Annotated in this window: 58 protein-coding genes and 1 riboswitch (2 of these 59 running past the window's edge); of the genes, 29 read left to right on the top strand and 29 right to left on the bottom strand. The window is 63.4% G+C overall.

The window, feature by feature from the left end; genetic code table 11:
* Positions 1–1,520: the 3' portion of a TadE/TadG family type IV pilus assembly protein gene (locus FJ953_RS14470; protein WP_181165124.1), read on the top strand. 457 nt of this gene lie to the left of the window's left edge; the window shows 1,520 of its 1,977 coding nt (coding positions 458–1,977); the start codon falls outside the window, past its left edge; its stop codon occupies positions 1,518–1,520.
* Positions 1,521–1,634: 114 nt separating this feature from the next.
* Entirely contained in the window at positions 1,635–2,267 is a 633-nt protein-coding gene (locus FJ953_RS14465; protein WP_140494241.1) for a LysE family translocator, read from the top strand.
* A 22-nt stretch (positions 2,268–2,289) separates the two neighbouring features.
* On the opposite strand, the gene FJ953_RS14460 is transcribed toward FJ953_RS14465, so the two are convergent.
* Entirely contained in the window at positions 2,290–3,114 is an 825-nt protein-coding gene (locus FJ953_RS14460) for a DUF2189 domain-containing protein (RefSeq protein ID WP_140515546.1), read from the bottom strand.
* Positions 3,115–3,443: 329 nt separating this feature from the next.
* Between FJ953_RS14460 and FJ953_RS14455 the strand changes: the two genes are divergently transcribed.
* A complete protein-coding gene (locus FJ953_RS14455) occupies positions 3,444–3,950 on the top strand; it encodes a CAP domain-containing protein (RefSeq protein WP_140521645.1) in 507 nt (168 codons plus the stop codon).
* Between the two features lie 38 nt (positions 3,951–3,988).
* On the opposite strand, the gene FJ953_RS14450 is transcribed toward FJ953_RS14455, so the two are convergent.
* The 7 genes from FJ953_RS14450 to FJ953_RS14420 form a co-directional block, all read right to left on the bottom strand.
* Complete coding sequence (locus FJ953_RS14450) at positions 3,989–5,521, bottom strand: DHA2 family efflux MFS transporter permease subunit (protein ID WP_140494247.1); 1,533 nt, start codon at positions 5,519–5,521, stop codon at positions 3,989–3,991.
* 310 nt (positions 5,522–5,831) lie between these two features.
* Positions 5,832–7,010 (bottom strand): HlyD family secretion protein, encoded by a 1,179-nt coding sequence (locus FJ953_RS14445; RefSeq protein ID WP_140624599.1) that lies wholly within the window; start codon positions 7,008–7,010, stop codon positions 5,832–5,834.
* Positions 7,007–7,486, bottom strand: a complete 480-nt coding sequence (locus tag FJ953_RS14440) for a MarR family winged helix-turn-helix transcriptional regulator (protein ID WP_140495025.1) — start codon at positions 7,484–7,486, stop codon at positions 7,007–7,009. The genes FJ953_RS14445 and FJ953_RS14440 overlap by 4 nt, the downstream gene beginning before the upstream one ends.
* Positions 7,487–7,614: 128 nt before the next feature.
* Complete coding sequence (locus tag FJ953_RS14435; RefSeq protein WP_181171632.1) at positions 7,615–8,634, bottom strand: iron ABC transporter permease; 1,020 nt, start codon at positions 8,632–8,634, stop codon at positions 7,615–7,617.
* Between the two features lie 8 nt (positions 8,635–8,642).
* Complete coding sequence (locus FJ953_RS14430) at positions 8,643–9,590, bottom strand: ABC transporter substrate-binding protein (RefSeq protein WP_140624598.1); 948 nt, start codon at positions 9,588–9,590, stop codon at positions 8,643–8,645.
* Between the two features lie 45 nt (positions 9,591–9,635).
* A complete protein-coding gene (locus tag FJ953_RS14425) occupies positions 9,636–10,424 on the bottom strand; it encodes an ABC transporter ATP-binding protein (RefSeq protein ID WP_140583805.1) in 789 nt (262 codons plus the stop codon).
* 255 nt (positions 10,425–10,679) lie between these two features.
* Positions 10,680–10,889, bottom strand: a riboswitch (cobalamin riboswitch).
* Between the two features lie 62 nt (positions 10,890–10,951).
* Positions 10,952–11,977: a LacI family DNA-binding transcriptional regulator gene (locus FJ953_RS14420; RefSeq protein WP_140494255.1), complete on the bottom strand. Its 1,026-nt coding sequence runs from the start codon at positions 11,975–11,977 to the stop codon at positions 10,952–10,954.
* A gap of 181 nt (positions 11,978–12,158) precedes the next feature.
* Here FJ953_RS14420 and FJ953_RS14415 point away from each other — a divergent pair, with 181 nt between their 5' ends.
* The 7 genes from FJ953_RS14415 (at position 12,159) to FJ953_RS14385 (ending at position 18,008) form a co-directional block, all read left to right on the top strand.
* Positions 12,159–13,190, top strand: coding sequence for a Gfo/Idh/MocA family oxidoreductase (locus tag FJ953_RS14415; RefSeq protein ID WP_140624597.1), 1,032 nt, complete (start codon positions 12,159–12,161; stop codon positions 13,188–13,190).
* Positions 13,191–13,192: 2 nt separating this feature from the next.
* A complete protein-coding gene (locus FJ953_RS14410) occupies positions 13,193–14,098 on the top strand; it encodes a sugar phosphate isomerase/epimerase (RefSeq protein ID WP_181171633.1) in 906 nt (301 codons plus the stop codon).
* Positions 14,099–14,183: 85 nt separating this feature from the next.
* Positions 14,184–15,191 carry a substrate-binding domain-containing protein gene (locus tag FJ953_RS14405; RefSeq protein ID WP_140565111.1) on the top strand — a complete coding sequence of 336 codons (1,008 nt, stop codon included), beginning with the start codon at positions 14,184–14,186 and terminating at the stop codon, positions 15,189–15,191.
* Between the two features lie 85 nt (positions 15,192–15,276).
* A complete protein-coding gene (locus FJ953_RS14400; protein ID WP_140624761.1) occupies positions 15,277–16,074 on the top strand; it encodes an ATP-binding cassette domain-containing protein in 798 nt (265 codons plus the stop codon).
* Positions 16,071–17,114, top strand: a complete 1,044-nt coding sequence (locus FJ953_RS14395; protein WP_140624595.1) for an ABC transporter permease — start codon at positions 16,071–16,073, stop codon at positions 17,112–17,114. Before FJ953_RS14400 ends, FJ953_RS14395 begins: the two co-directional genes overlap by 4 nt.
* A gap of 218 nt (positions 17,115–17,332) precedes the next feature.
* Positions 17,333–17,560 (top strand): DUF4160 domain-containing protein, encoded by a 228-nt coding sequence (locus FJ953_RS14390; protein ID WP_140494264.1) that lies wholly within the window; start codon positions 17,333–17,335, stop codon positions 17,558–17,560.
* Positions 17,553–18,008: a DUF2442 domain-containing protein gene (locus FJ953_RS14385; RefSeq protein ID WP_181165127.1), complete on the top strand. Its 456-nt coding sequence runs from the start codon at positions 17,553–17,555 to the stop codon at positions 18,006–18,008. The genes FJ953_RS14390 and FJ953_RS14385 overlap by 8 nt, the downstream gene beginning before the upstream one ends.
* A 139-nt stretch (positions 18,009–18,147) precedes the next feature.
* Here FJ953_RS14385 and FJ953_RS14380 read toward each other — a convergent pair whose 3' ends face one another.
* Genes FJ953_RS14380 through FJ953_RS14370 form a run of 3 tightly spaced genes read right to left on the bottom strand, consistent with a single transcriptional unit; the run spans position 18,148 to position 21,770 of the window.
* Positions 18,148–19,287: a DSD1 family PLP-dependent enzyme gene (locus tag FJ953_RS14380; RefSeq protein WP_140624594.1), complete on the bottom strand. Its 1,140-nt coding sequence runs from the start codon at positions 19,285–19,287 to the stop codon at positions 18,148–18,150.
* Positions 19,284–20,576, bottom strand: a complete 1,293-nt coding sequence (locus FJ953_RS14375; RefSeq protein WP_140624593.1) for a D-arabinono-1,4-lactone oxidase — start codon at positions 20,574–20,576, stop codon at positions 19,284–19,286. The genes FJ953_RS14380 and FJ953_RS14375 overlap by 4 nt, the downstream gene beginning before the upstream one ends.
* Positions 20,577–20,588: 12 nt before the next feature.
* Positions 20,589–21,770 carry an MFS transporter gene (locus tag FJ953_RS14370; RefSeq protein ID WP_140557121.1) on the bottom strand — a complete coding sequence of 394 codons (1,182 nt, stop codon included), beginning with the start codon at positions 21,768–21,770 and terminating at the stop codon, positions 20,589–20,591.
* 126 nt (positions 21,771–21,896) lie between these two features.
* On the opposite strand from FJ953_RS14370, the gene FJ953_RS14365 reads away from it, so the two are divergent.
* From FJ953_RS14365 to groL, 3 genes are all read left to right on the top strand, one after another.
* A complete protein-coding gene (locus FJ953_RS14365; protein ID WP_224519165.1) occupies positions 21,897–22,523 on the top strand; it encodes a TetR/AcrR family transcriptional regulator in 627 nt (208 codons plus the stop codon).
* A 393-nt stretch (positions 22,524–22,916) separates the two neighbouring features.
* Complete coding sequence (groES, locus tag FJ953_RS14360; RefSeq protein ID WP_006203049.1) at positions 22,917–23,213, top strand: co-chaperone GroES; 297 nt, start codon at positions 22,917–22,919, stop codon at positions 23,211–23,213.
* Between the two features lie 69 nt (positions 23,214–23,282).
* A complete protein-coding gene (gene groL / locus FJ953_RS14355; protein WP_140494274.1) occupies positions 23,283–24,938 on the top strand; it encodes a chaperonin GroEL in 1,656 nt (551 codons plus the stop codon).
* A gap of 100 nt (positions 24,939–25,038) precedes the next feature.
* On the opposite strand, the gene FJ953_RS14350 is transcribed toward groL, so the two are convergent.
* The gene (locus FJ953_RS14350) at positions 25,039–25,650 is read right to left on the bottom strand and encodes a TetR/AcrR family transcriptional regulator (RefSeq protein WP_140494276.1); all 612 of its coding nucleotides are present in this window, start codon (positions 25,648–25,650) and stop codon (positions 25,039–25,041) included.
* A 97-nt stretch (positions 25,651–25,747) separates the two neighbouring features.
* Here FJ953_RS14350 and FJ953_RS14345 point away from each other — a divergent pair, with 97 nt between their 5' ends.
* From FJ953_RS14345 to FJ953_RS14330, 4 genes are all read left to right on the top strand, one after another.
* A complete protein-coding gene (locus FJ953_RS14345; RefSeq protein WP_140624592.1) occupies positions 25,748–26,758 on the top strand; it encodes an NAD(P)-dependent alcohol dehydrogenase in 1,011 nt (336 codons plus the stop codon).
* Positions 26,759–26,794: 36 nt separating this feature from the next.
* On the top strand, positions 26,795–27,241 hold the full coding sequence (locus FJ953_RS14340; RefSeq protein WP_140494280.1) for an OsmC family protein: 447 nt from the start codon (positions 26,795–26,797) through the stop codon (positions 27,239–27,241).
* A 17-nt stretch (positions 27,242–27,258) separates the two neighbouring features.
* A complete protein-coding gene (locus FJ953_RS14335; protein ID WP_140494282.1) occupies positions 27,259–27,633 on the top strand; it encodes a nuclear transport factor 2 family protein in 375 nt (124 codons plus the stop codon).
* A gap of 106 nt (positions 27,634–27,739) precedes the next feature.
* On the top strand, positions 27,740–28,018 hold the full coding sequence (locus FJ953_RS14330; RefSeq protein ID WP_140494284.1) for a hypothetical protein: 279 nt from the start codon (positions 27,740–27,742) through the stop codon (positions 28,016–28,018).
* A gap of 100 nt (positions 28,019–28,118) precedes the next feature.
* On the opposite strand, the gene FJ953_RS14325 is transcribed toward FJ953_RS14330, so the two are convergent.
* The 8 genes from FJ953_RS14325 to FJ953_RS14295 form a co-directional block, all read right to left on the bottom strand.
* Positions 28,119–28,730, bottom strand: coding sequence for a LysE family translocator (locus FJ953_RS14325; protein ID WP_140494286.1), 612 nt, complete (start codon positions 28,728–28,730; stop codon positions 28,119–28,121).
* Positions 28,731–28,807: 77 nt separating this feature from the next.
* Entirely contained in the window at positions 28,808–29,191 is a 384-nt protein-coding gene (locus FJ953_RS14320) for a YkgJ family cysteine cluster protein (protein WP_140521623.1), read from the bottom strand.
* 4 nt (positions 29,192–29,195) lie between these two features.
* A complete protein-coding gene (locus tag FJ953_RS30470; protein WP_181167560.1) occupies positions 29,196–29,363 on the bottom strand; it encodes a hypothetical protein in 168 nt (55 codons plus the stop codon).
* A 1-nt stretch (position 29,364) separates the two neighbouring features.
* Entirely contained in the window at positions 29,365–29,769 is a 405-nt protein-coding gene (locus FJ953_RS14315) for a hypothetical protein (protein ID WP_140494290.1), read from the bottom strand.
* Positions 29,769–29,996 carry a hypothetical protein gene (locus tag FJ953_RS14310; protein WP_140515521.1) on the bottom strand — a complete coding sequence of 76 codons (228 nt, stop codon included), beginning with the start codon at positions 29,994–29,996 and terminating at the stop codon, positions 29,769–29,771. Before FJ953_RS14310 ends, FJ953_RS14315 begins: the two co-directional genes overlap by 1 nt.
* 334 nt (positions 29,997–30,330) lie before the next feature.
* Positions 30,331–30,540: a cold-shock protein gene (locus FJ953_RS14305; protein WP_010915421.1), complete on the bottom strand. Its 210-nt coding sequence runs from the start codon at positions 30,538–30,540 to the stop codon at positions 30,331–30,333.
* Between the two features lie 491 nt (positions 30,541–31,031).
* Complete coding sequence (locus tag FJ953_RS14300) at positions 31,032–32,165, bottom strand: metallophosphoesterase (protein ID WP_140624591.1); 1,134 nt, start codon at positions 32,163–32,165, stop codon at positions 31,032–31,034.
* A gap of 113 nt (positions 32,166–32,278) precedes the next feature.
* Positions 32,279–32,944 (bottom strand): TetR/AcrR family transcriptional regulator, encoded by a 666-nt coding sequence (locus FJ953_RS14295; protein ID WP_140624590.1) that lies wholly within the window; start codon positions 32,942–32,944, stop codon positions 32,279–32,281.
* 119 nt (positions 32,945–33,063) lie between these two features.
* On the opposite strand from FJ953_RS14295, the gene FJ953_RS14290 reads away from it, so the two are divergent.
* From FJ953_RS14290 to FJ953_RS14270, 5 genes are all read left to right on the top strand, one after another.
* Positions 33,064–33,846 (top strand): NIPSNAP family protein, encoded by a 783-nt coding sequence (locus tag FJ953_RS14290; RefSeq protein ID WP_140624589.1) that lies wholly within the window; start codon positions 33,064–33,066, stop codon positions 33,844–33,846.
* A 223-nt stretch (positions 33,847–34,069) separates the two neighbouring features.
* Complete coding sequence (locus FJ953_RS14285; protein WP_140624588.1) at positions 34,070–34,843, top strand: SDR family oxidoreductase; 774 nt, start codon at positions 34,070–34,072, stop codon at positions 34,841–34,843.
* 142 nt (positions 34,844–34,985) lie between these two features.
* Positions 34,986–36,383: a class II fumarate hydratase gene (gene fumC, locus FJ953_RS14280; RefSeq protein ID WP_140624587.1), complete on the top strand. Its 1,398-nt coding sequence runs from the start codon at positions 34,986–34,988 to the stop codon at positions 36,381–36,383.
* Between the two features lie 178 nt (positions 36,384–36,561).
* The gene (locus tag FJ953_RS14275; RefSeq protein WP_140494302.1) at positions 36,562–36,984 is read left to right on the top strand and encodes a DoxX family protein; all 423 of its coding nucleotides are present in this window, start codon (positions 36,562–36,564) and stop codon (positions 36,982–36,984) included.
* 171 nt (positions 36,985–37,155) lie between these two features.
* Entirely contained in the window at positions 37,156–37,560 is a 405-nt protein-coding gene (locus FJ953_RS14270) for a DoxX family protein (protein WP_140494304.1), read from the top strand.
* 336 nt (positions 37,561–37,896) lie between these two features.
* On the opposite strand, the gene ppx is transcribed toward FJ953_RS14270, so the two are convergent.
* Complete coding sequence (ppx, locus tag FJ953_RS14265) at positions 37,897–39,432, bottom strand: exopolyphosphatase (RefSeq protein ID WP_140624586.1); 1,536 nt, start codon at positions 39,430–39,432, stop codon at positions 37,897–37,899.
* Positions 39,432–41,624: an RNA degradosome polyphosphate kinase gene (locus tag FJ953_RS14260; protein WP_140494308.1), complete on the bottom strand. Its 2,193-nt coding sequence runs from the start codon at positions 41,622–41,624 to the stop codon at positions 39,432–39,434. The genes ppx and FJ953_RS14260 overlap by 1 nt, the downstream gene beginning before the upstream one ends.
* A gap of 202 nt (positions 41,625–41,826) precedes the next feature.
* Here FJ953_RS14260 and FJ953_RS14255 point away from each other — a divergent pair, with 202 nt between their 5' ends.
* Entirely contained in the window at positions 41,827–42,072 is a 246-nt protein-coding gene (locus FJ953_RS14255; protein ID WP_140494310.1) for a zinc-finger domain-containing protein, read from the top strand.
* A 19-nt stretch (positions 42,073–42,091) separates the two neighbouring features.
* Positions 42,092–43,315, top strand: coding sequence for an FAD-dependent monooxygenase (locus tag FJ953_RS14250; protein ID WP_140624585.1), 1,224 nt, complete (start codon positions 42,092–42,094; stop codon positions 43,313–43,315).
* Positions 43,316–43,349: 34 nt separating this feature from the next.
* Here the strand turns inward: FJ953_RS14250 and FJ953_RS14245 are convergent, their stop codons facing one another.
* The 5 genes from FJ953_RS14245 to FJ953_RS14225 form a co-directional block, all read right to left on the bottom strand.
* On the bottom strand, positions 43,350–44,012 hold the full coding sequence (locus FJ953_RS14245; RefSeq protein WP_140624584.1) for a TIGR02117 family protein: 663 nt from the start codon (positions 44,010–44,012) through the stop codon (positions 43,350–43,352).
* A 115-nt stretch (positions 44,013–44,127) separates the two neighbouring features.
* Entirely contained in the window at positions 44,128–44,931 is an 804-nt protein-coding gene (locus FJ953_RS14240; RefSeq protein ID WP_140494315.1) for an amino acid ABC transporter ATP-binding protein, read from the bottom strand.
* Positions 44,932–44,946: 15 nt separating this feature from the next.
* Positions 44,947–46,104: an amino acid ABC transporter permease gene (locus FJ953_RS14235; protein WP_140565096.1), complete on the bottom strand. Its 1,158-nt coding sequence runs from the start codon at positions 46,102–46,104 to the stop codon at positions 44,947–44,949.
* Between the two features lie 4 nt (positions 46,105–46,108).
* The gene (locus tag FJ953_RS14230; RefSeq protein ID WP_140494318.1) at positions 46,109–47,296 is read right to left on the bottom strand and encodes an amino acid ABC transporter permease; all 1,188 of its coding nucleotides are present in this window, start codon (positions 47,294–47,296) and stop codon (positions 46,109–46,111) included.
* Positions 47,297–47,361: 65 nt separating this feature from the next.
* The gene (locus FJ953_RS14225) at positions 47,362–48,390 is read right to left on the bottom strand and encodes an amino acid ABC transporter substrate-binding protein (protein ID WP_140494320.1); all 1,029 of its coding nucleotides are present in this window, start codon (positions 48,388–48,390) and stop codon (positions 47,362–47,364) included.
* A gap of 591 nt (positions 48,391–48,981) precedes the next feature.
* Between FJ953_RS14225 and FJ953_RS14220 the strand changes: the two genes are divergently transcribed.
* From FJ953_RS14220 to FJ953_RS14200, 5 genes are all read left to right on the top strand, one after another.
* The gene (locus FJ953_RS14220) at positions 48,982–50,166 is read left to right on the top strand and encodes a cystathionine beta-lyase (protein ID WP_140624583.1); all 1,185 of its coding nucleotides are present in this window, start codon (positions 48,982–48,984) and stop codon (positions 50,164–50,166) included.
* A gap of 212 nt (positions 50,167–50,378) precedes the next feature.
* On the top strand, positions 50,379–51,467 hold the full coding sequence (locus tag FJ953_RS14215) for an HPP family protein (RefSeq protein ID WP_140515503.1): 1,089 nt from the start codon (positions 50,379–50,381) through the stop codon (positions 51,465–51,467).
* A gap of 90 nt (positions 51,468–51,557) precedes the next feature.
* Positions 51,558–52,226, top strand: a complete 669-nt coding sequence (locus tag FJ953_RS14210) for an RNA polymerase sigma factor (RefSeq protein WP_140515501.1) — start codon at positions 51,558–51,560, stop codon at positions 52,224–52,226.
* Positions 52,227–52,342: 116 nt separating this feature from the next.
* Entirely contained in the window at positions 52,343–52,867 is a 525-nt protein-coding gene (locus FJ953_RS14205) for a DUF4142 domain-containing protein (protein ID WP_140494328.1), read from the top strand.
* Entirely contained in the window at positions 52,864–53,184 is a 321-nt protein-coding gene (locus FJ953_RS14200; protein WP_140624582.1) for a cupredoxin family copper-binding protein, read from the top strand. The genes FJ953_RS14205 and FJ953_RS14200 overlap by 4 nt, the downstream gene beginning before the upstream one ends.
* Positions 53,185–53,304: 120 nt before the next feature.
* Here the strand turns inward: FJ953_RS14200 and FJ953_RS14195 are convergent, their stop codons facing one another.
* A complete protein-coding gene (locus FJ953_RS14195) occupies positions 53,305–54,525 on the bottom strand; it encodes an anion transporter (RefSeq protein ID WP_140561862.1) in 1,221 nt (406 codons plus the stop codon).
* Between the two features lie 153 nt (positions 54,526–54,678).
* Positions 54,679–54,958, bottom strand: the 3' portion of a protein-coding gene (locus FJ953_RS14190; protein WP_140494334.1) for a GGDEF domain-containing protein. The gene runs 509 nt beyond the window's last position; only the last 280 of its 789 coding nucleotides appear in the window; the start codon falls outside the window, past its right edge — the gene reads right to left on this strand; the stop codon is at positions 54,679–54,681.

Here is a 54,958-nt window from a genome sequence, read left to right as displayed (position 1 = left end):
TGGTCCTCGACAATTCCGGATCGATGGTCACGCCCGGAACCGGCTCGGGGCAGAAGCGCATCGATCTCCTCAAGACCGCGGCGAAGCAGTTGGTCGACACGCTTGCCCAACAGGCCGCGATGATCAAGCAGGTCGACAAGCCGGTGCAGTTCGGCCTCGTACCCTTTGCCGCCTCGGTCAATGTCGGTCCTGGCAACGGCAATGCGTCCTGGATGGACACCGAGGGCCTGTCGCCGGTGTCGAACGAGAATTTCGACTGGTCGACGCTGAACGCCGCCAACAAATACGCCCAGCAGACCAACGGCATCTGGTACAAGCGCGGCACCGGCTGGGGCGACGAGGAAGGCCAGATGCTGACCCGGTTTTCGCTCTACCGCGACATGAAGGTCGTCACCAGCCATGAGCGTGTTAAAAACAGCAAGCACGTTGTTTGTGCTGAATACAACTGGAACAATACCTGCAAGCGCAGTTACGACGCATACGACTATGTCGATTCCTACGGCCCATTCGCCAGTTGGCAAGGCTGTGTCGAAGCCCGGCCCTACCCCTACAATGTCAACGACGCCCCGCCGTCCGGCGGCTCGGCCAACACCGGAATAGGCGTGGGCGATCCGGCGACGATGTTCGTGCCGATGTTCGCCCCGGATGAACCCGGCAATCACTGGAAGATCACGCAGGATCCCAACGAAGCCGCGCCAAAGACCTACGGCGCCATCAACAGCTGGTGGAACGACGATCCTTCGAGCAGCAGCGGCCAAGCCCGGCTGCGCAACATGACCAAGTATTTCCAGCCGCGGCCGATCGATGCACCAGTATTGCCCGCAGGCAACGGCCCGAACTACAGTTGCACTACCAACCCGATCACGCCGCTGACCGACGTCAGCGTCGCCGATGGGCTCGCTACGATCAAAGCCGCGATCGACCTGATGCAGCCGGATGGCGGCACCAATGTTCCCGAGGGCATGGGCTGGGGCTGGCGGGTGGTCTCGAGCGGCGAGCCGTTCACGCAGGGGCGCCCGGAAACAGAAAAAGGCAACGACAAGGTGGTGATCGTGCTGACCGACGGCGCCAACACCTATTACACGCCTTCCTCGCTCAGTTATTCCGACCCCGCCGATTCGAAGTCGACCTACGCGTCCTACGGCTATCTCAAGCCCGGCTATGCCGGCACCTCGGTCGGGCGCCTGTTCATGGGTACATCCAGCGCCATCGGCCAGTTCGACTATTCGAACGGCAATTACACCAGCGCGCTCAACGAGCAGATGACGACGCTTTGCAACAACGCCAAGGCGGCCGACATCATGGTGATGACGGTGGCTCTCGACCTGTCCACGACCAAGACCACCGACAAGAACGCCATCGATGCGCTGAAATCATGCTCGTCGGACTCGCGCTTCCGCAAGGACCCGGCGGATCCGAGCAAACCCGCCAAGCTGTTCTGGAATGCGACGGGCGCCAGCCTGTCGAACGATTTCAAGGAAATCGGCAACGAATTGTCGAACCTGCGCGTGGTCGGTTAACCGAACTCTGGCGCAACGCCCGACGCCGCCAAGCCCTTGTGGGCGCCTGCCGCAACGGGCACATAATGGCTGCACGCTGGACCGCATCCATCGCGGCACGCCTGGGGACGAACAATGCCCGATACCGCCAACCACCTCGCCTTCGCGCTGGTCTGCCTGGGCATGGTGCTGACGCCGGGTCCAAACATGATCTACCTGATCTCGCGCTCCCTGTCGCAAGGGCCGAAGGCCGGGTTGATCTCGCTTGGCGGGGTCGCCGTCGGTTTTCTCTTCTATGTGCTGTCGGCGGCATTCGGAATCACGGCGCTGCTGCTGGCCGTGCCCTTCGCCTATGACGCGCTGCGCTTTGCCGGCGTGCTCTATCTCCTGTGGCTGGCCTGGCAGGCCGTGAAGCCGGGCGGACGCTCGCCATTCCAGGTGCGCGACCTGCCGAAAGACGGGCCGCGCAAGCTGTTCGCCATGGGCCTGATGACCAATCTGCTCAATCCGAAGGTGGCGGTGCTCTATTTGTCGCTGCTGCCGCAATTCATCAGCATTGGCAAAGGCCATGTCCTGTCTCAGCTTCTTGTGCTCGGCGCGACGCAGATTTCGATCAGCCTGACCGTGAATGCCATCATCGCGGTGACGGCCGGCTCGATCGCCGCGTTTCTCGCCGGGCGGCCTTTGTGGCTGGTCATCCAGCGCTGGATGATGGGAGGGGTGCTGACGGCGCTGGCGCTGAAGATGGCGACCGACGCACAGCGCTGAGGGCGGCGGTCCCGGCGTTGGTCTACATCGGCCGCCTTGTCTGCTGGGTCCGCTCCGGTTCCACCACCTTGCGGTAGAGGTGCCAGGTGGCATGGCCAAGGATAGGCATAACGACCGCGAGCCCGGCAAACAGCGGGATCGAACCGATCACCAGCAGCACCGCGACCGTCAGGCCCCAAAGAGCCATCTGCAGCGGATTTGCCATCACCGCCCGCGCCGAGGTTTCTATGGCCGAAACGGCGCCGACGTCACGGTCGAGCAGCAGCGGGAAGGCGACGACAGTGGTGGCCAACACGATCACGGCGAAAACGAAGCCGGCGGCGTTGCCGAGAAGGATCAACGTCCAGCCCTTGCTGGTCGTCAGCACGTCGCGGACAAAGGCGCCGATCGAAGCCGGCGGCTGGTCGCCGAACAGGCTGGTGTAGATCGACTGCGCGGTGAACAGCCACAACAGGAACAGCACGAACAGCATGATGCCGATGACCGCGATCGAAGGCACCGCCGGCGAGTGGCGGACATCGAGGGCATGTCGCCAGTTGGTGTTCATGCCGAGCTCGCGCCGGCGGCTGATCTCGTAGAGGCCGAGCGCGGCGAAAGGGCCGACAAGGGCGAAACCCGACATCAAGGGATAGACGAGCTGAATGGCGTTGGAGCCAGACGTCCACTGCGTCAGGATCAGGCCGACGATGGGATAGATCAGGCACAGGAAAACGTAGTGAGACGGTTTTGCCCAGAAATCCTCAGCGCCGAGCCGCAGCGCATCCCAGAGGTCCGATGTGGTGATGTGGCGCACCGTGGGCTGCACATGCATTCCGCGCGCGTCCGCCATGACATGAAAGCTGGCCATAAGCTTCCTCCCGTTGTCGGGGGCGGTCACCACCGTGATGGCCGCCCGTAGCTGCCACTAGTAGATGTAACAGCATACCCGATTTGCCAGGGGCTGTCGCCAAATCGATGGTTCCGGACAGGCCATCACGGGATTGTCATCGCTGCCCGGCAGAAGCCGCGCGATCTTCGGCATCGGATTTCTCGGATGATGGGCCATTCGGAGCTGGATGGCCGAACGCAACGCTTCAAGACTGCGCGGTGCGATCAGCGAAGGCCAAGGCATCAATTTCCTCGACAGTTTTTTCGGCTTGCCCGTCAAAAGCCATGATCGCGACTATGCAGGTAGGAATGAGCATTGTCATCGACCTCCCTCCAGAACCGCGCCGGACAAGGCGCTCCTTGCTGATCGGTCTTGCGGCCATAGCCGGGCTTGCCGCCTGCAGCACCGTTTCCGTGCCCACCGGTGAGGGCGCAGGTGTCTCTTCCTCCGCCACGGCCACCCTGGCCAACTTGCGCGCCGCGGCCGGGCGGAGTCCGCTGACCGCGGACACCCAGCTCGAACAGGCGGCGTTGCAGCAGGCCGGCTACATGGCGTCGCGGACGCGCATGAGCCACACCACCGGCTGGGGCAAGGATTTCGCCTCGCGCATGAAGGACAATGGCGTGCACGGCGCTGCGGCCGAGAACATCGCCGAAGGCCGCTTCGACCAGCAGAAACTGTTCGACATCTGGATGCATTCGACCGGCCACCGGCGCAACATACTCGATCCGGACTTCAGCCGTTTCGGGCTTGCCTATGTCCGCGACGGCCGCGACCCCAGCCTCCGCTACTGGGCCCTGGTGCTCGGAAGGTAGCAAAGCCATCGCCGGCAGCGGACAGCCGTCGGCGAATATCAATCCATATGTGCCGCCGGCGCGCCGCCAGCCGGCGCCGTCTTCGGCTTGCGCAGCAGGATCACGAACGGAATGGCGGCCAGCGTCATTATCATCAGGATTTTGAAGTCGTTGACGTAAGAGATCATCATCGCCTGGATGTTCACCATCCTGTCGACCTGGGACAATGCCATCTGGTCGCCGCCGGCCGCCGCCGGCGAAACCGCCCACAGATTGGGGTTGAACGGATTGATAAAGGTGGAAAGCTCGGCGTGATTTATCTGTGTATTGCGCACCATGAGCACCGTCACGACCGATACGCCGATGGACGAGCCGAGGTTGCGCACAAGGCTGAACAAAGCCGTGGCATCGGTGCGGAAGCGCACGTCAAGCGTGGCGAAGGCCACCGTCGACAGCGGCACGAATACCATTCCCATTCCCAGGCCCTGGATGATGCCGGAAGTGATGATCAGCCAGTTGTCCATCTGGGGCGAGAAGCCGGCCATCGTGTAGAGCGACTGCGCGGTCAGGAGGAAGCCGATGACGACGAGGATTCTGGCGTCGACCTTGCTCATGAGCCGGCCGACGACGAGCATCGAGATCATCGTCCCCACGCCGCGCGGCCCGATCACGATGCCGATGGTGATGGTCGGATAGCCGAAGATGGTCGACAGCATCGGCGGCAGCAGCGACATGCTCGCCAGGATGAGCACGCCCATGACGAAGATGAACGCCAGCCCGGTCACGAAATTGCGGTCGAGGAAGATCTTGGGGTCGATGAAGGGATGCTCCGCGGTCATCGTGTGGATGATGAACACCCAGAAGCCGGTTATCGAAAGGCCAAGCTCGATCCAGATCTCGACCGACGAGAACCAGTCGACCTCGCCACCACGATCGAGCAGCAGCTGCAGAGCGCCGACGCCGAGCGATATCATGGCGAAGCCGAAGAAATCGAAGCTTCGCACCCGCCGCGCAATGGCCGGCAGATAAGCGGCCATGCCGAGGAAGGCGACGATGCCGACCGGCAGGTTGATAAAGAACACCCAGCGCCAGCTGAAATTCTCGGTCAGCCAGCCACCAAGCGTGGGACCCAGAATCGGCCCCAGCATAATGCCGGCGCCCCAGATGGCCATTGCCTGGCCGTGGCGTTCCTTCGGGTTGATGTCGAGCAGGAAGGTCTGCGACAGGGGCACGATCGCGGCGCCGAACACGCCTTGCATGAGCCGGAACAACACAATGGTTTCAAGGCTCCAGGCCAGGCCGCACAGCATCGAGAAGATGGTGAAGCCGACCACCGCCGTCAGGAACAGTTCCTTGCGGCCGAAACGGTCCGCAAGCCAGCCGGTGACCGGCGTCATGATCGCCGCCGCCACGATGTAGGAGGTCAGCACCCAGTTGATGTTGTCGGGCGAGGCGCCGAGATCGCCGGTCATGGTCGGTAGCGCGACGTTGGCGATCGTGGTGTCGAGCGCCTGCATGATCGTCGCCAGCATGAGCGCAACCGTGATCAGGCCACGATGCGGCACTTCTTTGAAAGGTTCTGGCGTGCTCATGATGCGGAACTTCCAGCCGGTAACAAAAACGTGTACACAGGGTTTCCGGGCGGCAAAGCCTTCCGTTGAGAGACCCTCATCGCGGTGGGACGCGATTATCGATGTGGGGGTTACATCGACCGAAAGTCTCGATTGAGCGGATGCCTGCCGCCCGGAAACATGAGGACCGACGGGTCCGTGTCGAAGATTTCAGCTTTCGATCAAGCCGCGATGCGGTTTGCCCCGAAGGCTGACCCTTTAACTCCTCCCATCAGACCAATCCCCCTGCTCAGTGCGTCCACCCGCATGATCCCCGCGGGCTTCCGCTGATTTACTTCGCGACCTCGCCAGCCGTGGCGTGGCCGAAAATGCCAGGCAGGCCGCGCGCCACGCCCGTGTCGACGGTAACGGCCGCGCTCATGCCTGTGCGCAGCATCATCTTGGCGTCGGGATCGCTCAGCTCCAGGCGGACCGGAATGCGCTGGGTGACCTTGACCCAGTTGCCGGTAGCGTTCTGGGCGGGCAGAAGCGAGAAGTCCGCTCCGGTGCCGGCGCCGATAGCCTTGACGGTCGCTTCGAAGGTCCTGCCCGGATAGGTGTCGACCACGATTTCTGCCTTCTGGCCCGGCTTCATATTGGTCAGCTGTGTTTCCTTGAAATTGGCGTCGATCCAGGTATCGCCGGTCTCGACCAGCGAGAACAGCGGCGTGCCGGAGCCGACATACTGGCCGACCTTGAAGGACGCGGCCTGGTAGACGACGCCATCGGCAGGCGCCTTCACCGTGGTCTGCGCCAGGTCGTAGGCAGCCTTGTCGCGCGCTGCGAGCGCCGACATCACGGTCGGATGTTTGTCGGTCTCGATATCGGGATTGCCGCCCAGCGCCGCCTTGGCGCTGACGATGCCCTGTTGGGCGACGGCAAGCTGCTGCTTTGCCTTATCGAGATCGTTCCTGGCCTCATCGAGCGAAGACTTGGCGTTGATACCTTTCTGGGCGAGATCGGCGGCACGGTCGTATTGCGACTGGGCATAGGCAACTTCGCTGCTGGCGGATTTCTCCTGCGCCATGGCCTGGCTGTAGGCGGCACGCAGCTGCTCGACGTTGAGCCGCGCCGCTGCCACCGCCGCGTCGGCCTGCGCAAGTGCGATCCGGTAAGGCTCGGGGTCAATGGCGAAGAGAAGATCGCCTTGCTTCACCCTCTGATTGTCCGAGATGGCGACCTGGACGATGCGGCCCGCCGTATCCGAGGCGATCGATACCTTGGCCTGCTGCAGGTTGGCGTTCTCCGTCTCCTGGTAGCGCCCCCCAGTGACCCAGACATAGCCGCCACCAATGACCAACGCCGCCGGCAGGGCGAACATCAACAAGAAGCGGCCGAGACGGCGCTTCTTCTTTGGCGCCGGCGCCGGCTCTGCCGGAGGTGTCATTGTAACAGGGGCCGCGGCCGGCTGCTGCGGCGCTTCCATTTCCACTTTGGCGGCGTTTTCGTCGACCTTGGCTACCGCGTTCATGCTGCTGCGCCTTCCGTATTCTTGACCTTGTCGCAGGACGGTGAATCGCCATCCGCGAGATTCTGTGCCATCGCATCCAATGCCCTGATCAGGACGCGGCGATCGTCCGGCGAAACGCCGGTCAGCGACTCCTCATAGACTTCGCCGGCGAGGCTCTTGACCTCCGCATACGCGGCACTTGCCTTGGGAGTTGGGAAGATCATGCGCACGCGGCGGTCGGCGGCGTCGGAGCGGCGCTCGATCCAGCCGCCCTCCTCCATCCGGTCGACCAGCCGCGAGACGCTGATCGGCTCGATTTCCAGCAGTTCGGCAAGCCGCGCCTGCGAAACGCCCGCTTCCTTGGCGACGCGAACCATCAGGCGCCATTGCGCCGAGGACAGGCCAAGGCCGCTGGCGCGCGCTTCGAAGCGCTTTCGCATCAGCCGCTGCACGTCGTGGATCAAAAATCCCAATCTGTCTACGCCTTCGGAAACCATGAGTGGCATATATAATAAGCGTGCTTATCATTCAAGTCCGGCATTGTTCCAGAAGCCGGCAAACGTGCATGGCAGCCATGCAGCACAATCATGGCTGCGTCCGATGATTTCGGCCGCCGCGACACCCATTACAAGCGGTTGCGGATCAGCATGGTGACAACGAAGAAGGCGCCGAGCGAGCTGGTGATGATGCCGATCGGCAGTTCCTGCGGCGGCAGCAATGTGCGCGCCAGAAGGTCGCTTGCCAGCAACAGCACCGCCCCGAACAGCGCGCAACTTACGATCAGGCGCAGATGCAGCGGACCAGCCAGCGGCCGCGACAGATGCGGGATCATGAGGCCGACGAAGCCGATGACGCCGGCGACCGAAACCAGGATCGCGGTCGAAAAAGCGGCGACCAGAAACGTCGTCCGTCGCATTCGCGCCACCGGCACGCCAAGACTTTCGGCGGCATTTTCGCCGGCCAGGAAAGCGTCCAGCCGGCGATGATTCCACAGCCCGTACGCCGCAATCGTGCCGGCCCCAAGCGCACCCAGCCAGATATTGTCCCACCGCGCCAGGCCGAGCCCGCCCATCGTCCAGAACAGCACCGAATGGGCGGCGCGCTGGTCACCGGCAAAGACCAGGTAATTGGTCAATGCGGTGAACATGAAGGAGACCGCAAGTCCGGCGAGGATCAGCCGTTCGGGGCCTTGTCCCCTCACCCGCGCAACCAGCAAAAGCACAACGCAAGCCGCCAGAATACCGCCGGTGAACGCAGCGATCGGTAGCGTCCAGATCCCGAAACTGTCGCCGAAGACGGTGATGACGGAGACAGCGCCGGCGGCGGCTCCCGACGAGAGGCCGAACAGGAACGGATCGGCAAGATCGTTGCGCGTCACCGTCTGTAACAGCGCGCCGACCACGCCCAGGCCGCCGCCGACACAGATGGCCAGGATTATGCGCGGCAATCTGAGGTCGACGACGATCCTGCCGACCGGGCCGGACACGTCATGCCCCTTCAATCCGATCGCATGGCCAAGTGCTGCAACGACGTCGCCCAACGGAATCATCGTCGAGCCATAGGCGATCGACAGCAGCGCGAACGCGGCGATTGCCAACGCCGCCGCCGTCATGGCCAATAGGAATGCCTTGTGCCGCAAAGTCATGTTCCCGGTTAAAACGCTTCCGGATGCATCGCCCTGGCAATCTTGCCGATCGCGTCGATATTGGCCGGCCCGGGTGTCAGTTCGGCATAGCGAAGCGCCGCGAAGCGTTCGTTCCTGACCGCGTCCGTCTCCTTCATTGCCGGATGCGCTTTCAGGAAATCGAGCAGCTTCCGGTAGCCGCCGCCATCCTGATAGTCGAGCAGGATGAGGAATTGCGGATTGCGCGAGGCCACCGTCTCCCAATCCGTGTTGCCCCAGCTGGTGTCCATGTCGGCCATGATGTTGTCGCCGCCGGCCGCGGAAATCATGGCGTTGGGAATGGCGAACTTGCCTGATGTGAACGGCTTGTCCTCGCCGGAATCATAGAGGAACACGCGCGTTCCCCTGCGGGCGCCGACCTTGGCCGTGATTTCGGCGAGCTGCGCCTTCCAGCCGGAGACGAGCTTATCCGCTTCGGCCTCCTTGCCGAAGATCTTGCCCAGCTTCTCGACATCGCCATAGAGCAGGTCCATCGAAGCGGCGGGGCGGTTCTTGTCGAGATGGACGCAGCTTTCCGTCAGCACCAGGGTCTTGATGCCGTGTTGCGCCAGCGTATCGGGCGTCACCTCGCCGCCCGGCTTCATGCCGTAATACCAGCCGGCGAAGAAGAAGTCGGGCTCGACAGCGACCAGGTTTTCCAGCGTCGGATATTTGGGCGCCAGTTCGGGGATCGAGCTCTGTTCGGCCTTGAATTCGGGGCCGACCTTGTACCATCCAGTGATGCCGGTCAGGCCGACGATCGACGGCTGCAGCTTCAGTGCGAAGGCCATCTCGGCCATGTTGAGATCGTGAATGACGGCACGCTTTGGAGGTGCGTCGAAGGTCAGCGGCTTGCCGCAGCTGTCGACCGTCACCGGAAAGGCGAAGGCCGTAGAGCCGAGCAGGGAGAAGGCAAGAGACACGGCAAGGCGTTTCACGGATGTTGCTCCTTGTTGAACAGGATCTGCCGGAAATGGCTTCGATCACGAAGATGGCGCGGCACGGTTCGGAACCTCGAACACCGTCAGCTCGCGGTCCTCCGTCGGGTGGCGCAACCTAAAGACGTCGATACCGAAGATCTCGCGGATCAGCTGCTGGGTGAGTGCTTCGCGTGGCGGCGCCAGCACATGCAACCGGCCATGGCTCATCACCGCGACCCTGGTGGCGAAAGGCGTCACCAGCGCCAGATCGTGCAGCACCGCGATCACGGTCATGCCGAGGCCTGCAACCAGTTCGAGCAACTCGCTGCGCGCCCGCGGGTCGAGATGGTTGGTCGGCTCGTCGAGGAACAGGATCTTCGGCTCCTGCGCGATGGCGCGGGCAAGCTGGGCGCGCTGGCGCTCGCCGCCCGAGAGCGAGCCGATGGTGCGGCCAAGCAGCGGCAACAGCCCGGTCCGGCGCAGAGCCTCGACGACAATGTCGCGTTCCTCGCTCCTGTGCCTGCGGCCGGTATGCGGAACCCGGCCGAGCTCGACATAGTCGATCACCGCCAGCCGTGGATCCGGTTGATCGGTCTGGCCGACGACGGCGATGTGCAGCGCCCGCTCGGCGGTCGAAATCCTGTCCAGCAAGCGCCCGGTTAGCTTCACTTCGCCCGAACTCGGCCTCAGCATGCCCGATAGCATGCGCAGCAATGTCGTCTTGCCGGCGCCGTTGGGACCGATGATGGCGAGACGGTCGCCCGCCGCCACCGAAAGGCTGACCGGATACACCAGATGCAGGCCATCCGCCGCTGCGGCCAGGTCGCGGGCATCGAGAAGCGGCGCGGTCATGGGCAATTCCTTGCAGGGCCTGCCGGAATACGGGCCAGCGTCTTGCTTGCCAGTCCTGCCGGACGCTGGCCTGAATTCACCTCGGTGGCGATATCGCGGCAAAGCGTGCACACGACGATGCGATGCATGGCAATGCGATGTATGCGATCGATGGAGCCGTCCAACTTCCGTCACTTTCAAAATGGCGACGGAAGGAAGCTGGCTTGAACCGGTCGACAAGACCGAAACCTGCGTCTCCTCCCGGCACACCCCGTCCGGTCAACTCATGCAGATGGCAGGTCTCCTGGCTCGCGGGTCGTTGCGCCATCCTGCCTTCCCAGCCTTGCCGGCCAGTGGCTTCTCGGATTTTGCTCGCCGCTTACAGTTGCGGGGGCAGCCATGGCTTCGACCCGAAAATCGGGCCTCACCATGTTCCCTTTTCACCCCTCGCCTTGCGGCGCGGGGACCATCACGAGTCGCAGCCTAGGATGCAGGCAGCGTCGAGGCAAGGTCGATGCATGTTCTGTTATAACGATACAAACGTGTGGTCAATCACTATCGCGCGCCACCAGTTCCAGCGGCCAGACCTCGCGAATGATCTCTGGCCCTTTCGCGCCGGCGAAAGCCGGGAGCGAGGCGAGCAGGATTTCGCCGAGCCGCCGCCCCATCGGGTCAAGGCTCGGACGAAAGCCGGTCAGCGCCGGCGAGAAATAACGGCAGAGCGGCGTGTCGACGATGACGATCACCGCGACATCCTGCCCGGGCTTTATCCCCATTTCGGCGAGCGCTTTGCAGCCGCCGAGCGCCATCGAGTCGTTGTTGAAGATAATCGCGGTCGGCGGATCCTTCGACCGCATGACTTGCGGTGTCACCGCGTAGCCACCGGCTTCGTTGATAAAACCGTCCACAATCAGGCCGGGATCGACTTCGATGCCGTGCCGCCGCAGCGCCTTGCAATAACCCTCCAGAAACAGATAACCGAAATTCAGGTCAAGCGACGGCCGGATGGCGGCGATGCGGCGGTGGCCACGCGCAACCAGCCGGTCGACCGCATCGGCGCCCGCCTTCTCGAAATCCAGATCCAGAGAGGGATAGCTGTCGTCGCCGGACCGGCTTCGGCCGAGCGTCGCGAAGGGAAAGCCGGCCTTGCTCAGATAGTCGATGCGATCGTCCTCGCGCCGCGTCCAGGCCAGTACGACGGCATCGGCACGACGCGTCTCGACGACGCGGCGCAGCCGCTCCTGTTGATAATCCGCCGGCGCGCCCATGACGATGATCAGATCCAGCCCGCACTCGGCCAATGTCGCTTGCAGTCCGGTGAGGAACGGAATGAAGAACGGCTCGCCATACTGCTGGTCGCCCGGATGCGGCTGCAGCATGAAAGCCACGGCATGGGTGGTGCCGCGGCGTAGGTTCCTGCCCGAGTGGTTCGGTGAATAATTGAGCTTCCGGGCCGCCTCGAGCACGCGCTGGCGTGTCTCGGCGTTCACGTCGGCGCGCCCGTTAAGCGCGCGCGAGACTGTACCGATCGAAATGTTCAGGTGCCGCGCAAGATCGTGAATGCTGGACGCCAAGACCTCCCCCTCCTGCTTCTGGCTAGCACCAGCCGGTCGTGCGGCCAAGGCGTTTCAGAGCCGACGGTACAAATCCGATTGACAATATATGCCATCGGGTGTGTCATCGTAAACGTTTACGGAAGTCATTTACGGACTGCCGTGGGTGCCAGCCAGGAGGGGTTGGCCGGAGGAGCGCTGGATGATGCACGTCGTCCTGGTCGGGTGCGGAGCCATGAGCAAAACCTGGCTCGAGGCCATCAGCCAATCCCCTGCCGTCAAGATCGTCGGTCTCGTCGACCTCGACGCCGACAGGGCGCGCCAGCGGGCACGCGAATACGACCTCGCCGGGGTCGCGATCGGGACCGATCTCGACGTCGTTCTCTCCCAGACCAGACCCGATGCGGTGTTCGACGTGGTCGTGCCTGCCGCCCGTCGCGCCGTGGCGAATTCGGCCTTTGCCCATGGCTGTCATCTGTTGACGGAAAAGCCGCTGGCCGACAGCCCGGACAATGCGCGCGCCATCATCGACGATGCGCGGCGCGCGCGACGCGTCCATGCCGTGGTGCAGAACCGCCGCTACGTCGCCAACGTCCGGCGCATCCGGCGCTTCCTCGGCTCCGGCGCCATCGGCGCTGCGACCAGCATCCATGCCGATTTTTTCATTGCGCCGCATTTCGGCGGTTTCCGCGAAGGCATGCGCCATGTGCTGCTGCTCGACATGGCGATCCATACATTCGACGCCGCCCGCTACATGGTCGATGGCGAGCCGACCGAAGTGTATTGTCGAGAATGGGAGCCGGCCAATTCCTGGTACCGGCAGGGATCGTCCGCAAGCGCCACCTTCGAGCTCGGCCAGGGCAAGATGTTCACCTATCGCGGCAGTTGGTGCGCCGACGGTTTCCGCACCAGTTGGGAAGGCAGTTGGCGCATCGTCGGCGAACGCGGCAGCCTGACCTGGGATGGGCATGACGAGTTGAAGGCCGAAGCCGTGCTGCCGGAACGCGAAGGCCTGCTCGACAAGGTCGTGCCGGTAGCGGTGCCGCCGCTCGACCCTGCCGACCGCATCGGCGGGCATCTCGGCGTCATGGAAGATTTCGTCCGCGCCGTGGACACCGGCACCGAGCCGGAGACGCGCGGCGCCGACAATATCAAGAGCCTGGCCATGGTTTTCGCGGCCATCGAAAGCGCCGAGACCGGGCGCCGGATCGAAATCCCCAGGCAGGAAGGATGACCATGGCGGACCCGCTTCTCGACATCAGGATCGGCACCATGGTGCGGGCCAATCTCGAAGATCCGGCCGCCTATATCAGGCAGATCCTGCCGCTCGGTTTCGAGAGCGTCCAGCCCTTCTTCTGGCAGACGCTGGGCGGCAAGGACCTAGGGCGGCTCGCAGGCGAGATCCGCGACGCCATCGGCGATGCCGATGTCAGCGTCAGCTCGATCGGCGTGTTCGGCAATCCACTCGAGAGCGGCGACACCGACCGCGGCGTGCTCAAGGCCTGGGAAACGGTGATCGACAGCGCGCATCTGTTCGGCACCAATCTGGTCAGCGGTTTTACCGGCCGCATCCGCGGCAAGCCGCTGACCAACAGCCTGCCGCGCTACCGCGAAGTCTGGGGCGAATTGGCCAAACGCGCGGCCGACAAGGGCGTGCGCATCGCCTTCGAGAATTGCGCCATGGATGGCAACTGGGCCGCCGGCGACTGGAACATCGCCCATAATCCGGACGCCTGGGAACTGATGTTCAACGAATTGCCGGATGAGAATCTGGGTCTGGAATGGGAGCCCTGCCATCAGTTGGTCTATCTGATCGACCCGATCCCGCAGATCCGCAAATGGGCGCATCGCATCTTCCATGTCCACGGCAAGGACGCGACGGTGCGCTGGGATGTCATACGCGAGCACGGCGTCTTCGGCCGCCTGCCCTTCGTGCAGATGCGCACGCCCGGCTTCGGCGACAGCGACTGGACGCGGGTGATCAGCGAATTGCGGCTGGCCGGATACAAGGGCGCCATCGACATCGAAGGTTGGCACGACCCGGTCTATCGCGACGATCTTGAAATGACAGGCCAGGTCCGCGCGCTGGAATACCTCCAGCAATGCAGGGGAGGCCTGAGCTACCTGCCGAACCCGACGTGAGGATTGGCCGGCGGGAGGAGCCGGACGGGATTGCCGAAGCAGATGTCGAAACCCTCGCTCGCGAGGACAAAAGGGAGGAACGTGCATGAGCATCGCCAAGAGAACGACACTTCTGCGCACGACCGTGGTGGCGACCGCCACGGCGCTCGCCGCCGCCATCTCCACCTTGCCGGCACAGGCGCTCGACGCGCAATGGTGCAAGGACGTCCACATCCGTTTCTTCGTCGGCGGCGCCGAGGGCGACGCTTTCGGCACCATTGTCTACAATGGCGCCAAGCAGGCTGCGGCCGATCTCGGACCGAAAGTGGATTACATCTTCTCAGGCTGGGACATCGAAAAAATGGTCCAGCAGCTGCGCGAGGCGGTCGCCGTCAAGCCCAACGGTATTGCCATGATGGGCCACCCCGGCGACGCCGCCATCATGCCGCTGGCCGAACAAGCGCATAAGGACGGCATCAAGATGATGTACCAGAACGTGCCGGTGCCGACGGTGGTGACGGCCTTCGGCGGCGGCTATGTCGGCGCGCAGCAGGAACAGCAGGGCCGCGCGCTCGGCGCGGAAGCCTTCAAGCTGGCCAAGCTCAAGGCCGGTGACAAGGCAATCATGATCGGCCCGTTCGAGAATGAGAGCCGCGGCGCCCGCGAGCGAGGAACCGTCTCCGCCTTGAAAGAGGCCGGCATCGATGTCGTTCAAATCAATTCCGCAACCGAATGGGCGGCCGATCCGAATCTGGCGATCCCGGTGATCACCGCCGCCTTGCTCAACAACCCCGGCGTAAAGGCCGTCGGCTACCCCGGCGGACAGATGCTCGGCAACGTCCAGACCTATATGACGGCGGCGGGCCGGAAGCCGGGCGACATCTTCAATTTCGGCTTCGACACCAGCCCGCAGATCGTCGAGGCCTTCAAGGGCGGCTGGGTGCAGCTGACCGCCGATCAGCAGCCGTTCATGCAGGGCTATCTGCCGATCCTCAGCCTCTGCCAGCAAGTGGTGCTGGGGCTGGCACCGATGAATGTCGATACCGGCGCCGGCTTCGTCACGCCTGAGAATTACAAGATCGTCGCCGAACTGGCCAAGCAGGCACTGCGCTGACCTCCCAAGCCGCCGGCCGGGGGCTCAGGCCCGGCCGGCGGGACCGCCGGCGAGGCCCGGCATGCGACAAGCAAGCGAGGACCCGATGGCCGAACGCATCATCGAACTGCGCGACATCACGAAATCCTACGGCCAGGTTTACGCGCTTGGCGGGGTCAATCTCAGCGTCGACCGCGGCGAGGTGGTCGGACTGATCGGCGACAATGGCGCCGGCAAGTCGACGCTGATCAAGATCCTCGCCGGCGCGGTCAAGCCGACCAACGGCGAGATCCTCGTTCGCGGCAAGCCGGTCACCGGCTGGAACGCGGCGCGCTCGCGCGACGCCGGCATCGAGACCGTGTTCCAGGACCGGGCGCTGGCCGTGCAGCAGACCATCGTGCGCAATATCTTCATGGGACGCGAACTCACCGGCTTCCTCGGCTGGCTGAAGGTCGGCACCGAAATCAGGGAGGCGAGCCGGCTTATGCGCGAGATCGGCTTCACTTCGAAAGTGTTCACGCCGCAGTCCGTCGTCGGCCAGCTTTCCGGCGGCGAGCGCCAGGGCGTGGCGATCGCGCGCGCCATCTACAAGCAGGCCGACCTGATCATCCTCGACGAGCCGACAACGGCTCTGTCGCTGACCGAAACCGCCAAGGTCTTCCACTTCGTGCGCCAGGTGCGGGCGAGCGGGCGCTCGATCCTGTTCATCGGCCACAACATCCACCATGTCTTCGACATCGCCGACCGTTTCGTCGTGCTCGATCGTGGCACTGTGGCGCTGCAGGCCGACAAGCGCGACATCAAGTCGGCCGACATGCTCGTCAATTTCATGGAAGACCTCGCGCATCCCGGCGGACTGCCCGGCTTGGGCGAAGCCCAGCGCGCGGAGGACACAAGGCCATGAGCAACATCGCGGAACCCAATCGCCAAGCCACCTCGCCCCATGCCGAAATGGGCGAAGCGGCATGGAAGCATCCGTCGGATCATTTGCTGCGCGGCTTCGTTCTCGACAATCGCGCGGCGCTGGGCACGCTCGGCGTGTTCGCGGTGATGATGGTCGCCTTCACCATCGCCAATCCGACCGTGTTCACCACCTGGTTTCTTTACAGCTCCGTGCTGACCACGCTGCCGGTCGCGCTGTTCGTGGTCGTGCCGCTGGTCTTTGTCGTCACCGCCGGCGAAATCGACCTGTCGTTTCCGGCGACGATGGGTTTTGCCTCCTGGGTTTTCGCGCTGGTCGTACAGGCCGGCTACGATCCCTCCCTCGGCATCGTCGCAGCACTCGCCACCGGCATGCTGCTCGGCTTCCTGGTCGGCGTGCTGGTCGTCTATGGCAGCCTGTCGTCGCTGATCGCCACGCTCGGCATGAACTTCCTGCTGCGCGGGCTGATCCAGATCATCAACGAAGGCAAGTCGACCGCGCTGCCGACGCTCGGGCAAAGCTGGACCTATACGATCTTCTCCAGCCAGGTTTACGGGATTCCGGTACAGATCCTGTGGGCGCTCGCCTTCGTCGTGTTCGCCGCGCTGCTCTACAACCGCCACCGCTTCGGCGCGCAGGTGAAGGTGGTCGGCGACAATCCCGACAGCGCCCAGCAGATGGGCATCGACGTCAAGCGGGTGAAGGTCAAGGTGTTCGTCTTCGTCGGCATCGGGGCCGCGATCGGCGGCACCTTCTCGACGATGATCAACTTCACCTGGTGGCCAACCGCCGGCGACGGCTATCTGTTGCCGGTGCTGGCTTCGGTGTTCGTCGGCGGCACGCCGACCTGGGGCGGCATCGGTACCGTGTTTGGCGGCGCTATCGGCGCGCTGACGGTGGCGTTCATCCAGACCGGCGTCGTCGCTGCCGGCCTCAGCGGCTTCTATGTGCAGTTCTTCAACGGGCTGATCATCATCCTGTCGCTGCTTGGCCACCGCTGGAACCAGGCGCGCTACCGCTGAAACGCTACCCAAGGCCGGCCGTTCGGCGCGACCGTCCGAGCTCAATCCGGTAGCTACAACGGCGGCCGCGCGGACGAGAACGCAGGGCCGGGGTCGTCGATTTACGTCACGCGCAATATCGATCAAACTGATGAAATGCGACGCTTTGGTGCACCCAGTGCACTTTCGCTTGATTTAGTGCACCCTCTGCATTAAATTTGGCGCGATGGAACAGCCACATGCCCACTTTGAAGGTTCTCGACGGCATCAAGATTCAGGTCTTTGCGGATGACCATAACCCGCCTCACTTTCACGCGTTGAAGGGTGAGTATGAAGTCCTGATCAGGATTGGCTCATGGAACGTGTTGCGTGGCCAAATGCGTCGCAAAGACCTCGATGCCGTAATCGCTTGGGCTAACTCGCATGAAGAGGAGTTGCGCAATGAATGGACCCGCCTCAATGGTTGACGATATCGTAACAGTCGGCAATCCGCTCCCCAGGATCGCCTCGGTCACCATGATTGATGGCCGCCGCGTGCGCATCACCTGGCGAGACGGCCGCTCCAATACGGTTGACCTGAATCCAGTGTTGAATAGCCATCGACACTTCATTCCGCTTCGCGACGATGACGAGCTGTTTGGAACCATGCGGGTTAACGAAGACGGCAATGCAATCGAGTGGGACGGGGGAATCGAGTTGTCAGCCGAATGGATCGATACCCTGCCCTCAATTGGTATGGAGAACCGGGAATTCCGCCATATCATGGACGATCTGCTGAAATTCTCGCTTGAGGGGATGGCGCTCCAGTTGGAAATCTCCAGGCGCCAAATTGCCAACTATAGAGGATCGACACCGATCCCCAATTCAATCGCGTTGGCTACTCGATATCTCGCCGAGAAGGCCGGTCAACGATGACCCCGTCTGGAGGCGGATAGGCTCGCTGACTGTTCCAAGCATGCGGCTGCTGGCCGCCAGCGCATCGTGGCTTTGGGTTGACGGTCGGTCTGTTACATCGAAGCGTCTGGTTTGGCCTCATCGTAACGAGGCACCATGTCTACCCCATCGGCAGCGCGGGCCACCGGTCCACGAGGCTGCCGCCCGAAAAAACCGCGATCGATCCGAACTGCTGCAGCACCGCCTCGCTTTGCGTCGGGCGCAGGAAGGCGTAGTCGCCTGACCTGGTGGTGGCATCGCCGGGCAGGCCCATGAACTGCTGGTTCGAGGAAAGGCCAAGCAGGCCATTGGTCTCCATGCCTTCGGGAAACACCGGTTCGGCCATCCATTTGCCGCCATAGAGATAGCAACCCTTGCGCGGAAACCGGCCGACCGTCTGCAGCAGGCGGGTGACCGCCGGCGGGCCTGGCAGCATCGGCTCGACCACCTTGAGGATAGGCGTGGCGATGAAGGCCGCGGGCTGGAAGCCGTCGAGGCCGGGCGTGTCGAAATCCCCGGGCAGCACGAAGGCCGACCCGATCGACACTTCGTTGGCCATGCCGCCACGATGAAGCAACGCGGTCTTCGAGCCGCCGATGTTCAGTGTTCGGCGCTGGTCCTCGCCGAGAGCCGCGATGAACGCCGCGGCCCGCTGCGACGCCTGTGCCAGCGCCTTTTTGGGACCGCCGAACAGACCGGGAATGTGCGGCGCGTGCGCCTCGTAGGCCATGACGCCTTCGCAGCGCAGCCGGGCGGGCAGCGCGTTCAATGCCTTCGACAGCGCGCGCGGTTCCGCGAACCCGCCCCGATGCAGCCCGACATCGATCTCGAAAGCGATGCGCAACCCGATGTCCAGTTCGGCGGCCAGAGCGCCGTATTCCGCCAGTCTCTCCTCGCTGTCGATCAGCCAGCAGATACGCGACCAGTCGGCGGTACTGCTTGAAATCGCCTGCTTTGCCGCGCCGACCGGCATCGGCTTGCCGTAGAGCATGTCGGCATCGGGAAAAGCGTCGAGCACCGCGCTTGTGATCGGCGGATGAAACGTCATGAAGCGATGGGTGCCGAGCGCCCCGGCGATGTGCGAAAGCAGCGGCAGGCAAGCAAGCGACTTGTCGACCAGCCGCACGGCAAGGCCGGGCGCCAGTCTCTGCTTCACCAGGTCGATGTTGCGGTCCAGCCGGTCGCGGTCGAGCACGAGACAAGGCTGAAAGACGCCGGCCGCCCTCAACGCATCCGACAGCGCGGTGAAATAGCCGCTCATTGGCCGATGCCGAACAGGCCGGCCATGTAGGGCGAGACGAAACGGTTCTCGGGATCGATGTCTCCCCGAACGGCCATGGCATCATCCCAGCGCGGATAGAGCTTTTTGAGATCCGCCGCCTTTAGGCTGTGCATCTTGCCCCAATGCGGCCGGCCGCCATGCCTGCGGAAGATCGGCTCGGCCGCCCGCATGAAGGGCTCAGGGTCGTTGGCGGCATCGTGGTGAATGGCGATCGAGCAGGTCAGACGCTTGTAGAAGGGCGAAAGCCAGAACATGTCGGGTGCCACCGAGCGCACCTCCATCGGAAAATAAACTTCCGGAAAGTGCTTCTCGGTCAGCTCGATGATCTGCGTGATCACCTTCGGCCCCTCCTCGAAGGGCAGATGATACTCCATCTCGTTGAACTTGGTCTGCCGGTCGCTGGCATAGACGTTGAGCCAGTCCTGCACATAATCCTCGGCCGGCACTTTCTTCACGGCGCCGCGGATCAAGGAGCGGCGCAGCCATGGCAGCCGGCGCAGCGCCCTGCTCAGCTTGCGTAGCGTCGCCAGGCCGGCCTCGTCGTGCTCGGTAGGCCTGGTGGTCGGGTTCGCGTCGCTGAGGTCGCTGGCGATAAACTGCGCGTAGCCGGAAAACGGGATGTAGTAGAATTCGGCCGACCGGTGCGCGGCCATCATCGTCTCGAAATCGCGCAGCATGTCGGCGATCGGCAGCACCCACTTGCGGCGGCGCAGCCGGTAGGTCGCGATGTTGTTCAGCGTGACTTCGCTCAAGATGCCGAAGGCGCCGAGAGCGACCCCCATCGCATGGATCATATCCTGGTCGCGGGTCCGATCGAATTCGCGCAACTCGCCCCGCCCGTCCACGATCTGCACCGTCTCCAACTGGGTGTGATAAGCGCCCAGCGTCAGCCCGGAACCATGGGTGGCGGTGCCCAGCGCGCCGCCGATCGCCTGGCGGTCGATGTCGCCCATATTTGGCAGGCCCTGGCCGATGCCGTGCAGCATGTGCATTAGCGGGCCGAGCCGGGTCCCTGCCCGCACCCGCGCGCGATGGCTTTGTATGTCGTGCGAGACCAGCCCCTCGATCTTCTCCAGGGAAACGATCGAGCTTTGCGATGCCACCAGCGCCGTGAAGGAGTGGCCAGCACCCGCCACCCGCAGCGGCCCAGGTGCCGTGCGCACCAGATCGGCAAGCTCGCCGGCGTCGGTTGGAGTGGCGATCAGCTTCGGCTCGGCGCGCACGAAGCCCGACCAGTTGCTCCAGTTCCGCGCGGTGATCGTCGACATCCAGCCGTCCCGTCAGACGCGCCGACGGCGCATAGTGGCCACGAACAGGCCAAGCAGGGCCACGCTGGCAAACGCGCTTGCCGCGGCGAATTCCGGCACGGGCCGGAAATCCTTGCCATTGATGAGCAGCGACGCCGCCACCGGCCCGATCGCCAAGCCGAAGAGCTGTGCGGCCGGCACCAGCAGCACGGCGGTACGCGTCTCGTCGGCCGTGATCGCCAGCCGGATCTGATAGGGTACGATGAACAACAGGATGAAGCCCATGACCAAGGCGGCGATCCAGAATGTCGTCAGGCCAGGTGCGCTGGCAAGAACAAGGGAGGAGACCAGCGCGACGGCACCGATGGCCGTAATGGCAATGCGGTAATCGATGCGCGCCTCGAACACGGTCGCCGTCATCGCGCCCAGGACCTGCGTCGCCAGGCTGGCCGAGACGATCAGACCGACGGTCCAGCTATCAATCCCATATTGCGCACCGAGCGGTTCCAGGAAGGCCCAGATCGCGCCGAAGAACATGAAGTAGCAGAAGACCGACAATAGCGCGGTGATCGACGGAACCGTCAGCACATTGGCCAGGTTCTCCCCTTTCGGCAGGTCGGCGTAGTCACCGGGTACGGTGAAAGCGGCCGCCAGCGAGACGACGCAGACGACGGCAAGCACGATGAAGCCGCCGGACGACCCCGCCTCGGGAATGACATAGAGTGCCAAAAGCAGAGCGAGCGCACATTGCGCCAGGGTCTGCAGCGTCACGAAATAGCCGCCGATGCGCTCCGCCCGGCGCGAACGGGCGATCAGTTCAGTGGCGATCGCGACCAGGCCGCCCTCAGCCAGCCCGGCGATGGCGCGGGCGGCGATCAGCGCATTGGCGCTTGCGGCATGGGCGGTCCATACATTCGCCAGGGCCAGCAGGATCAAAAGGACGGCGCTTTTCCAGCGCATGTTGCGCGCGGAAAGCAGCATCGCCACCACGGCTGAACCGATGGCGATTGCGATCATCTCCGCCGTGGCGACCAGCGCCAGTTCATCGCCGCTGACATGGCCCTCGGTGTAGAGCGCGCCAAGCAGCACGGGCTGAAGCCCGAGGATCAGCAGCCCGACCGAGCCGATCCATAATGCGGAGCCGAGCTCGACGCCGGTCGGGTTGCCGACCAGCCAATCGCCATTTTCCGCTTGTACGGCTTGCGTCGCAGTCACGAGGCGCCTCCCAACGTCCTTGCAGTGCGATAAAAAAGCTGACAACTTGTCAGCATTACGAAACTGATACTTGATCATGTTTCTTGTCAACCGGGAATTTTGAAGCTCTCGCGAGAGATTGGGCGCATGGCGGAAGCAAGCCGGATGGCGACGGCGCCGAGGCGCAGGCCCAAGCAGGAGCGGAGCCGCGAACGCATCGACGCGATCCTTTCGACGACCATGCGGCTGATCGGCGAAAAAGGCATCGACGCGGTGACGATGAAGGAAGTGGGCGCACTGGCGGGCGGACCGATCGCCACCGTCTACCATTATTTCCCCAACAAATCGGCGATCCTGGCGATGCTCTATGAGCGCTTCTCGGAGGAAAGCCGCGCACGCTTCGGCGAGATCATCGCCGAAATAAGTGGGCTTGAGGACGTGACGGCTGCCGCGGACCGCATGATCGAGGACTATTACCGGCGCGTGGCCGACGACCCGGCCATCCAGGATCTGCAGAACGCGATACAGGCTGACAAGGCGCTGCAGAACCTCGACATTGCTGAGACAAGGCACCAGGCCAAGATGTTCTGCGACCACGTCGCTCCGATGCTGCGGCCCGACCGGCGCGAAGACTTCGCGCGCGTGGTGTTCCTGATCTTCCAGCTTGCCGGCGGCGTCGTGCGGCTAGCGCTGACGCAGGACGAGAAGGAAGGCCGCCGCACGATCGACGACTACAGGTCCATCATCCATACGCAGCTGAGACTGTTTCTGTAGTTTTCGGCGGCGGCTTTCGCGCCCCTCTCCCGTGACATCGACACGTCTTGCGTATCGAAGTATCGGGCGGCAGGATCTCTGACCGGTAGCGGCGGAGCACCCCTCCGCGCCTTGTTTCGCCGTCGATTGCGGGAGGAACCGGCGCATTTCGCATGAAAGGCCAGCGGCAACTGGCACGTTCTGCGAGCGGGCTTTCGCGGAAAACAAAATTTCGCGCCGCTGCCCGCTCGCGCGCGCCTTGACTCTCGCCAGCCAGCAGCCTATTTCACCGCCACGTTAGCACTCGCCCTGGGTGAGTGCTAACCACAGGTCCGGTACCGCCGGGCTTTGTAGATTGTCCGGCTTCGCCGGACGGAGGAACTGTTTCTCACCGTTCTCATCGAGGAAGAAAACATGGCAAAGTCGAAGTTCCGCCCGCTTCATGACCGCGTGGTCGTACGCCGGGTCGAATCCGAATCCAAGACCGCCGGCGGGATCATCATCCCCGACACGGCGAAGGAAAAGCCGCAGGAAGGCGAGATCATCGCCGTCGGCTCCGGCGCCCGCGACGAAGCTGGCAAGCTCGTGCCCCTGGACGTCAAGGCTGGCGACCGCATCCTGTTCGGCAAGTGGTCGGGCACCGAAGTCAAGCTCAATGGCGAAGACCTTCTGATCATGAAGGAATCCGACATTATGGGCATCATCGGCTGAATATCGGCCTTCCCATCAACTGAATCTTGAATCTTCGGGCTCGATCCGAGCCCCTGCCAGGAGTTGAACATGGCTGCCAAAGACGTAAAATTCTCCCGCGACGCCCGTGAGCGCATGCTGCGCGGCGTCAACATCCTCGCCGACGCGGTGAAGGTCACGCTCGGCCCCAAGGGCCGCAACGTCGTCATCGACAAGTCGTTCGGCGCACCGCGCATCACCAAGGACGGCGTCACCGTCGCCAAGGAAATCGAACTTGAGGACAAGTTCGAGAACATGGGCGCGCAAATGGTCCGCGAAGTCGCTTCGAAGACCAACGACATCGCCGGCGACGGCACCACGACCGCGACCGTTCTGGCGCAATCGATCGTCCAGGAAGGCCACAAGGCGGTTGCCGCCGGCATGAACCCGATGGACCTGAAGCGCGGCATCGACCTGGCCGTGACCGAAGTGGTCGCAGCTCTCGGCAAGGCCGCCAAGAAGATCAAGACCTCCGAGGAAGTCGCCCAGGTCGGCACCATCTCGGCCAATGGCGACGAGTCGGTCGGCAAGATGATCGCGGAAGCGATGCAGAAGGTCGGCAACGAAGGCGTCATCACCGTCGAGGAAGCCAAGACCGCCGAGACCGAGCTGGAAGTCGTCGAAGGCATGCAGTTCGACCGCGGCTATCTCTCGCCCTACTTCGTCACCAACCCCGATAAGATGGTTGCCGATCTCGAGGACGCCTACATCCTGCTCCACGAGAAGAAGCTCTCCAACCTGCAGGCCATGCTGCCGGTCCTGGAAGCGGTCGTGCAGACCTCCAAGCCGCTGCTCATCATCTCGGAAGACGTCGAAGGCGAGGCCCTGGCCACGCTGGTCGTCAACAAGCTGCGCGGTGGCCTGAAGATCGCCGCCGTCAAGGCTCCGGGCTTCGGTGACCGCCGCAAGGCCATGCTGGAAGACATCGCCATCCTCACCGGTGGCCAGGTCATCTCCGAAGACCTCGGCATCAAGCTCGAGAATGTCGGCCTCAACATGCTCGGCCGCGCCAAGAAGGTGTCGATCTCGAAGGAGAACACCACCATCGTCGACGGCGCCGGCAAGAAGGCCGAGATCCAGGGCCGCGTTGCCCAGATCAAGCAGCAGATCGAGGAGACCACCTCGGACTACGACAAGGAGAAGCTGCAGGAACGCCTGGCCAAGCTCGCCGGCGGTGTTGCCGTGATCCGCGTCGGCGGTGCGACCGAAGTGGAAGTGAAGGAAAAGAAGGACCGCGTCGATGACGCCCTCAACGCGACCCGCGCGGCCGTGGAAGAAGGCATCGTTGCCGGCGGTGGCGTGGCCCTGCTGCGCGCTTCGGGCAACCTCAAGGCCACCGGCGTCAACTCCGACCAGGCCGCCGGCATCAACATCGTGCGCCGCGCGCTGCAGGCTCCGGCCCGTCAGATCGCTGCCAACGCCGGTGCGGAAGCATCGATCGTTGCTGGCAAGATCCTCGAGAACAAGGGCGCGACCTTCGGCTACAACGCCCAGACCGGCGAATATGGCGACATGATCGCCATGGGTATCGTCGATCCGGTCAAGGTCGTGCGTACGGCTCTCCAGGACGCGGCCTCGGTCGCCGGCCTGCTGGTCACCACCGAAGCCATGATCGCGGAGGCTCCGAAGAAGGAGTCGGCTGGCGGCGGCATGCCTGGCGGCATGGGCGGCGGCGGCATGGGCGGTATGGGCGGCATGGACTTCTAATCCAGCCATCTGCTTTATGCATGTGGAAAGGGCGGCAGCGATGCCGCCCTTTTCTTTGCACATTCAGGCCTTGCTTCAGCGTAGTCGGTTGGAACCAGCGTCAGACAGCAGTGCTCTCCGCTTGCCGCGTCGCCTTGCCGGCGAGGACTGCCTGCTCGATCAGGGTAGCCACCTCATCGGCCACGACGTTGATCGATGAGCGATCGCGGGTGGCGCGGGCAATCACCATCAGGCCTTCCAGCGAGGACTCGACCAACAGCGCCAGCGCCCGTGCGCGGCGCTCGACCACCCCTGCCCTGACAAACGCCTGGCGCAGCAGGCCGATCCACTGCTCGAAAGCGGAGCGGCAGATTTCCTCCAAGTCCGGCACGTCGTTCGGCGCATCGAGCACGACCGGCGCGATCGGGCAGCCGAGCGAGAATTCGTTGTCCTCCAGCATGCGAGCGACCGACTGGTAAATGTGGTGAACGGCAACCGCCGGATCGCTTTCCGCCGCCAGCTCGGCGCCAAGCCTCTCAGTCACCTCGGCCACGCTGGCGCGCGTCACTTCGACGACCAGCTGATCCTTGCCACCGGGAAAGTGGAAATAGAGCGAGCCGCGCGGGGCGCCGCTGGCGCTCAGTATGTCATTGAGCGAAGTGCCGTGATAGCCGCGCCGCCTGAGCAGCAATCCGGTCGTTTCGAGTATGCGGGCTCTCGTATCGTTCGCCATGTCAACCTCTGTCAGGAGAGATCCTTATAAGCCTTGCCAGAAATATGACGACTGGTCTACATAATATGTAGATCAGTCTATATAATCGAGAGCCGAAATGCGCAGCTATCGTCTTGAGGGTTTGGGCGGAACCGAATGTCTGGTGATGCGGGAAGAGGTGCGACCGGAGCCAAGTCCCCAGGAGATCGTGGTGCGGGTGCGCGCCACCTCGCTCAACCGACGCGATACGATGATCCTCAATGGCACCTACCCCCTGACACCGCGCCGCGGGATCGTTCCGCTCAGCGACGGCGCCGGCGAGGTCGTCGCCATCGGCGATGATGTCACACGCTTTGCCGTCGGCGACCGTGTCACCGGCAGCTATTTCGCCCGCTGGATCGATGGCCGCATCAATGCCGGACTGATCGACCAGCTCGGCTGCACGCTGGATGGCATGCTCGGCGAGTACGCCGTGCTTGACGAGCAATGGGCGGTGCGAGTTCCCGAGCATCTCGACTGGCGCGAGGCGGCAACGCTGAGCTGCGCCGGCCTGACAGCCTGGAACGCACTGACCGGGGCGGAGATTCCCAAGCCCGGCCAATGGGTTCTAGTCATAGGCTCGGGCGGCGTCTCGCTGTTCGCGTTGCAGTTCGCCAAGCTGCTCGGCTGCCGCGTCGTCGCCGTCACCTCTCGCGCCGAGAAGGTCGGCAAGCTGCGGGCGATGGGGGCCGACCTCGTCGTCTCCTCGACCGACATGCCGGAATGGGGGGCGATGGTGCGTGGCGAAACCGGCGGTATCGACCTTACCGTCGAAACCGGCGGCCCGCCGACCTTCGCGCAGTCGCTGATCGCCAGCGCGCTTTATGGGCGCATCGTGCTGCTCACCATTCAGGATGCGAAGGGCGCAACGGTGCAGATCCCCGGCGCCGTCTATCAGCGCAGCCTCGTCACAATCAGCCGTCTGTTCGTCGGCAGCCGCGCAAACCTCGAAACGATGCTCAACGCCGTCTCGGCGCACCGGTTGAGACCGGTCATCGACAAGGTCTTCCCCTTCGCCGAGGCCCGCGACGCCTACCGCTATTTCCAGCAGGGCGACGTCTTCGGGAAGGTCGTCATCGACGGAGCCTGATCTTTCATATCGATCGAACCAGAAGGGAGAACAGCAATGACAATTCGTGAAGCTTCGGCCGAGTGGCAAGGCACGCTGAGGGAAGGTTCAGGCCGGCTGCGGCTCGGCAGCGGTGTGTTCGAAGGCGCCTATTCCTTTCCGTCGCGTTTCGAGAACGGCCCCGGCACCAACCCGGAAGAACTGATCGCGGCCGCGCATGCCGGCTGTTTCTCGATGGCGCTGACCTTCATCCTTGGCCAGGGAGGTCATGTTCCCCGGGACATCCGCACCATCGCCAGGGTGCACCTCGGAGCGACCGAGGCCGGGCCGACCATCACCCGCATCGACCTTGAAACGGCGGTGGAGGTCACGGGGCTCGCCGAAGACCAGTTCGAGCGCCTTGCCCAGTCCGCCAAGGCGAGCTGTCTCGTTTCGCGCGCGCTGGCCGGCGTGGCCCAGATCAACCTCAAGGCGACCCTCGTGGGTACCGCCGCGCAACAATGAATCAGGAGAAGTACGAGATGAGCAGCATCATGGACGGTCATCCAGAGTCGCGGCGGACAGCCGAGATCATGCGGCGCTTCAACGATGTGTTCCAGTTGCACGATCCGTCGGCGCTTGCCGAGTTGGTGGGCGAGGACTGCGTGATTGAAAACACCGTGCCGGCACCGGACGGTGCGCGCCATGCCGGCAAGGCGGCCTGCGTCGGGCTATGGACGGCGATCGCGACCCAGCCCGGCACGCGCTTCGACATCGAGGAGACCTTCGTCGCCGGCGAGCGGGCGACGATCCGCTGGCGCTACTGGATGGCGGACGGCAATTCGCTGCGCGGCGTCAATCTGATGCGCGTCGAGGGCGGGCGGATCGTCGAGGCGATGGGCTACGTCAAGGGATAGGCCGGCTTCACCATATGAGTTACTCCTAATACACATCGGTTTGTGCTAGGAATAGAGTCCGACCGCCGTTCGACGATCGAGAAAGACCATAGGGAGGACTAATGTCATGAACATCAGAACCGCCTGCTTTGGAGCACTCGCGTTGACCGTTCTCAGCGGCACGGCACTTGCCGGAGCGCTCGACTCGCCCAAGATGATGGAACCGTTCTTCACCGATGCGAGCATGAAGACGATGAAATCCGACGCCGAGATGAAAGCCGCCTGGGCAAAAATGTCCAAGGACGACCAAGCCATGATGATGAAGGAATGTCAGGATGCGGCGATGAGCAAGCCGTATGCCCCGTTCTGCGAAAAATTGAAGGCGCTCGGCGGCGCGAACAAATGATTGCCGGCTAGTCCGGAGTTGAAGAACAAAAGAAGGCGGGCCAAGGCTCGCCTTCTCATTGTTCGGCATCGATTTCGTGCCAAGGCGAGGCGAACGAATTCTACCTGTCCGCCAGCGCAAGCTTGGCGCCGAGCATGACGAAAGCGCCGGCGAACGTGCGGCGCATCCAGGTCAGCACCCTCGGCCGCGACGCGACATGGCTGCGGATCGAGGCGGCGAAGATGCCATAGCCGACGAAGATGACGAAGGTCAAAAGCATGAAGACGCTGCTCAGTTCCAGCATCTTCGACAGCGCGTGCGGCTCGGTCGTGCTGACGAACTGCGGCAGGAAGGCAAAGAAGAAGATCGACAGCTTCGGGTTGAGCACATTGACGAGGATGCCTCTCGCAATCACCTTGCCGGTGGAGCGCGGCGCGACATTGTCCTCGACGTTCAGACCACCCCTCTCCTTCAGCGTGTTCCAGGCCATGTAAAGGAGGTAGGCGACGCCCAGATATTTCAGCGTCTCGAAGGCGACCGCGCTGGTGTGCAGGAGCGCGGCGAGGCCGGTGATGGCGGCAGCCATATGCGGGATGATGCCGAGCGTGCAGCCGAAAGCGGCGACGATTGAGGCGCGGGCGCCGCGGGAAAGCCCGGCGCTCAGCGTGTAGAGGACGCCGGTGCCGGGCGAAGCCACCACGATCAGCGACGTCAACAAGAATTCGATGCTCACGATTTGGTCCTCCGCTGTGCTGCCCGGCGGGCAGCGTAGCAGCGAAATCCCCGCGCACAAGCCGCGGCGCCGTCAGATCAGAGGACAGGCAGCCCGTGCGCCCGACGCGCCATCAGGCAATCCTCGTCGCCGGGCATGCAGGCGCGGCAGACATCCGGGCGCAGCTCGTAGATGCCGCAAGCGGTTGCCTTGCCCACTTCGCCACAGAGGGCCGAACAGCGCGGGCCCTCGCAACGCATACCCGACAGATCGGTCGCGACATACTTGTCCGGGATACGGTCGAGGTGCGCGTCGTCCTCGGTGGAAAAGCGCGGCCACTCGGCCGAGTAGGAGCAACAGGCGCCGCAGCTCTGGCAATCAAATGCCGGGACGGTGCCTCGTTGCGACGATGAAAGGCTGGCTGCGGCCACCGGGTTGAACAGCCCCTGCGCAGCAGGATTGCGGTCGGCGTCTTGCGGCAAGGCGCTATTTCTTCTTGCCTGCCTTGCGCGACGGCGCCTCGGCCGGCGACTTGAATAGATCGGTCGCGGCCTCGGCAGCTGCATCGGCCTTCGGCGCGGCAGCCGGCTTGACCGGCTTTGCAGCGGCGGCGGGCGCCGGCGGTTGGTCCTTGGCGGAGAATTTTATGGCCATCTCAGTCCTCGTCGGCGAAGCGCGATGGTGCGCGCGGACTGCGCAAACGGCCGATCAGGGCCGAAACCGCCGTTATGTTCATTTCCTCAGGCGACCAGTTCCTCGCCTCCGCGATGTGATGCGGCGCCAGTTCGCGATGCGTGCTGCCGCTGTAGGCGGCGTCCTGATGGGTCACCGGCTCGCGGGTCTTGGCGTCTTGGCGGACATATTCGATCAAATAGTTCGGGCACTCGGCGCGGCCCCGCACGCCGACGCGCACCTGTGCATCGCCATGGACGCGCTTGCAGCGTTCGAGTTTTTCCAGCACACGCCGGACATATTCGACTGGCTTGTCCAATGTTTCGACCATATCGGCGATGGTCGCATCAGCGGCGATTGGTGTCGCCGGCACACGCTTCGTCGCCATCAGCGTCTTCCGGCCCGTTTCGGCAACGCCGCCTGTGCGGCCGCCGCAGCCATTTCATCTGCCTCTTTTTCCAGGCGCAGTTCGCGCAAACGCGCGGTCTTGGCTTCACGCGCCTGGGTAAGGGCATCGCGTTCGGAAATGATGCGGTTGAGCGACATCGACTGGGTTTGCGTCTTGCTGAACAAGGGCACTGCCTGATCAGCAGCTGTTTTCGAATTGGCGGTCAAAATCTTTCTCCTGTCAGGAGTCTCGTGCCGATAGGGCAAGACCGGTCTTCAGTCAGGACCCACGCACAAAAGCATTGGGGCGGCGGATTCAACTTGCTGGAGCGTCCCTTAGCACGTTCAGGCCGACGCGCAGCGCATTTTCGGCGGCGAGACCCACAAAGTGAAAAAGGCCAGGCACCGCCTGACCTTCCATGAGAGCGTCGCGCATCCAGTGGATGCACAGGACGCTCCGGCACGCAGCGTGCGAAAACTCAGGTTTCCGCCGCCATGCGCCCGAATTCGCCATTCACCAGTGCCAGTACATCCGTGGTCACCGGGAAGGCTGAATCCTTTTTCAGGCCGCCTTCAACTGGTCGGCCGACATCTTGCCGGACTTGTTGTCGCGGACCATCTCGTAGCCGAGCTTCTGGCCCTCGACGATGTCACGCATGCCGGCGCGCTCTACGGCCGAGATGTGGACGAAAACGTCGGCAGAGCCGTCGTCAGGCTGAATAAAACCAAAACCTTTGGTGGCGTTGAACCATTTAACTGTGCCGGTGCTCATGACGAACCCTTTCCATGGCAAATACTCGTTCGCCGTCATGCGGATGCACAACGTCGTTTGTCTCGATTTTTGATGTGGGAAGTTCGTCAAAGGCGCGCCGCAAAGCGCGGATAACAAAAGTCAGTCAACAAATATCGACAAAGGTCTTGTAAGCTATTTAAACGGCCATGTCAATTCTTGGCTCACCCGCCGCGACGGTTCATGCCAATCGGCACTGAACAAAGCGGCCCTAAAAAAAATCTGGACGCGCCGGGAGCCATTTCGGTCGAAGCACGTTTCATGGTTGTCGTCAGCAATTCACGAGAGCAATCGAAGGAAAAGCGAACGGCAAAGACGCCCCCCGCACGATAAAAGGTGCGAGGGGCGTTTTCTTTCGGCCCCTACATCGCGGCGGTCATCATCGGCGGCATCTCGTAGCGGAGGCCGAGGCCCGAGCGTACTGCCAGGTCGACGTCAGTCAGCGTCCGGGACGAAAAGGCCGCTGCGGGCTTTCATGTCTGGAACGGTTTGCTGAAGGCGTTGGTGAATGTGACCCCGCCGTGATCGTCGCTGGCTTCGCCCAGCACGACATCCATGCCATCATTGGTGACCCGCGCCAGTGCGAACCCGCCCATATAGGCCGCCTTTGGCTTGAAGAGATCAAGGCCGTCGCGCTGATAGATCATCGGCACCTCGTGCTGATGGCCATGGAAGACGGCAATTATGTTATAGCCCTTCAGAGCCGCAAGCAGTGCCTGACGGTCCGCATCGCTCCACCAATGCGGCGGCCCCTTGCCGTCGTCGTCGAACGCCTTTTTGGCGGGATCCCATCGCTCAGTCGAAAAATTATCCCAGCCATAATGCTGAAACAGGATGACCGGGCGGCCGTCCGCCGCATAGGTCGCCAGATCCTGCTTCAGCCAGGGCAGGCTGCTGTCCGCGCCATGGCCGGTGTCGCCAGCGAAACGGTGGGTCTGGACAAGATGCAGCCCGCCCCAGTCCCACGCATAGCAGTCGGTCTCGACATCGTAGTCGGTGGCCGGAACCGGTGGCTTGAAGAACACGCCGGCACGGTGATTGACTTCGACATAGTCGCGCATTTCGCGCCGGTACCAGTCAACGTGATGCCGCGGGCCGTTTTGGTCGAGGTCATGATTGCCGAGCCCGACATAGACTGGAACATGCACGCGGTCAGGCCCCATGCCTTGCTGGTAACGCTGGCTGAATTGCAGCAATTGCGTGCCTTCACTCGGCTGGGTGATCTGACCACCGCCATCGTCGGTCATGTCGCCGCCGATGACGAGGCCGAGCGGCGTGCCGATTCGGCTGCCGGCGGAGCGTAGGCCCGTCGGGACGCCGCCGATCTCGACGGGCCATGTCTTGTCGCCAATGCCGTTCAGAGCCGCCACATTGCGCAGCAAGGCAGCGTCGGTCTTGCCTTCCTGCTGGCAATTGGGACTCAAGCCGCTGGCCATGCGGCAGGCATGGACATCGGCGATGAACAGGAAGGTGGCGTCGACAGGCTGAATGCGCTGCCCGGTCTGGCCGAGCGCCGGGCGTGGAAGCGCAAGGGCCGTGGCAAGACCGGCGGCCCGCGCCAGAAAACGGCGTCGTGATACCGATTTTGGTGAGAAGCGCTTCATCATGGGTTGAAGTTCAGCACGGACACCGGTCAGCAGTAAAGTTCAGCGCCCGGTCCACGGCTGCTGCCCTCCCCCAGAACGGAACTGAGTTGTAGGGATCGTTCCCGTCCTCGGCATCAAAGGTTTCCCGGTGGCAGCAATATCCTGCGACGCCGCCTCGTTGCGGCCATGGGCGAAGCTTGGGCGACATTCTGCTCCAGCCCCGTCAGGCAATCGCGCAACATGCCGGCATCCTGCGCCGTCTTGGCCATCGACATCGCGCCGGAATAGGCCGCGACGGCCAGGGCGGCGAAACGCTGCGGGTCGGTGTCCTGCTCCCTGCCCGCCTGCTGATCAGCCCGGACCTTGTCGGCGATCGCCTGGCGCCAGCCGGCAAAAATGCCGGCAAGGGCGGCGCGCAATTCGGCATCGACGAGCGACAGTTCATGTGCAAGGTTGTTGAGGGGACAGCCGCGCACGAAGCCTTGTTGCTCAAGTTCCGCCGCCACGGCTTCGAAGGCTGCACGCACGCCTTCGCGCGCCGAAGCGGCCGCCCGCAAAGGCGCCATCCATGTCTCTTCGACCGCCGCGGCCACACGCTCTTCGATCACCGCCAGCGCCAACGCTTTCTTGGTCGGGAAATGATGATGCAACGCGCCGCCGCTGACACCCGCCGCCGCCATCAGATCGCCGAGACTGGACGCGTGATAGCCGCGTACCTGAAAGGACTCCTGCGCGGCATCGAGCACTCTGTTGCGCATGCCTTCGGGATCATTGGTGCGCTTCTGGGCATGCCCTGTCATCGGGAATCTCCACCGTGCCCCTCCAGGAGGGAAGAAAAAGAAGCTAGCAGATTGACAAAACAGGACAACCGGTCTGTTTTATAAAACAGGATGATCACCCTGTTTTTGGAGACGAGCTTATGAGCCTGCCCCTGAGTGCCACATCGGAGACAGCAGCGCTCGCCTCCCCGGTCGTCGAACTGCGGCAGTACACGCTGAAACCCGGCAAACGCGATACCCTTATCGACCTCTTTGACGGCAAGCTGATCGAAGGCCAGGAAGAGGCCGGGATGACCATCATCGGCCAATTCCGGGATCTCGATCGCCCCGACATGTTCGTCTGGCTGCGCGGCTTCGAGGACATGGAGGTGCGCAAAGGCGCCCTGAGCGCCTTCTATGACGGTCCGGTATGGGCAGCGCGCCGCAATGCCGCCAACGCCACGATGATCGATTCCGACGATGTGCTGCTGCTCAAACCTGCGTGGACCGGGGCTGGCTTCGATCTCTCCGGCGCATTGCGCGCGGGCTTGGCTGCCGACGAAAAGCCAGGCAGAAGCACGCCGCTGTCAGGGATGGTCGTGATTCGGATTTATCATTTGCGGCCGGGCGCAGAGGCCGCGTTCGCCAGCCGCTTCGAGCCCGAAGTCGCGCCGATGACGGCATCACCCGGTGCGCGGCTGCTCGCCGCTTTCGTCACGGAGCATGCGGAAAACAGCTTTCCACGCCTGCCGGTGCGAGCGAGTGAGAATGTTTTCATCAGTGTGATGGGTTTTGATGGCGAAGAAGCGCAGGCCCAGCATGAAACCGCGCTTGCCGCCTCACCTGCATGGCAAGCCTTCTCGCACGCGGTCCGACATGACCTGGCCAGACCGACCGAAACCATGCGCCTGTCGGCGACATCGCGCTCGCGGCTTTGTTGCTGATTTGCCAGTCCGCGCGGAGGCGGCGTCTGATCCGCTATACCTCCCCGGCATCGAGGCGGGGCGTAAATTCCCGCTTGCTCCCTGCCCAGTTCGCGAATGCAAGCGCCGGCAGTTGACCCCGACGCCGGCCGCAGCCGAAGTTCATACCATGGGATAGGCAGCCGGCTTGACCTCGACCGCCGATATGCGGTGCTCTCGTCACCAAACACGCTTGGAGCGTTCAATGAGACTTTCCGGCAAACGCGCGCTGGTGACCGGCGGTTCGGACGGCATCGGCCTTGCCATAGCGGACACCTTCTTGCGTGAGGGTGCCGAGGTCCTGATCATCGGGCGCGACATCGGAAAACTCGAGGCGGCCCGCGAAACACTCACGGCTTCCCATCCGAACGGTGCCGTCGAAACGCTGTCGGCCGACCTCGCCACCAGCCCCGGCGTCGCGGCGGCTGTCGAGCTTGTGAAAGAATCCGGCCGGCCGCTCGACATCCTCGTCAACAATGCCGGTGTCGCCTATCTCGTGCCGTTCGAGACTGTCAGCATTGACCAATTCCAGCAATCCTTCGCGCTCAATGTGGCGGCCACGTTCTTCCTCACGCAAGGGCTGTTGCCGCATCTCCCGGTCGGCGCATCGGTGATCAACATCTCCTCCTACTTCGCCAGTAAGATGATCCCCAACCGGCCGTCGAGCCTCTATTCCCTGTCGAAGGGCGCACTGAATTCGCTGACCAAGTCACTCGCCTTCGAGCTCGGTCCGCGTGGCATCAGGGTCAACGCCATTGCGCCCGGCACGGTCGACACCGCCATGCGGCGCAGGACCATCGACAATCTGCCGGCGCAGGCAAAGGTTGAACTCGAGGCCTATGTCGAGCGCAGCTACCCGCTTGGCCGCATCGGCCGCCCTGAGGATCTCGCCGGCATCGCGGTTTATCTCGCCAGCGACGAGGCGGCATGGACCAGCGGCGGGATTTTCGCGGTGGATGGCGGGTACACGGCCGGATGAGCGGGACAGCCGATCTCTCCGCGAGCGGGGAGATTGGCTCCGTCTTCAACCGATTTGCATCTTCACCGCCCGCAATCTCCGCTTGATGCGTTTTGTGCAACGCGATACGCCGTTGCCCAAATCGACAGACCGGAGACTTGCCGTGAGCGCTGCCAAGACCAGAACCGAAACCGATACGTTCGGTGCCATCGAGGTCGCCGCCGACCGCTATTGGGGCGCGCAGGCGCAGCGTTCGCTCGGCAATTTCAAGATCGGTTGGGAAAAGCAGCCGGCCTCCGTCGTGCGCGCGCTCGGCATCGTCAAGCGGGCGGCGGCGGAAGCCAATATGGAGCTGAAGCGGCTCGATCCGGCGATCGGCAATGCGATCGTCGAAGCCTCTCAAGAAGTCATCGACGGCAAGCTCAACGACCATTTCCCGCTGGTGGTCTGGCAGACCGGCTCGGGTACGCAATCCAACATGAACGCCAACGAGGTGATCTCCAACCGGGCGATCGAGATGCTGGGCGGCGTCATGGGCTCCAAGAAGCCGGTGCACCCGAACGACCACGTCAATATGAGCCAGTCGTCGAACGACACCTACCCGACCGCCATGCACATCGCCTGCGCCGAGCGCATCGTGCATGACCTGTTGCCGGCGCTGAAGCACCTGCACAAGGCGCTCGCCGCCAAGAGCAGAGAGTTCAGCCATATCATCAAGATCGGCCGCACCCACACGCAGGACGCCACCCCGCTTACGCTGGGCCAGGAATTCTCGGGCTACGCCGCGCAGGTCGCTTCGTCGATCAAGCGCATCGAGCTGACGTTGCCCGGCCTGCAGGAACTGGCGCAGGGCGGCACCGCCGTCGGCACCGGCCTCAACGCGCCCGTCGGCTTCGCCGAACGGGTGGCCGACCGCATCGCAGCCATCACCGGCATCGCCTTCGTCACCGCCCCGAACAAGTTCGAGGCGCTCGCCGCCCATGATTCCATGGTATTCTCGCACGGTGCCATCAACGCCGCTGCCGCCGCGCTGTTCAAGATCGCCAACGACATCCGCTTCCTCGGTTCAGGGCCCCGCTCGGGACTTGGCGAGCTGTCGTTGCCGGAAAATGAGCCGGGTTCCTCGATCATGCCGGGCAAGGTCAACCCGACGCAGTGCGAAGCGATGACCCAGGTCTGCGTGCAGGTGTTCGGTAACAATGCAGCCCTCACCTTCGCCGGCAGCCAGGGCCATTTCGAGCTCAACGTCTACAACCCGCTGATGGCCTACAACTTCCTGCAATCGGTGCAGTTGCTCGCCGACGCTTCGGTCTCCTTCACCGACAATTGCGTCGTCGGTATCGAGGCGCGCGAAGACAACATCAAGGCGGCCCTCGACCGCTCGCTGATGCTGGTGACGGCGCTTGCGCCCACCATCGGCTACGACAGCGCCGCCAAAATCGCCAAGACCGCGCACAAGAACGGCACCACGCTGCGCGAGGAAGCGCTGGCCACCGGGCTGGTCAGCGAAGCCGACTACGACCGGATCGTGCGGCCGGAAGATATGACCCATCCGGGGTGAAGGCACTTTTTCGGCGGGAGAATACCTCCCGCCACCGCATCGACCGGCACGAATTTCCGTTTTTCACCGCTTCACGGAAACGTATGTCCTGTGAACAATGTGTCGCCAGGCAGGCGGCTTTGGTGAACAGTCGGCATAGTCTATCTGACGGGCGATCAACCCCATTCGGAGAGCCACCATGTCCACCAACACTTCCTTCGCCGGCACCGGCACCGCGTCCAACAGTTCTGTCACGATCCTGCTCGGCCGCATCCTGCTCGCGGTCATTTTCCTGCTTTCCGGTTTCGGCAAGCTCAGCGCCCTTTCCGGCACCGCGGCCTATTTCGGCGGCCTCGGCCTGCCCTTGCCGACCGTGACGGCCATCGTCGTCGGCCTCATCGAACTGCTCGGCGGTCTGGCCATTCTCGTCGGCTTCCAGACCCGGATTGCCGCCTGGGTGCTGGCGATCTTCACCGTCGCCACGGCCCTGGTCGCCCACACCGGCTGGGCCGACCAGATGCAGATGATCAACTTCATGAAGAACCTGGCGATCACCGGCGGCTTCCTCGTGCTGGCTTCCTCAGGCGCCGGCGCCTATTCGGTCGACGCCAAGCGCGGCTGAACTTCCCTCCCCCGTCTTTGACAGCAGTGGCGCGGAATTTTCCGCGCCACTGTTTCGTTGTCGGTCCAGAAGCCTCAATTCAGCGCCCGGATTTGCCGGGGCATTGGTGGTAGGATCGATCGGTCCGGGTGGGTAAAGGCCCAAACCGGCCAACCGACAACGGAGGTGACCATGCCTCGCAACGCACTGCTTCTGGCTTCGCGGCTGCTGCTTGCCGCGCTGTTCGTACCGTCAGGCTTCCATGCGCTCGCCGACATTGCCGGCACATCGGGCTATTTCGCCGGCCTTGGCCTGCCGCTCCCGGGGCTCGCCGCGTGGGGCACGGGCCTGTTCGAGCTGATCGCCGGCCTGCTGATACTCATCGGCTTCCAGACCCGGATCGTGGCTCTGCTTTTGGCCGCCTTCTGCATCGTTGCCGGCTTCATCGGCCATTACGGCCAGGGCGCCGATGATGCGACGCTTGCCTTCCTGCACCAGCAGATGCTGATGAAGGACATCGCGATATCGGGCGGCTTTCTGGCGCTCGCCATGGCCGGCGCCGGCGCCTGGTCGGTCGACGGGCGGGCTGCGGTTTGATATCGCCTAAATCCAAGGGCAGGCCCGGAACCAACCAGACATATGCCCCGGGTTGGACTCTCAATGCCCGGGCCAAGTCAACACCCGCGTCAAGTCGACCCCCCACTCCGTCGAGCTGCGCTCGACACCTCCCCCGATCGACGGGGTAGAGGAGGGGCGCGAGTTCGCCAATCTTGGCGCCCTTCCTCTCCCTCCGGAGGGGGGAGAGGTGGCTTGGCGAAGCCAAGACGGAGTGGGGGAAGCCGGTCTTTAAACGCGAAGCCGCTGATAAGCGGTGCCATTGAGTTGGTCTAATATCGGTGTGGATCAGATAACTCACGCTCTGGTAGGCCGTACCTATTTCACCGAAACGCTCGGCCCGCCTTCGACCGCCAGTACCAGGCGGCGGCCGGTAATTCGCGCCAGTTGCGCCAAGCGCCCGGCGGGCCGCTCGCCATAGAGATCTGCCAGAGATGCCGGTAAGACCAGCGCCAGCACGCCATTGCCGCGCTGCTCCCATTTCAGCCTTGGCATGACGTCGGGCATCGAGGCGGTCAGCAGGTAGACGACGCGCATCGATGCCGCCAGCACCCGCGCCCGCTCCAGATAGCGCGGTGTCGCCAGCGCCTTGATCTCGGGCGCGATGGCTTCGTTGAAGATGCCGTCGTGCCGATAGGCATTGGCCATCGCCAGATAGGCGCGGCCAGGGTGGTCCACGCCGAAAAAGGAGGCGTGGGCGATGATGTTGAGCGATTGCTTGCCGCGATATTCGGGATGCGCGCGCCAACCGATGTCGGCCAGCAATGCCGCCGCGTGGCGGTAGCGCGCCTCGTCCTCGGTCTCGTCGATGCCGAAAGCGGCAAAGGTCTTGGCCGTCCAGTCGACGAGTTCATGCGCATGGGTGACCGAGCGCGAGCGCAGCCGGGCGAGTTCCTCCGATGCCGAGATCAGGGGATCGGCCTTCTGCTCGGCCTGGTCGAGCAGGGAATAGAGGAAGCCTTCGCGCACGCCGAGCGCCGAGACGATGATCTTCGACGGCTGCATCGCCGCCATGATCTCCTGCAGCACGATGGCACCGTAAGGCAGGAGCGAGCGGCGGTTCTTCGAAACACCCTCGATGCCTTTGATCTTCTCGATCTCGCCTTTCGCCACTTGCCGCAGGAAATTGGCGGCACTTTCGACGCCGATCTCGTAGTGGTGCATGACGCCAAGCGGATAGTTGGTCATCTCCATGTGCAGCCGGGCGAGATTTCGCCAGGTGCCGCCAACGGCATAGAAAGGCCTGCCTTGCCCGCCTTTCAGCAGCTTCGCCCGCCCCAGCTCGTCGCGCACGATTTTCGCCGCCTGCGTGAGGGAATTCTTGGCCATGTCCTGCAGGCGCAGGCCGCCCAGCGGCAACGTTATGCCGTCGCCGATCGCTTCGCCGTTGACGTCGACCAGTTCAAGGCTGCCGCCACCGAGGTCGCCCGCAATACCGTTGGCCGGATGAAAGCCGCAGATGACGCCGAGCGCGGAATAATGGGCTTCCTCGCGGCCGCTGATCACGCGGATCTCGGTCTTGAGCACGTCTTCGGCGCGGTGGATGAAATCGGGGCCGTTGACGGCCTCGCGGGCAGCCGCGGTCGCCAGCACGTACATGTGCTCGGCACCGGCCTGGTCGGAGAGCGCGCGGAAGCGGCGGAACTCCTCCATCGACCGTGTCACGCCCTCGGGGTCGAGCTTCCCCGTCGACACGATGCCGCGGCCGAGGCCCGCCAGCATCTTTTCGTTGAACAGCATGGTCGGCGAGCGCGCCAGCCCCTCGTAGACGACAAGGCGGATCGAATTCGAGCCGATGTCGATGATGGACAGCGGTCGGCGATCCTGCAGCCGGCCCTGGGAATCGGACAGCATCAGGCGGCGGCGTTCTTCTTGCGGCGCTTGAATTGCGCGATCCGCTTCGGCGCATGCGATTTCAGCGCATCACCCCGTCCCGACAGGCTCGGATTGGTCATGAAATATTCCTGTGCGTTGAACGGCTCCTCGCCCTCCTCGAGCACGACGCGCCGGGAGGTTCCATCAGCCAATACGTCGAAACTTTGCTGATTGTCCATGATGTTGCCGAGCATGATCTGGCCCAGCACCTGTTCATGCACAGTTGGGTTGGTGATCGGCACCATGGTCTCGACGCGGCGGTCGAGGTTGCGCGGCATGAGGTCGGCCGAGGAGATGTAGACGACGGCCTCGTCCGACGGCAGGCCGTGGCCATTGCCGAAGCAATAGATGCGGCTGTGCTCGAGGAAACGGCCGACAATCGACTTGACCCTGATGTTTTCCGACAGGCCCGGCACCTGCGGCCGCAGGCAGCATATGCCGCGCACGACCAGGTCGATCTCGACGCCCGCTCGGCTGGCGTCGTAGAGCGCGTCGATGATGATCGGATCGACAAGGGCGTTCATCTTCATCCAGATGCGTGCCGGCCGTCCCTCGAGCGCGTGGGCGACCTCATCGGAGATGTGCTGCAGGATACGGTTCCTCAGCGTGAAGGGCGAGATCGCCAGCCGCATTTCGGCGGTCGGCTCGGCATAGCCGGTGATGAAGTTGAAAAGCTGGGCGACATCGCGTGCGATCGTTGCATCGGTGGTGAAGAAGGACAGGTCGGTGTAGATGCGCGCGGTCACCGGATGGTAATTGCCGGTGCCCAGATGCACATAATTGCGCAGCTTGCCGTCCTCGCGCCGCACCACCAGCGACATCTTGGCGTGGGTCTTGAGCTCGAGGAAGCCGAACACGACCTGGACGCCGGCGCGCTCGAGGTCGCGCGCCCAGCGGATGTTGGCCTCCTCGTCGAAGCGAGCCTTGAGCTCGACCAGTGCCGTCACCGACTTGCCGGCCTCGGCGGCGTCGACCAGCGCACGCACGATCGGGCTGTCGTTGGAGGTTCGGTAAAGCGTCTGCTTGATCGCCACCACTTCCGGGTCGGCCATCGCCTGGCGCAGGAACTGCACCACCACGTCGAAGGATTCGTAGGGGTGGTGGACGATGATGTCCTTCTCGCGGATAGCGGCGAAGCAATCGCCGCCATGCTCGCGGATGCGCTCGGGGAAACGCGGATTGTAGGGCGTGAATTTGAGGTCGTCGCGGGCAACGGCGACGATCTCCGAAATCTGGCTGAGCGCCAGCGGGCCGGTCAGGACGCTGATGCGGCTCGACGAAACGCCGAGTTCGCCGGCGACGAATTCGCGCAGTTCGGCCGGCATGAGCATGTCGAACTCGATGCGAATGACGGAGCCGCGGCGGCGGCGCTTTAGCGCGGTCTCGAACAGGCGCACGAGATCTTCCGATTCCTCCTCGACCTCGATGTCGCTGTCGCGAATGATGCGGAACGTGCCGGAGCCCTTGACCTCGTAACCCGGGAACAACTTGCCGATGTAAAGGCCGACCGCCTCTTCCAGCGGGATGAAGCGGACATGGTGCTTGCGGTCCGGCAGGCGGATGAAACGCTTCAGCGCCACCGGCAGGCGCAGGAGCGCGCTCATCTCCTCGCCGTTCTTGCGATGGCGAAGCTGCAGCGCCATCGAGAAGCCGAGATTGGGGATGAACGGGAATGGGTGCGCCGGGTCGATCGACAATGGCGTGAGAACAGGAAACACCTGGTCCTGGAAGTGCTCCTCCAGCCAGGCCTTCTCGTCCTTGGTCAGCGCGTCGCGGGTGATGCTCTCGATGCCTTCCTTGTTGAGCAGCACGGTCAGCGCCGAAAGGCTTTTCTGCTGGTCTTCCTGCAACCGTTCGACCTCGCGCAGCAGCTGTTCGAGCTGCTGTTCGGGGGTACGCCCGTCCGGACTTCTCAACACGATGCCTTCGCGAACCTGGCCGGCCAGGCCGGCGACGCGCACCATGAAGAACTCATCGAGATTGGCCGCGGAGATCGACAGGAAACGTACCCTCTCCAGCAGCGGATGGTTTGTGTTCTGCGATTCCTCGAGCACGCGGCGGTTGAACTGCAACCAGGAGAACTCGCGATTGACGAAACGATCCGGATTGCCTTCCGGGCTTGCCGCTTCCGCATTGATGAACTCGCTCTGGACCGGCTTCAGTTCGTTCATGGTTCCTGCTCTTCCCACGTCTGGTTGCTTCGCCGCTTTTTCGGGCGGCGCCCAGGCTGTTGCGCCTGGCTGCGATGCTCCAGCCGGTTAACCGGCTTAACTTATCCTCTGACAGGCTTTTGCGACAGTTTCATTTCATCGAACTTGCAAACAGACCGGTTATGATCCAAACGCTGAGCAGACTGCGCTAAAGGAGACGACGATGGCAGGCGGTTCCATTCCCCATTTCCAGAACGATGCGGGCCATCCGGCGATCGATATCGGAGTCAAGGAATTCATGTGCACCGGCGCCAACCCGCCTTTCGACCATCCGCATGTGTTTCTCGACATGGGCGACGACAATGAGAAGGTCTGCCCCTACTGCTCGACGCTCTACCGCTATTCGCCGAAGCTGACGGCGATGGAAACGCTGCCGGCCGGCTGCCTCTACATCGATCAGGCCGCCTGACCTCCAGCGGGCCGGGCCAATGGCAGACGCACAGTCCCGGCAAGTCATCATCGCCGGGGCGGGTATTGCCGGGCTGACCGCGGCACTGGCTTTCGCCGGGCGCGGCTATACCGTGCGGATCTTCGAACAGGCGCAGCGCCTCGAAGCGGCGGGCGCCGGCATCCAGCTTTCGCCCAACGCGACACGCATCCTGCGTGAGCTCGGCGTACTCGACGCACTTCTTCCCAATGCCGTCAGGCCGGAAGCCGTGGTGCTGAAGGATGCGGCAACCTTGGGCGAACTGGCGCGCGTGCCTCTTGGACGAGCAGGCGAGGCGCGCTGGGGTGCGCCCTACCTCGTGGCGCATCGAGCGGACCTGCAAAACGCGCTGATGGCGCGCGTGGCTGCCATGCCCGATGTTCATCTCACCACCGGCGCGCGCCTTGACAGCGTCACGATCAGCAGTTCAGGCATCACCGCGGCAGCCGATGTGGGTGGTAGGCTCGTCGCGGCGGAAGGTTTCCTTCTGGTCGGCGCCGATGGCGTCTCGTCGTCGGTGCGCGGACTTGCCGACCAAGGAAGGAAAAACAGGCTTGCGAAAAGCCACTTCTCCGGCGAACTGGCCTGGCGGGCAACCGTCAGCGCAGACAGTCCTGCCGGGCAAGCTTTTGCAGAGATCGGTGCGCCGGACTGCGTCACCACCTTCCTGCATCCCGGCTTTCACATGGTCGCCTATCCCGTCAGCAAGGGCAGCGCCATCAACCTCGTCGCTTTCACCAGGGGCGAGCGTATCGCCGAAGGCTGGTCCGGCCATGCCGATCCCGCAATCCTGGCCGGCGCCATGCGCCGCACCACGCCGGCGCTGGCAAGGCTTGCGGAGTTGGCCGGCCCTTGGGCGGCCTGGCCGGTCCATACGGTCGATCAGAAGCCGCCATGGGTAAGGTCGGGCCGCATCGCACTGGTCGGCGACGCGGCGCATGCCATGACGCCGTTCGCGGCACAGGGCGCCGCGATGGCCATCGAGGATGCCGCCACGCTTGCCGACGTCATGGCCGCCTCCCCTGCCGATCTCGCCGGAAGTCTTCAAATCTGGGAAGGCCTGCGCCGGCCGCGCGTCGCGAGAGTGGCACGTCGCGGCGCCCTCAACCGCCTTGCCTGGCATGCCTGGGGTCCGGTGGCGTTGGCGCGCAACCTTTTCCTGAAAATGCGGGCGCCGGAGAAGCTCGCCGCGGATTTGGACTGGCTTTATGGGTGGCGGGCCTAGAACTCGAACGAGGCGTTGGCGTTATCTGCGCGACCTACCAATTATACAGCCTCAACGACCACCCGAGCGAGACCGGCAACGGGTTCCACCAACCGGTGCGCAGGCCGGCGGTTCGCAAGGCGGCCGCGGTCCAGGTGTTGCAGCCGGCCAGCGCATTGAAATGGCCGTTCGCCTCATAGAAGCGGTCGAAATTGGAATAGGCGGCCCCTGCGATGACGATCGGCCCGCCTGGTCCTTGCTGGAAACTCGCATCGATGAAGTCGAGCAATGCCGCAAAGCGGTCTTCCGGGATGTCGAAACCGGCGACGTCGGGTCCGGAGATATTGCCGGCGACCTCGACATGCATCACTGAAGCGTCAAGCGTCAGGGCCTTGAATACGGGCATCGCCTTCAGCTGCGACCAGGTCGGCGTCTCCAGGTAGAAGGCGCGGCCGCCCCAGCCGAAGACGATGTAGCGCACCTCGGGCGCGTCGGAAGGCTGGCCGGCAGCCGCGAGGAAGCGAAAACGCCGGCGCACGCCATCATCGACGGGAATGGCGATGTCGGTGTGGATCGGATTGCTCAGCACCAGAATGTGCCTGACGCCCTCGCCGGCCGCGGCAGCCGGCCAGAGTGGTCGTGGCACCAGTGTGCCGAGTGCCGCGACCAGCACCACCGCGGCAACCAGCACGGCCAGGAAACGAAGGCGTTTTCTCATCCGGGCATAGTTCTTGCGATTCCATCACGTTTCAATCGAAACGATCCGATCGGCCAAATGTGAAAAAGCCCGACCGTGGCGCGGCCGGGCTCCTTCCATTTCGACGAGGCAGCGCTCAGTGCAATATCTGCGACAGGAACAGCTTCGTGCGCTCGTGGCGCGGGTGATCGAAGAACTCGGCCGGCGTGTTCTGCTCGACGATCTGGCCCTGATCCATGAAGATCACCCGGTTGGCGACTTTCCGCGCAAAGCCCATCTCGTGGGTGACGCACAGCATGGTCATGCCTTCCTCGGCAAGGCTAACCATGGTCTCCAGCACTTCCTTGATCATTTCCGGGTCGAGTGCCGAGGTCGGCTCATCGAACAGCATGATGCGCGGGTTCATGCACAGCGAACGGGCGATCGCCACGCGCTGCTGCTGGCCGCCGGAGAGCTGGCCCGGATATTTGTTGGCCTGCTCGGGGATCTTGACGCGCTTGAGGAAATGCATGGCCATCTCCTCGGCCTGTTTCTTCGGCGTCTTGCGCACCCAGATCGGCGCCAGCGTGCAGTTCTCCAGGATGGTCAGGTGCGGGAACAGGTTGAAGTGCTGGAACACCATGCCGACCTCTCGGCGCACCTCGTCGATCTTCTTGAGATCGTTGGTCAATTCCTTGCCGTCGACGAAGATCTTGCCCTTCTGGTGTTCTTCGAGCCGGTTGATGCAGCGGATCATGGTGGACTTGCCGGAGCCGGACGGGCCGCAGATGACGATGCGCTCGCCGCGCATCACCTTGAGGTTGATGTCCTTCAGCACATGGAACTCGCCATACCATTTGTGCATGGCGATGATGTCGATGGCGACATCGGTGGTCGAGATGTGCATCTTCGCGGCATTGACCTTGATCTCTTCCGCGCTGACGGCGTTTTCGGTGGCCATGAACCAATCCCCTTTTTATCGTTTGTAACCGGTGTCGAGCCGGCGTTCCGTATACATTGAATAGCGCGACATGCCGAAGCAGAACAGCCAAAACACGAAGGCGGCGAACACGAGACCGGATTTCGCGGTCTGCGGCGTCGCCCAGTTGGCGTCCGAGAAGTTCTGCTTGACGACGCCGAGCAGGTCGAACATCGAAATGATGAGGACCAGGCTGGTGTCCTTGAACATGCCGATGAACGTGTTGACGATGCCGGGAATGACCAGCTTCAGCGCCTGCGGCAGCACGATCAGTCCCATCTTCTGCCAATAGCCGAGGCCGAGCGAATCGGCGCCCTCGTATTGGCCCTTGGGGATCGCCTGCAGGCCGCCGCGCACCACTTCCGCCATATAGGCGGCGGCAAACAGCGACACGCCGATCAGAGCCCTCAGGTACTTGTCGAAGGTGACGCCGGCGGGCAGGAAAAGCGGCAGCATGACGCTGACGAAGAACAGCACTGTGATCAGCGGGATACCGCGCACAGCTTCAATGAAGATGATGCACAGCATCTTGACGATCGGCATCTTGGAGCGCCGGCCGAGCGCCAGCACGGTGCCCAGCGGCAGCGACACGGCGATGCCGACGAAGGAGAGGCTGAGCGTGATCAGCAGTCCGCCCCACCGCGACGTCTCGACATGCGGCAGGCCGAACACGCCGCCGACCAGAAGGAAGAAGGCGACGATCGGCAGCACGAGGAAAAGCAGGATGGCGTTCAGGCCCTTGCGCGGCACGCTGGGGACCAGCATCGGCACCAGCAGCGCCGCGAACAGGATGGCGACCAGGATCGGCCGCCAGCGCTCCTCGACCGGATAGGTGCCGAACATGAACTGGCCGAACTTGGCGTTGACGAAGGCCCAGCAGGCGCCGCTCCAGCCATCGGGCTGGATGCCGCCCTGCGCCACTGTCGCGCAGACGGTCCGGTCCGGCCCGGTCCACTGGGCATTGATGAAGGCCCAGTTGATGACCTGCGGCAGGACCCAGGCGACGATGATGATGCCGAGTATGGTGAGGATGGTGTCGCCGACCGAACCGACGAGGTTCTTGCGGACCCAGGCATACAGGCCACGCTCGCTGATCGGCGCCGCCTCCGCCAGGGCCATTTCGGTGCGCACCCAGGACATGTCGTGTTCCTGCATGGCCCTACCTTTCCACCAACGCCATTCTGGCATTGACCACGTTCATCACGGCCGAGGTCACCAGGCTGAGTATGAGATAGGCGATCATCATGATCAGCACGCCCTCGACCGCCTGGCCGGTCTGGTTGAGCACCGTGCCGGCGGTCGCCGTCAGGTCCGGATAGCCGATGGCGATGGCCAGCGAAGAGTTCTTGGTCAGGTTGAGATACTGGCTGGTCAACGGCGGGATGACGATGCGCATGGCCTGCGGCACCACGACCAGCCGCAGGATCGATCCCGAGCGCAGGCCAAGTGCGGCGGCGGCCTCGGTCTGGCCCTTGCTGACACCCCTGATGCCGGCCCGCACGATCTCGGCGATGAAGGCCGCCGTGTAGCAGGACAGCGCCAGATAGAGCGACAGGAACTCCGGCTTGACCTGGAAGCCGCCGGTCAGGTTGAAGGTCGATTGTTTCGGAAAATCGAAGCTCAGCGGAAAGCCGCTCAGCGCATAGGCGAGCAGCGGCAGGCCGACGATCAGCGCGACGGACGTCCAGAACACGGGAAACTGCTGACCCGTCGCCATCTGCCGCTGGCGCGCCTTGCGGGCGACGAACCAGGCCATGGCGATACCCACGATGAGCGCCACGAAGATCAGCCATGAGCCCTCGCCCCAGACGGCGCGCGGGAAATAGAAACCGCGCTGGTTGAGGAAGGAACCGAAAGGCAGGTTATAGCTCTCGCGCGGCGGCGGCAACACGGCCAGCACGCCCGAATACCAGAAGAAGATGACCAGCAGCGGCGGGATGTTGCGGAAGATCTCGACATAGACCGTGCAGATCTTGCGGATCAGCCAATTCTGCGACAGCCGGCCGATGCCGATGACGAAGCCGATAATGGTCGCGGTGACGATGCCGGCCACGGCGACGATGATGGTGTTGATCAGGCCGACAATGATGGCGCGACCGTAGGTCGAATCGGACGTGTAGGCGATCGGCGTGTCCGAGATGTCGAATCCGGCGCGGCCCCTGAGAAAGCCGAAACCGGAGGCGATGTGAAGACGCTGCAGATTGTCGATGACGTTCTGCACGATCCACCAGACAGAGCCGAACAGAACGACGACGACCAGTGTCTGGAAGAAGAGACTGCGGACTTTCGGGTCGTTGATAAAGGAGCCGCGACTTGTGTCCTCGCGAAGGACTTCCTGCGATGCCATATCACCGTCCCCTGTGAAAGAGAAACCGGAAGGCAGAACCATCTGCCTTCCGGATCACATTTCGATCAGCGGATCGGCGGAGCGTATTGCAGGCCGCCCTTGGTCCACAGCGCGTTGATGCCGCGGGCGATCTTCAGCGGGCTGCCCGAGCCGACATTGCGATCGAACATTTCGCCGTAATTGCCGACCGCCTTGACGATGTTGACGACCCAGTCGTTGGAGACGCCGAGATCGGTGCCGATCTTGGTGTCGGCTTCCTGGCCAAGCACGCGCTTGATCTCAGGGCTGGCCGAGTTCTTCATCTCGTCGACATTGGCCTTGGTGATGCCGAGTTCCTCGGCGTCGAGCAGCGCGAAATAGGTCCACTTGACGATATGGTACCACTGGTCGTCGCCCTGGCGCACCGCCGGTCCGAGCGGCTCCTTGGAGATGATCTCCGGCAGCACGACGTGATCGGCCGGCGCACCCAGCGTCAGGCGGATGCCGTAAAGGCCCGACTGGTCTGTGGTGTAGACGTCGCAGCGGCCGGCGTCATAGGCTGCGTTGACCTCTTCGAGCTTCTCGAAAACGACCGGATTGTACTCCATCTTGTTCGCCTTAAAGTAGTCGGCGAGGTTGAGCTCGGTGGTGGTGCCGCTCTGCACGCAGACGGCGGCGCCGGACAGCTGAAGCGCCGAATTGACGCCCGGCAGCTTCTTGGCGTTGATCATGAAGCCCTGGCCGTCATAGTAGGTGGTGCCGATGAAGTTCAGGCCAAGTGCCGTGTCGCGGTTAATGGTCCAGGTGGTGTTGCGCGACAGGATGTCGATCTCGCCCGACTGCAGCGCGGTGAAGCGCTCCTTGGCGCTGAGCGGCGTGAACTTGACCTTGGAGCCGTCACCGAAGACGGCGGCCGCCACGGCGCGGCAGAAATCGGCATCGATGCCTTGCCAGTCACCCTTGTCGTCCGGCGCGGAGAAGCCGGCCAGACCCGTCGAGACGCCGCACTGGATGAAGCCCTTCTGCTTGACCGTGTCGAGCGTGGTGGCTGAAGCCGTTGAAGCCACGGCTCCAAGCGCGGCGGCTCCAAGGATGCCGATTGCAATGTGTTTCATGACCCACAGACCCTTTTCTGTTTTCAGGCAAACCTGATCTTTTTTTCCCGCGTGAACGCAGCTTTTCGTTCCGGCCCATTTCCGGAACTCCGCATCGCAGTCGACGCGCCGCCTCCCATTCACGAACAGCATCGAAGGCGATAATTCCTGTGAGGTCAAGGAAAATGACCGAATTCAGATGGGTTTGAAAATCGTTTGCCGCAATTGCCTGAATAGCAGACAAACGCGCCCGCAATTTAGTCAGAAGCGCGAATAAAGCCGGCGAAGCTCGCCCTACGCCAGGCTGCGCTCTGTCCGCAAAAAATCCATCCGCCCGATTACTCTGCGTTACTGTGCTCTGCCGGCCGGTTGCGTGCCGATGTCTGCGCCCTCTGGCTGGATCTGGGTCATGGTGAGGTACGCTTTGCGCTATCAGGCGACGCATGCCGCTGCCGGCGGCGGGCTTTCTGGCCGCGCCATTACGCTTGCAGTCGGCCTGCGGCGGCTCCGGCAATTGGCACATTCGAAGTCGGGGTCCTGGCGAAAGCCGGCTGTTGCGCGGTCCATGTCGCCGCACTATGGCTAGCGGCTTACCAAAAAAGGCGACGACGAATGGCAAAAGACGGCAACGAGCCGGTGACTGGCAAAATGGGCATCAACACGCGGCTTGCCCATTCGGGCAACAACCCGCACGACTATTTCGGCTTCGTCAATCCGCCTGTCGTGCACGCCTCCACGGTGCTGTTCCGCAATGCCGCCTCGATGGCTGGACGGGACCAGAAATACACCTACGGCACGCGCGGCACACCGACCACCGACGCCTTGGCCCAGGCCATAGACGCGCTGGAGGGGTCGGCCGGCACGATCGTGGTCCCGTCGGGCCTGGCGGCGGTGACGGTGCCGCTGCTTGCCTTCGTTTCGGCGGGCGACCACCTGCTGATCGTCGACAGCGTCTATCATCCGACGCGCAACTTCGCCGACACGATGCTGAAGCGGCTCGGCGTCGAGGTCGAGTATTATGCTCCCGGCATCGGCGCGGGCATCGCCGCCTTGATCAAGCCGAACACCAAGGTGGTGTTCACGGAATCGCCGGCCTCAAACACGTTCGAGGTGCAGGACATACCAGCCATCGCGAAGGCCGCGCACGCCGCCGGTGCCATCGTCATGATGGACAATACCTGGGCGACGCCGCTTTATTTCCGTCCGCTCGACCATGGCGTCGACATCTCGATCCATGCGGCGACGAAATATCCCGCCGGTCATTCGGACGTGCTGCTGGGTACGGTGTCGGCCACCGAGGCCTGCTGGAAACAGCTGTATGAAAGCTTCTGCACGCTTGGCTGCTGCGCCGGACCCGACGACGTCTACCAGGTGCTGCGCGGCTTGCGCACCATGGGGGTGCGCCTCGATCACCATCAGCGCAGCGCGCTCGCCATCGCGGCATGGCTGGAGGGCCAGAAGGGCGTGGCGCGCGTGCTCCACCCCGGCCTTCCCAGTCATCCCGACCACGCGCTGTGGAAGCGTGACTTTTCCGGCTCCAGCGGCATCTTCTCCATCGTGCTTGCCGGCGGCGGCCAGAAACAGCAGCACGCGTTCCTCGACGCATTGCGGATCTTTGGTCTCGGCTACTCCTGGGGCGGTTACGAGAGCCTTGCCGTGCCGGTCTGGCTCGGCGACCGCGTCGTTGCCAAGGGCCCCTATGAAGGGCCGTTGATTCGTCTCCAGATCGGCCTCGAGGATGTCGCGGACCTCATGACCGATATTCTTCGCGGGCTCACCGCCGCCGCAGCGGCCTGACGCGACCTCTCGGACCGATACCAGCAGCGCCCGCAAGGCCTTGACGCGATTGAGCAAACGGGGGCCGCACGCGGCGCCCCGGTCCGGCCATGTCGGCAATATTATTCTCCCCATCCGCAGTTTTGCGGATTTGTTTGACTTCCAAATTGCCGGCTTCCGCTTCATTGCGGCAGCGGAAATCATTCCCCAGCCACCGCACCAAGAGCCTGCCCATGGCGTTCCGCCTCTTTGTTCCCATTCTTGCCGGCGCGACGCTGCGCGAACGCATCATCGCCTGCGTCGGTGCGATGATCGGCATTGCGCTGACTGGCGCGATCAGCGGACTCACACTGGGTAGCGGGCCACATGTGCCGCTGCTGGTGGCGCCAATGGGAGCATCGGCGGTGCTGTTGTTCGCGGTGCCCGCCAGCCCGCTGGCGCAGCCCTGGTCGATCATCGGCGGCAACACGATCTCGGCGCTTGTCGGCGTGATCGTGGTGCAATTCGTGCACCAGCCGGTGCTCGCCACCGGTATTGCGGTAGCGCTGGCGATTGCCGCAATGTCGTTCACGCGCTGCCTGCATCCACCCGGGGGTGCGGCGGCATTGACCGCGGTGTTCGGCGGCCCAGCCGTGATCAGCGCCGGCTTCCTTTTTCCTTTCGTGCCGGTGGCGGTCAATTCGATGCTGCTGGTGGCGCTTGGCTACGGCTTCCACAAGCTGGCCCGGCGCAACTACCCGCACGTGCCGGCCCCGGCGCCGGTAAACAGTCACGGCACCATCGATCCGCCGGCGCAATTGCGTGTCGGTTTTCGCTCCGAGGACATCGACGCCGCGCTTGGAGCGCTCGACGAGACCTTCGACATCGATCGGGGCGATCTCGACCGGCTGCTGCGGCAGGTCGAATTGCAGGCCATGGTGCGCGAGCATGCGACGTTGCGGTGCCAAGACATCATGTCGCGCGACGTCATCTCGGTGGACGAGCACACGCCAGCCGCCGCTGCGCGCCAATTGCTGCTTGACCACAACATACGAACCTTGCCGGTGGTGGATGCCGAGGCAAGGCTGGCCGGAACCGTGGGCTTGCGGGAACTGACGCTGGCGGCCGGCACGGTCGGAACCGTGATCTCGCCGGCGGCAACCGCAACTGCCGGCTCGAACGCCATGGCGCTGCTGCCAGTGCTGACCGACGGGCGCAGTCACGCCGTCATCATCGTCGACGATAAAAACCACATCCTCGGGCTGATCACGCAAACCGATCTGCTGGCCGCGACGGCGCGGATGCAAAACACCGGCAGGGAGCCGGCCAAAGTGCTAGCATAGGCAGCCAGGCGGATCGCCTGGCGTGATTTTTCGGGAACCTTTTTTCGAAACCTGCATCCAATCTTTCGTGCAAGGATCGATGGAGGACACATGCCTGCGCTGACGGCAACATCAACAGCGACGGACGAGCTCCGGCTCGTAGCCCGCGCGCTTGCCCGCGACAGCGATGCCTTTCGCAAGATCATGAAGCTGAACAACCAGCGGCTCTACCGACTGGCGCGCGGCATGGTGCGCAATGACAGCGAGGCCGAGGACATCGTGCAGGAGGCCTATGTCAGGGCCTTTACCAATCTCGGCACCTATCGCGGCGATGCTTCGCTTTCCACCTGGCTGTCGCGCATCGTCATCAACGAGGCGCTCGGGCGGCTTCGCAAAGGACGGCGAACCGTGGCCATGCCTGAAAACCCGGAAGCGCAGATCATCCGGTTTCCCCTTAACCCAAGCGACGATCCGGAGCGGACGATGGCGCAGCGGCAGATCCTCGGGCTTGTCGAGCGGGCGACCGACAGCCTGCCCGACGCCTATCGCGCGGTTTTCGTGGCCCGCGTCATCGAGGGCCTGAGCATCGAGGAGACCGCCGACCTGCTCGGCGTGCGGCCCGAGACCGTCAAGACGAGACTGCACCGCGCCCGCGCTTTGCTGCGCAAGGCGCTGGACGACGAGATCGGGCCGGTGCTGCTCGACGCCTTCCCCTTCGCCGGCCGGCGCTGCGAACGGCTGACGCAGGCCGTGATGAAGCGGCTCGGATTCGAGGGGTGATCTTCAAAGCCAGATCTTTCGCCGATTTGTCGGGAACGTTTCCGCGCCATCCTCATCCAATGAATGTCAACCCAGATGAAGCCCGCTGCCCAGCCTGTCGGGCGGAAGGAGATGCCATGCTTATCAGACACACCGCAGCGCTTGCCGCCCTCTTGCTGCTTGGCGCTGCCCCATTCGCGCAAGCTGCCGACAAGCCGACCGACCCGCAGATCGCCCACATCGCCTACACAGCCGACATGATCGACATCGAGGCGGCCAAGCAGGCAATCAAGAAATCCAAGAACAAGGAAGTCGTCGATTTCGCCAAGGACATGGAGCGCGACCACGAAGCGGTGAACAAGCAGGCGCTCGACCTGCTCAAGAAGCTCAAGGTGAAGCCGGAAGACAATGCCACCAGCCAGGCGCTGACCAAGGCGGCGAAAGAGGAACATGCCAAGCTCGCCAAGCTGAAAGGGGCTGCCTTCGACAAGGCCTATATCGAAAACGAGGTGGCCTACCACAAGCAGGTCAATGGAGCGCTCGAAACCCTGCTCATTCCGTCGGCCAGCAATGCCGAGCTGAAGAGCCTGCTCGAAACCGGCCTCAAAATCTTCCAGGGGCATGAGCAGCATGCCGAACATGTCGCCGGCATGTTGAAATGAAAGCGGCCGCGCTGATCCGACCGCTCCTTGCCGGGCTGGCGCTGGCGCTTGCCGCCGGCCCGGCGCCGGCCGCGACGATCGAGGTGACGATCGACAAGCTCGTCTTCTCGCCCGCAAGCGTCGAGGCCAGGGTCGGCGACACGATCGAGTGGGTGAACAAGGACGCATTCGCCCACACGGCCACGGTGAAGGGCGGCTGGGAGGTGATGATCCCGCCGAAGGCGAAGGGAAAACTGACCCTCAAGACGGCGGGAGCGGTTGATTATTTCTGCCGCTTCCATCCCAACATGAAAGGCCGATTGGTAGTGGCGCCCTGAAAATCTGGGCCGGTGGCGGGACTTGGCCGCAAATACCAAGCCCCGTCACTCCGGAGCACCCGCCACTCCGGAGCACCCGTCACTCCGCAGCAATTGAGCACGGAACAGTCGCGCCAGGGATCAGAGCGCCAGCCATGCCGTGCCAGCCGCCAGCGTCAGCAGCGTCAATGGCAGGCCGACTTTGAAGAAAGCGCCGAACGACAGCGACGTGCCGGCGGCGCGCGCCTGCTCGGCAACGATCAGATTGGCGACCGAGCCCAGGAGCGTGAAATTGCCGGCCAGCGTCGAACTCATGGCGACGACCAGCCAGGCGCGCTCGGGGTTTTCCAGGCCGGGGATGAAGGGCCGCAGCGCCAGCACGGCCGGCACGTTGCTCATTATGTTGGAGAGCACCGCGGTGAAGCCCGACAGGCGCCAGACGTCGTCCAGCCCGAGGTTCTTGGCGGATGCGACGATGTCCGGTGTCAGCAGCGTTCGTTCGGCGCCGGCAACCACGATGAACAGGCCGGCGAACATGAACAGCAATGGCCCGTCGATTTCGCGATAGATGCGCTCTGGTTTGATGGCGCGGGTGAGCAGGAGGATGGCGCCGCCGATGAGCGCCGCCTTGGCGACAGGCACACCGGCGAAGAAGGCAACGGCCAGTCCGATGCAAACCACCACCGCTTTCAGCACCTGGCGGCGATGCATGCGGCCGCGCGAGACCTGTGGCGTCAATTCGCCGTTGCGCGCGAATTCGGTGCGGTAGACGATGCGAACAATGGCGATGACCGCGACGAGACCGAACAGGGCAACCGGAGCCAGAGCCGCTGAAAAGGCCGGATAGGAGATGCCCGACAGCGCACCGATGACCATGTTTTGCGGATTGCCGGTGATGGTGGCGACACTGCCGCAATTTGACGCGGTGGCGGTCGCGATGAGGTAAGGAACCGGATTGCGTTTGATGGCGCGGGTGACGTGAACGACGATCGGCGCCATGACAAGACAGATGGCGTCATTGACCAGGAAGGCCGACAGCAGGCCGGTCAGCAGGGTCACCATAACCAAAAGCATGAACGGCGCATGCGCATGCTCGATCGCGATGGCACCGAGGCCGCGAAAGGCGCCCGAGACCTTCAGATGCGCCACTACGATCATCATGCCGAGCAAAAGCGTGATGGTGTCGAAATTGATGGCGCGGTAGGCATCCTCCAGGCTGATCGCCCCGATGGCTATCATCGCGGCCCCGCCGAGCAGTGCGATCCCCGCCCGATCGAGGCGCAGGCCTGGTATGCGGCCGACGGCGACGCCGGCATAGGTCAGGACCAGGATCAGCAGTGCCGCCGCGCCCATCAATGTCATGCGAAGAAGGCCCTGCCCGATGCATTCAGCCCCGGCCGGAGCTGTGGCCACCACCTTTAGCGGGCGGCGCGCAAAGCGAAAATACCTTCTGCGTGATGGCTGCAGAAATCCCCAGCGACGTGCCCCCGGCGCCGGTGGCTGGCCGGATCCGCCTCAATGAACCGTGATTGTCGCGGCTGGCGGCGTTTGCTGGGAAACCATCGGATCGAAACTGACCTGGTCGCGTCCATTTGACTTGGCGGCATAGAGCCGCCTGTCGGCTGCCGAGAATATCTCCTCATAGGTGGTCGGCCCGTTAAAGGCGGTACCGCCAATGCTCACGGAAAGCGGACAGGACCGGCCGCCCGGCGAAAATTCCACCTCGCGAATTCGCCGGCGGATGCTTTCGGCAACCAGCCAGGATTGCGAGGGATCGACGCCGGGAAGAAACACG

Source organism: Mesorhizobium sp. B2-3-6 (assembly GCF_006442305.1).
Lineage (GTDB): Bacteria > Pseudomonadota > Alphaproteobacteria > Rhizobiales > Rhizobiaceae > Mesorhizobium.
Note: the sequence above shows the minus strand (reverse complement) of the source record. Positions and strands in the feature narration are given on the sequence as shown.

Bases quoted from the DNA above. Each gene is read 5' to 3' on its own strand.
- FJ953_RS14465 (WP_140494241.1), top strand. From the start codon at position 1,635: ATGCCCGATACCGCCAACCACCTCGCCTTCGCGCTGGTCTGCCTGGGC.
- FJ953_RS14460 (WP_140515546.1), bottom strand. From the start codon at position 3,114: ATGGCCAGCTTTCATGTCATGGCGGACGCGCGCGGAATGCATGTGCAG.
- FJ953_RS14455 (WP_140521645.1), top strand. From the start codon at position 3,444: ATGAGCATTGTCATCGACCTCCCTCCAGAACCGCGCCGGACAAGGCGC.
- FJ953_RS14450 (WP_140494247.1), bottom strand. From the start codon at position 5,521: ATGAGCACGCCAGAACCTTTCAAAGAAGTGCCGCATCGTGGCCTGATC.
- FJ953_RS14445 (WP_140624599.1), bottom strand. From the start codon at position 7,010: ATGAACGCGGTAGCCAAGGTCGACGAAAACGCCGCCAAAGTGGAAATG.
- FJ953_RS14440 (WP_140495025.1), bottom strand. From the start codon at position 7,486: ATGGTTTCCGAAGGCGTAGACAGATTGGGATTTTTGATCCACGACGTG.
- FJ953_RS14435 (WP_181171632.1), bottom strand. From the start codon at position 8,634: ATGACTTTGCGGCACAAGGCATTCCTATTGGCCATGACGGCGGCGGCG.
- FJ953_RS14425 (WP_140583805.1), bottom strand. From the start codon at position 10,424: ATGACCGCGCCGCTTCTCGATGCCCGCGACCTGGCCGCAGCGGCGGAT.
- FJ953_RS14415 (WP_140624597.1), top strand. From the start codon at position 12,159: ATGATGCACGTCGTCCTGGTCGGGTGCGGAGCCATGAGCAAAACCTGG.
- FJ953_RS14410 (WP_181171633.1), top strand. From the start codon at position 13,193: ATGGCGGACCCGCTTCTCGACATCAGGATCGGCACCATGGTGCGGGCC.
- FJ953_RS14405 (WP_140565111.1), top strand. From the start codon at position 14,184: ATGAGCATCGCCAAGAGAACGACACTTCTGCGCACGACCGTGGTGGCG.
- FJ953_RS14400 (WP_140624761.1), top strand. From the start codon at position 15,277: ATGGCCGAACGCATCATCGAACTGCGCGACATCACGAAATCCTACGGC.
- FJ953_RS14395 (WP_140624595.1), top strand. From the start codon at position 16,071: ATGAGCAACATCGCGGAACCCAATCGCCAAGCCACCTCGCCCCATGCC.
- FJ953_RS14390 (WP_140494264.1), top strand. From the start codon at position 17,333: ATGCCCACTTTGAAGGTTCTCGACGGCATCAAGATTCAGGTCTTTGCG.
- FJ953_RS14385 (WP_181165127.1), top strand. From the start codon at position 17,553: ATGGTTGACGATATCGTAACAGTCGGCAATCCGCTCCCCAGGATCGCC.
- FJ953_RS14380 (WP_140624594.1), bottom strand. From the start codon at position 19,287: ATGAGCGGCTATTTCACCGCGCTGTCGGATGCGTTGAGGGCGGCCGGC.
- FJ953_RS14375 (WP_140624593.1), bottom strand. From the start codon at position 20,576: ATGTCGACGATCACCGCGCGGAACTGGAGCAACTGGTCGGGCTTCGTG.
- FJ953_RS14365 (WP_224519165.1), top strand. From the start codon at position 21,897: ATGGCGGAAGCAAGCCGGATGGCGACGGCGCCGAGGCGCAGGCCCAAG.
- groES (WP_006203049.1), top strand. From the start codon at position 22,917: ATGGCAAAGTCGAAGTTCCGCCCGCTTCATGACCGCGTGGTCGTACGC.
- groL (WP_140494274.1), top strand. From the start codon at position 23,283: ATGGCTGCCAAAGACGTAAAATTCTCCCGCGACGCCCGTGAGCGCATG.
- FJ953_RS14350 (WP_140494276.1), bottom strand. From the start codon at position 25,650: ATGGCGAACGATACGAGAGCCCGCATACTCGAAACGACCGGATTGCTG.
- FJ953_RS14345 (WP_140624592.1), top strand. From the start codon at position 25,748: ATGCGCAGCTATCGTCTTGAGGGTTTGGGCGGAACCGAATGTCTGGTG.
- FJ953_RS14340 (WP_140494280.1), top strand. From the start codon at position 26,795: ATGACAATTCGTGAAGCTTCGGCCGAGTGGCAAGGCACGCTGAGGGAA.
- FJ953_RS14335 (WP_140494282.1), top strand. From the start codon at position 27,259: ATGAGCAGCATCATGGACGGTCATCCAGAGTCGCGGCGGACAGCCGAG.
- FJ953_RS14330 (WP_140494284.1), top strand. From the start codon at position 27,740: ATGAACATCAGAACCGCCTGCTTTGGAGCACTCGCGTTGACCGTTCTC.
- FJ953_RS30470 (WP_181167560.1), bottom strand. From the start codon at position 29,363: ATGGCCATAAAATTCTCCGCCAAGGACCAACCGCCGGCGCCCGCCGCC.
- FJ953_RS14315 (WP_140494290.1), bottom strand. From the start codon at position 29,769: ATGGCGACGAAGCGTGTGCCGGCGACACCAATCGCCGCTGATGCGACC.
- FJ953_RS14305 (WP_010915421.1), bottom strand. From the start codon at position 30,540: ATGAGCACCGGCACAGTTAAATGGTTCAACGCCACCAAAGGTTTTGGT.
- FJ953_RS14300 (WP_140624591.1), bottom strand. From the start codon at position 32,165: ATGATGAAGCGCTTCTCACCAAAATCGGTATCACGACGCCGTTTTCTG.
- FJ953_RS14295 (WP_140624590.1), bottom strand. From the start codon at position 32,944: ATGACAGGGCATGCCCAGAAGCGCACCAATGATCCCGAAGGCATGCGC.
- FJ953_RS14290 (WP_140624589.1), top strand. From the start codon at position 33,064: ATGAGCCTGCCCCTGAGTGCCACATCGGAGACAGCAGCGCTCGCCTCC.
- FJ953_RS14285 (WP_140624588.1), top strand. From the start codon at position 34,070: ATGAGACTTTCCGGCAAACGCGCGCTGGTGACCGGCGGTTCGGACGGC.
- FJ953_RS14275 (WP_140494302.1), top strand. From the start codon at position 36,562: ATGTCCACCAACACTTCCTTCGCCGGCACCGGCACCGCGTCCAACAGT.
- FJ953_RS14270 (WP_140494304.1), top strand. From the start codon at position 37,156: ATGCCTCGCAACGCACTGCTTCTGGCTTCGCGGCTGCTGCTTGCCGCG.
- ppx (WP_140624586.1), bottom strand. From the start codon at position 39,432: ATGCTGTCCGATTCCCAGGGCCGGCTGCAGGATCGCCGACCGCTGTCC.
- FJ953_RS14260 (WP_140494308.1), bottom strand. From the start codon at position 41,624: ATGAACGAACTGAAGCCGGTCCAGAGCGAGTTCATCAATGCGGAAGCG.
- FJ953_RS14255 (WP_140494310.1), top strand. From the start codon at position 41,827: ATGGCAGGCGGTTCCATTCCCCATTTCCAGAACGATGCGGGCCATCCG.
- FJ953_RS14250 (WP_140624585.1), top strand. From the start codon at position 42,092: ATGGCAGACGCACAGTCCCGGCAAGTCATCATCGCCGGGGCGGGTATT.
- FJ953_RS14245 (WP_140624584.1), bottom strand. From the start codon at position 44,012: ATGAGAAAACGCCTTCGTTTCCTGGCCGTGCTGGTTGCCGCGGTGGTG.
- FJ953_RS14240 (WP_140494315.1), bottom strand. From the start codon at position 44,931: ATGGCCACCGAAAACGCCGTCAGCGCGGAAGAGATCAAGGTCAATGCC.
- FJ953_RS14235 (WP_140565096.1), bottom strand. From the start codon at position 46,104: ATGCAGGAACACGACATGTCCTGGGTGCGCACCGAAATGGCCCTGGCG.
- FJ953_RS14230 (WP_140494318.1), bottom strand. From the start codon at position 47,296: ATGGCATCGCAGGAAGTCCTTCGCGAGGACACAAGTCGCGGCTCCTTT.
- FJ953_RS14225 (WP_140494320.1), bottom strand. From the start codon at position 48,390: ATGAAACACATTGCAATCGGCATCCTTGGAGCCGCCGCGCTTGGAGCC.
- FJ953_RS14220 (WP_140624583.1), top strand. From the start codon at position 48,982: ATGGCAAAAGACGGCAACGAGCCGGTGACTGGCAAAATGGGCATCAAC.
- FJ953_RS14215 (WP_140515503.1), top strand. From the start codon at position 50,379: ATGGCGTTCCGCCTCTTTGTTCCCATTCTTGCCGGCGCGACGCTGCGC.
- FJ953_RS14210 (WP_140515501.1), top strand. From the start codon at position 51,558: ATGCCTGCGCTGACGGCAACATCAACAGCGACGGACGAGCTCCGGCTC.
- FJ953_RS14205 (WP_140494328.1), top strand. From the start codon at position 52,343: ATGCTTATCAGACACACCGCAGCGCTTGCCGCCCTCTTGCTGCTTGGC.
- FJ953_RS14200 (WP_140624582.1), top strand. From the start codon at position 52,864: ATGAAAGCGGCCGCGCTGATCCGACCGCTCCTTGCCGGGCTGGCGCTG.
- FJ953_RS14195 (WP_140561862.1), bottom strand. From the start codon at position 54,525: ATGACATTGATGGGCGCGGCGGCACTGCTGATCCTGGTCCTGACCTAT.